Source organism: Staphylococcus sp. GDY8P94P (genome assembly GCF_017892255.1).
GTDB classification, from domain to species: domain Bacteria; phylum Bacillota; class Bacilli; order Staphylococcales; family Staphylococcaceae; genus Staphylococcus; species Staphylococcus cohnii.
On the sequence record NZ_JAESKU010000008.1, the window covers coordinates 461374 to 519044 of the forward strand.

The 57671-nt window shown below is 33.2% G+C and carries 50 protein-coding genes (2 of these 50 only partly in view); 19 read left to right on the forward strand and 31 right to left on the reverse strand.

The features are described from left to right. Both cls and KA926_RS06575 read right to left on the reverse strand, forming a co-directional pair. Nucleotides 1-1265, reverse strand: the 5' portion of a protein-coding gene (gene cls, locus KA926_RS06570; protein ID WP_210143895.1) for a cardiolipin synthase. 220 nt of this gene lie to the left of the window's left edge; the window shows 1265 of its 1485 coding nt (coding positions 1-1265); its start codon is at nt 1263-1265; the stop codon falls past the left edge of the window. Nucleotides 1266-1425: 160 nt separating this feature from the next. After that, entirely contained in the window at nt 1426-2607 is a 1182-nt protein-coding gene (locus KA926_RS06575) for a CynX/NimT family MFS transporter (protein WP_210143896.1), read from the reverse strand. An 85-nt stretch (nt 2608-2692) separates the two neighbouring features. Between KA926_RS06575 and KA926_RS06580 the strand changes: the two genes are divergently transcribed. From KA926_RS06580 to KA926_RS06595, 4 genes are all read left to right on the forward strand, one after another. Further along, complete coding sequence (locus KA926_RS06580; protein WP_210143898.1) at nt 2693-3244, forward strand: helix-turn-helix domain-containing protein; 552 nt, start codon at nt 2693-2695, stop codon at nt 3242-3244. Nucleotides 3245-3578: 334 nt separating this feature from the next. Continuing rightward, nucleotides 3579-3788: a helix-turn-helix transcriptional regulator gene (locus tag KA926_RS06585; protein WP_019469123.1), complete on the forward strand. Its 210-nt coding sequence runs from the start codon at nt 3579-3581 to the stop codon at nt 3786-3788. Further along, a complete protein-coding gene (locus tag KA926_RS06590; protein WP_210143899.1) occupies nt 3772-4275 on the forward strand; it encodes a hypothetical protein in 504 nt (167 codons plus the stop codon). The genes KA926_RS06585 and KA926_RS06590 overlap by 17 nt, the downstream gene beginning before the upstream one ends. A 13-nt stretch (nt 4276-4288) precedes the next feature. After that, nucleotides 4289-4798 carry a DUF3278 domain-containing protein gene (locus KA926_RS06595; RefSeq protein WP_210143901.1) on the forward strand — a complete coding sequence of 170 codons (510 nt, stop codon included), beginning with the start codon at nt 4289-4291 and terminating at the stop codon, nt 4796-4798. A gap of 289 nt (nt 4799-5087) precedes the next feature. Here the strand turns inward: KA926_RS06595 and KA926_RS06600 are convergent, their stop codons facing one another. From KA926_RS06600 to KA926_RS06615, 4 genes are all read right to left on the reverse strand, one after another. Further along, nucleotides 5088-5501, reverse strand: coding sequence for a VOC family protein (locus KA926_RS06600; RefSeq protein ID WP_210143903.1), 414 nt, complete (start codon nt 5499-5501; stop codon nt 5088-5090). A 119-nt stretch (nt 5502-5620) separates the two neighbouring features. After that, on the reverse strand, nt 5621-6436 hold the full coding sequence (locus KA926_RS06605; RefSeq protein WP_107523425.1) for a pyruvate, water dikinase regulatory protein: 816 nt from the start codon (nt 6434-6436) through the stop codon (nt 5621-5623). Next, complete coding sequence (gene ppdK, locus KA926_RS06610; protein WP_210143905.1) at nt 6426-9062, reverse strand: pyruvate, phosphate dikinase; 2637 nt, start codon at nt 9060-9062, stop codon at nt 6426-6428. The genes KA926_RS06605 and ppdK overlap by 11 nt, the downstream gene beginning before the upstream one ends. Nucleotides 9063-9374: 312 nt before the next feature. Beyond that, nucleotides 9375-10454, reverse strand: coding sequence for a CdaR family transcriptional regulator (locus KA926_RS06615; protein ID WP_210143907.1), 1080 nt, complete (start codon nt 10452-10454; stop codon nt 9375-9377). Nucleotides 10455-10592: 138 nt separating this feature from the next. Between KA926_RS06615 and KA926_RS06620 the strand changes: the two genes are divergently transcribed. Genes KA926_RS06620 through larC form a run of 6 tightly spaced genes read left to right on the forward strand, consistent with a single transcriptional unit; the run spans nt 10593 to nt 17003 of the window. Further along, on the forward strand, nt 10593-11723 hold the full coding sequence (locus KA926_RS06620; RefSeq protein ID WP_210143909.1) for a glycerate kinase: 1131 nt from the start codon (nt 10593-10595) through the stop codon (nt 11721-11723). Between the two features lie 21 nt (nt 11724-11744). Next, on the forward strand, nt 11745-12908 hold the full coding sequence (locus tag KA926_RS06625) for a 2-keto-3-deoxygluconate permease (protein ID WP_210143910.1): 1164 nt from the start codon (nt 11745-11747) through the stop codon (nt 12906-12908). Then, the gene (larA, locus tag KA926_RS06630) at nt 12905-14167 is read left to right on the forward strand and encodes a nickel-dependent lactate racemase (protein ID WP_210143912.1); all 1263 of its coding nucleotides are present in this window, start codon (nt 12905-12907) and stop codon (nt 14165-14167) included. The genes KA926_RS06625 and larA overlap by 4 nt, the downstream gene beginning before the upstream one ends. Nucleotides 14168-14209: 42 nt before the next feature. Beyond that, on the forward strand, nt 14210-15019 hold the full coding sequence (gene larE, locus KA926_RS06635; RefSeq protein WP_210144077.1) for an ATP-dependent sacrificial sulfur transferase LarE: 810 nt from the start codon (nt 14210-14212) through the stop codon (nt 15017-15019). A gap of 32 nt (nt 15020-15051) precedes the next feature. After that, nucleotides 15052-15822, forward strand: coding sequence for a nickel pincer cofactor biosynthesis protein LarB (gene larB / locus KA926_RS06640; RefSeq protein ID WP_040030314.1), 771 nt, complete (start codon nt 15052-15054; stop codon nt 15820-15822). Nucleotides 15823-15827: 5 nt separating this feature from the next. Next, nucleotides 15828-17003, forward strand: coding sequence for a nickel pincer cofactor biosynthesis protein LarC (gene larC / locus KA926_RS06645; RefSeq protein ID WP_210143914.1), 1176 nt, complete (start codon nt 15828-15830; stop codon nt 17001-17003). Between the two features lie 92 nt (nt 17004-17095). On the opposite strand, the gene KA926_RS06650 is transcribed toward larC, so the two are convergent. The 7 genes from KA926_RS06650 to KA926_RS06680 form a co-directional block, all read right to left on the reverse strand. Further along, nucleotides 17096-18316, reverse strand: a complete 1221-nt coding sequence (locus tag KA926_RS06650) for a putative glycoside hydrolase (RefSeq protein ID WP_210143916.1) — start codon at nt 18314-18316, stop codon at nt 17096-17098. A 224-nt stretch (nt 18317-18540) separates the two neighbouring features. Further along, nucleotides 18541-19530 carry a Gfo/Idh/MocA family protein gene (locus tag KA926_RS06655; RefSeq protein WP_210143917.1) on the reverse strand — a complete coding sequence of 330 codons (990 nt, stop codon included), beginning with the start codon at nt 19528-19530 and terminating at the stop codon, nt 18541-18543. Between the two features lie 319 nt (nt 19531-19849). Beyond that, nucleotides 19850-20872, reverse strand: a complete 1023-nt coding sequence (lplA, locus tag KA926_RS06660) for a lipoate--protein ligase (protein ID WP_210143919.1) — start codon at nt 20870-20872, stop codon at nt 19850-19852. A gap of 9 nt (nt 20873-20881) precedes the next feature. Next, the gene (locus KA926_RS06665) at nt 20882-21766 is read right to left on the reverse strand and encodes an SIR2 family NAD-dependent protein deacylase (protein ID WP_210143921.1); all 885 of its coding nucleotides are present in this window, start codon (nt 21764-21766) and stop codon (nt 20882-20884) included. Beyond that, entirely contained in the window at nt 21759-22547 is a 789-nt protein-coding gene (locus tag KA926_RS06670; protein ID WP_210143923.1) for a protein-ADP-ribose hydrolase, read from the reverse strand. Before KA926_RS06670 ends, KA926_RS06665 begins: the two co-directional genes overlap by 8 nt. Nucleotides 22548-22550: 3 nt before the next feature. Beyond that, on the reverse strand, nt 22551-22883 hold the full coding sequence (locus KA926_RS06675) for a glycine cleavage system H family protein (protein ID WP_019469141.1): 333 nt from the start codon (nt 22881-22883) through the stop codon (nt 22551-22553). Between the two features lie 26 nt (nt 22884-22909). Then, complete coding sequence (locus tag KA926_RS06680) at nt 22910-23914, reverse strand: LLM class flavin-dependent oxidoreductase (RefSeq protein ID WP_210143925.1); 1005 nt, start codon at nt 23912-23914, stop codon at nt 22910-22912. Between the two features lie 307 nt (nt 23915-24221). On the opposite strand from KA926_RS06680, the gene KA926_RS06685 reads away from it, so the two are divergent. Further along, a complete protein-coding gene (locus tag KA926_RS06685) occupies nt 24222-25451 on the forward strand; it encodes an NADH-dependent flavin oxidoreductase (RefSeq protein WP_210143927.1) in 1230 nt (409 codons plus the stop codon). A 235-nt stretch (nt 25452-25686) separates the two neighbouring features. On the opposite strand, the gene KA926_RS06690 is transcribed toward KA926_RS06685, so the two are convergent. From KA926_RS06690 to KA926_RS06725, 8 genes are all read right to left on the reverse strand, one after another. Next, nucleotides 25687-27174, reverse strand: a complete 1488-nt coding sequence (locus KA926_RS06690) for an aldehyde dehydrogenase family protein (protein ID WP_210143929.1) — start codon at nt 27172-27174, stop codon at nt 25687-25689. Between the two features lie 118 nt (nt 27175-27292). Next, complete coding sequence (locus tag KA926_RS06695; RefSeq protein WP_210143931.1) at nt 27293-28936, reverse strand: alpha-keto acid decarboxylase family protein; 1644 nt, start codon at nt 28934-28936, stop codon at nt 27293-27295. Between the two features lie 208 nt (nt 28937-29144). Then, nucleotides 29145-29597 carry a MarR family winged helix-turn-helix transcriptional regulator gene (locus KA926_RS06700; protein ID WP_210143933.1) on the reverse strand — a complete coding sequence of 151 codons (453 nt, stop codon included), beginning with the start codon at nt 29595-29597 and terminating at the stop codon, nt 29145-29147. Nucleotides 29598-29644: 47 nt separating this feature from the next. Continuing rightward, nucleotides 29645-30829, reverse strand: coding sequence for a MalY/PatB family protein (locus tag KA926_RS06705; protein ID WP_210143935.1), 1185 nt, complete (start codon nt 30827-30829; stop codon nt 29645-29647). Nucleotides 30830-30847: 18 nt separating this feature from the next. Then, nucleotides 30848-31795 (reverse strand): SLAC1 family transporter, encoded by a 948-nt coding sequence (locus tag KA926_RS06710; RefSeq protein WP_210143937.1) that lies wholly within the window; start codon nt 31793-31795, stop codon nt 30848-30850. 181 nt (nt 31796-31976) lie between these two features. After that, nucleotides 31977-32405 (reverse strand): NAD(+)--rifampin ADP-ribosyltransferase, encoded by a 429-nt coding sequence (arr, locus tag KA926_RS06715; protein ID WP_210143939.1) that lies wholly within the window; start codon nt 32403-32405, stop codon nt 31977-31979. A gap of 288 nt (nt 32406-32693) precedes the next feature. Beyond that, a complete protein-coding gene (locus KA926_RS06720; RefSeq protein ID WP_210143941.1) occupies nt 32694-33449 on the reverse strand; it encodes a glycerophosphoryl diester phosphodiesterase in 756 nt (251 codons plus the stop codon). A 172-nt stretch (nt 33450-33621) separates the two neighbouring features. After that, a complete protein-coding gene (locus KA926_RS06725) occupies nt 33622-34734 on the reverse strand; it encodes a M23 family metallopeptidase (protein ID WP_210143943.1) in 1113 nt (370 codons plus the stop codon). A gap of 365 nt (nt 34735-35099) precedes the next feature. On the opposite strand from KA926_RS06725, the gene KA926_RS06730 reads away from it, so the two are divergent. Beyond that, the gene (locus KA926_RS06730) at nt 35100-36290 is read left to right on the forward strand and encodes an MFS transporter (protein WP_210143945.1); all 1191 of its coding nucleotides are present in this window, start codon (nt 35100-35102) and stop codon (nt 36288-36290) included. A 56-nt stretch (nt 36291-36346) separates the two neighbouring features. On the opposite strand, the gene KA926_RS06735 is transcribed toward KA926_RS06730, so the two are convergent. Together KA926_RS06735 and KA926_RS06740 are read right to left on the reverse strand one after the other, a co-directional pair. After that, nucleotides 36347-37324 (reverse strand): tRNA dihydrouridine synthase, encoded by a 978-nt coding sequence (locus KA926_RS06735; RefSeq protein WP_210143946.1) that lies wholly within the window; start codon nt 37322-37324, stop codon nt 36347-36349. Nucleotides 37325-37593: 269 nt separating this feature from the next. Then, complete coding sequence (locus KA926_RS06740) at nt 37594-38763, reverse strand: YbfB/YjiJ family MFS transporter (RefSeq protein ID WP_210143947.1); 1170 nt, start codon at nt 38761-38763, stop codon at nt 37594-37596. A 177-nt stretch (nt 38764-38940) separates the two neighbouring features. Between KA926_RS06740 and KA926_RS06745 the strand changes: the two genes are divergently transcribed. Both KA926_RS06745 and KA926_RS06750 read left to right on the forward strand, forming a co-directional pair. Continuing rightward, the gene (locus KA926_RS06745; protein WP_210143948.1) at nt 38941-39747 is read left to right on the forward strand and encodes a DUF3100 domain-containing protein; all 807 of its coding nucleotides are present in this window, start codon (nt 38941-38943) and stop codon (nt 39745-39747) included. 2 nt (nt 39748-39749) lie between these two features. Beyond that, complete coding sequence (locus tag KA926_RS06750; RefSeq protein ID WP_107385012.1) at nt 39750-40202, forward strand: hypothetical protein; 453 nt, start codon at nt 39750-39752, stop codon at nt 40200-40202. A gap of 74 nt (nt 40203-40276) precedes the next feature. Here the strand turns inward: KA926_RS06750 and KA926_RS06755 are convergent, their stop codons facing one another. After that, on the reverse strand, nt 40277-40618 hold the full coding sequence (locus tag KA926_RS06755) for a DoxX family protein (protein ID WP_040030332.1): 342 nt from the start codon (nt 40616-40618) through the stop codon (nt 40277-40279). Nucleotides 40619-40644: 26 nt separating this feature from the next. Next, entirely contained in the window at nt 40645-41205 is a 561-nt protein-coding gene (locus KA926_RS06760; RefSeq protein WP_210143949.1) for a TetR family transcriptional regulator, read from the reverse strand. A 138-nt stretch (nt 41206-41343) separates the two neighbouring features. On the opposite strand from KA926_RS06760, the gene KA926_RS06765 reads away from it, so the two are divergent. Then, complete coding sequence (locus tag KA926_RS06765; RefSeq protein ID WP_210143951.1) at nt 41344-42285, forward strand: DsbA family protein; 942 nt, start codon at nt 41344-41346, stop codon at nt 42283-42285. 150 nt (nt 42286-42435) lie between these two features. Here the strand turns inward: KA926_RS06765 and KA926_RS06770 are convergent, their stop codons facing one another. Further along, nucleotides 42436-42762, reverse strand: coding sequence for a hypothetical protein (locus KA926_RS06770; protein WP_210143953.1), 327 nt, complete (start codon nt 42760-42762; stop codon nt 42436-42438). Nucleotides 42763-42985: 223 nt separating this feature from the next. Between KA926_RS06770 and KA926_RS06775 the strand changes: the two genes are divergently transcribed. Next, nucleotides 42986-43399, forward strand: coding sequence for a DUF2871 domain-containing protein (locus tag KA926_RS06775; RefSeq protein WP_210143954.1), 414 nt, complete (start codon nt 42986-42988; stop codon nt 43397-43399). 55 nt (nt 43400-43454) lie between these two features. On the opposite strand, the gene KA926_RS06780 is transcribed toward KA926_RS06775, so the two are convergent. Then, nucleotides 43455-44195, reverse strand: coding sequence for a sulfite exporter TauE/SafE family protein (locus KA926_RS06780; protein WP_210143956.1), 741 nt, complete (start codon nt 44193-44195; stop codon nt 43455-43457). 360 nt (nt 44196-44555) lie between these two features. Here KA926_RS06780 and KA926_RS06785 point away from each other — a divergent pair, with 360 nt between their 5' ends. The 3 genes from KA926_RS06785 to KA926_RS06795 are packed head-to-tail and all read left to right on the forward strand — an operon-like array spanning nt 44556 to nt 47135. Beyond that, a complete protein-coding gene (locus KA926_RS06785; RefSeq protein WP_210143958.1) occupies nt 44556-45482 on the forward strand; it encodes a VOC family protein in 927 nt (308 codons plus the stop codon). A gap of 12 nt (nt 45483-45494) precedes the next feature. Continuing rightward, nucleotides 45495-46556 carry an LLM class flavin-dependent oxidoreductase gene (locus KA926_RS06790; RefSeq protein WP_210143960.1) on the forward strand — a complete coding sequence of 354 codons (1062 nt, stop codon included), beginning with the start codon at nt 45495-45497 and terminating at the stop codon, nt 46554-46556. A gap of 12 nt (nt 46557-46568) precedes the next feature. Further along, entirely contained in the window at nt 46569-47135 is a 567-nt protein-coding gene (locus KA926_RS06795) for an NADPH-dependent FMN reductase (protein ID WP_210143962.1), read from the forward strand. A gap of 113 nt (nt 47136-47248) precedes the next feature. Here the strand turns inward: KA926_RS06795 and KA926_RS06800 are convergent, their stop codons facing one another. The 4 genes from KA926_RS06800 to nrdD all read right to left on the reverse strand — a co-directional run. After that, nucleotides 47249-54772: a GA-like domain-containing protein gene (locus KA926_RS06800; RefSeq protein ID WP_210143964.1), complete on the reverse strand. Its 7524-nt coding sequence runs from the start codon at nt 54770-54772 to the stop codon at nt 47249-47251. A 289-nt stretch (nt 54773-55061) separates the two neighbouring features. Next, on the reverse strand, nt 55062-56048 hold the full coding sequence (locus KA926_RS06805) for a choloylglycine hydrolase family protein (protein WP_210143966.1): 987 nt from the start codon (nt 56046-56048) through the stop codon (nt 55062-55064). 127 nt (nt 56049-56175) lie between these two features. Next, a complete protein-coding gene (nrdG, locus tag KA926_RS06810; protein ID WP_210143967.1) occupies nt 56176-56709 on the reverse strand; it encodes an anaerobic ribonucleoside-triphosphate reductase activating protein in 534 nt (177 codons plus the stop codon). After that, nucleotides 56706-57671, reverse strand: partial view of an anaerobic ribonucleoside-triphosphate reductase gene (gene nrdD, locus KA926_RS06815; RefSeq protein ID WP_210143969.1) — the 3' portion only. 885 nt of this gene lie beyond the right edge of the window; only the last 966 of its 1851 coding nucleotides appear in the window; its start codon lies beyond the right edge, outside the window — the gene reads right to left on this strand; the stop codon is at nt 56706-56708. The genes nrdG and nrdD overlap by 4 nt, the downstream gene beginning before the upstream one ends.

The following is a 57671-nucleotide window of genomic DNA, read 5'->3' on the forward strand; positions in this document are numbered from 1 at the left end:
ACTTCATCATCAATAATCATCATTTTTGAATGGATAAATCCATTTTCATACGTATAAACTTTGACTCCATCTCTAATCAACTGCGCGACACTTGTAATTGTGGCCCAGTAAACAAAAATATGATCTGGTTTATTAGGAATAATTAACCGCACATCTACCCCAGCTTTTGCAGCTATACGCAATGCATTGATATAACCTTTATCTGGTATAAAATACGGGCTGTGCATATAAATAGATTCTTTGGCGTTCATGATCATTTTCATATAGCCAAATTCTATCTGATGCCAATTATCACTTGGGGCACTAAGTGCAATTTGCATCGGCACATCTCCACCTTGCTTTGCATTATCTGGGAAATACTTATCGTTAAACTCCAATTGTTCACGGTGTGATTGAGAATTCCAATCGTGGATAAAACTGAGCTGTAACGCGTCAACACCATCACCTTTAACCCTTAAATGTGTATCTCGCCAATAGCCAAAGTTTTCATCTAAACCTAAATATTCATCACCAATATTAAATCCGCCCACATAACCAGTCATACCATCAATCACTAAAATTTTACGGTGATTTCTATTGTTTAATCTGAAATTTATTAATGGAATTTTAGCTTGGAAGAAAGCCTCAACTTGTCCACCAGCTTCTTGGAATTTTTTGAATTTTGATTTATGTACCGTTTTAGACCCTACTGCATCATAAAGTATTTTAACTTCTAATCCTTCTTCAGCTTTTTGTTGCAAAATATCGACAATTTCAGAACCCAACTTATCTAATTTCAACACATAATACTCTAAATGAATATATGTTTTTGCATTGCGTAAATCTTCTTTCATTTGATCAAATAACGCATGACCATCAGTATAAATATCGACATTATTATCGTAACTTAAAAACGTTGGTTCTTTCGTTAGCAATGTATTTACAATATCTGCATGTTTTTTAACTATTCGGTTATCTGAATGATTAATCTTGTTGGTAGCATCTGATAACTGCGTCTTCATTCGTTCCTTCACATCATCTATCTGATTATGATGGAAACCTTGTTCTCGTTTTTTTCGCACTGCTCGACCAAAGAATATATAAATAACAAAGCCTAAAATAGGTACTACAAATAGTAAAAATAGCCAAGCCCAAGTCGCTGTTGCATCTCTGCGATCTCTGTCTAAAAATACAATAATAAACGCGAGCGCTATATTAATAACAAAGAAAAATGCAAGTATACCTCTATAAATCGGACTTACACTTGGATCAAAAATAAGTTGCATAATGACACCTCATCGTTTTTTATTAGATTTTAATGAAAAATACATTCCTCATTTAATTGACTAAACTATAGCTCAACTTATCAAATCCAATTTTTCTAAAGCTCATCGTAAAACAAAGCATGTTGTAAAATATCGTACAATATTTGCATGATACTGTCTATTATTCTAATGTTTTTTCTATTGTGCGATTACGACCTGCTTGCGAGCCGAATAATGTGATTAATAGCGCAGTTATTAATAAAATACTTAATGAACCTATCCATTGACCTGTAACATCATGTAATATACCAAACAGTAGAGGACCTATTGCAGCAAAAAGATATCCTACAGATTGGGCCATGCCAGACAACTTCGCCGACGTTTGGCTATGTTCCGTTCTTAAACTAAAGAATGTATTCACAAGACCAAACGCTAAACCACTTGCAACGCCAACTAAAATCGTAGCAATTAAAGCAAGTTGCGGTGAAAATAACATTATTGAAACACCCACCACAAAACATAAACCAGTTATAAAAGTTAATAAAAATTGTGATTTCATTTTAGTAGCAAATATAGGTGTAATAAATGTTAAGGGTATAATAGCGATTTGCATAATTGATAAATACATCCCCGCTTCACTGATAGCCATACCACTTTGAGATAAATATGCTGGTAGCCAATTAATTAGAGAATAAAAAATGAGTGACTGTCCGCCCATAAGTATCGTTATTTGCCATGATAAGGGCGACTTCCAAACATTGACACTTTCTTTGGGTAATGATGCCGTTGTTTCTTCTTTATTTTTCAATTGAAATGCCCATATAATAATGGTAATCAACGTAATGACACCAATCGCACTAATGGCAATATTATAATTAAACGCTTTGACAAACGGTGCCGTTCCATATGAAGATAATCCACCAAATACGTTCATAACGACAGTATAATAACCTGTCATCACACCTATATGTAATGGAAACTTCGCTTTGATAACTGCAGGTGCAAGTACATTACCAAAACCAATACCAATACCTATAAGAATGGTGCCTATATATAACCATGAAACACCGGTGATAGAACGTACGATTACGCCAATCAGTATTAGCCATAAAGCTACAAAAATCGTTCGTTCTAATCCAAAACGATAACTTGTTTTTGCTGCAAATAGTGAAATGATTGCGAATGCGATTAATGGGACGACTGTAATTACACTAACAGCACTGTTAGACATCGCCAAATCGTTTTTTATATCAGGTAGCGCAACTCCGATTGAAGTAATTGGCGCCCTTAAATTTGCACCTACTAACAAAATACCTATAAATAATAGCCAATTAAATGGTTTTACTTTTCTATAATTTTCCATTTTGCTCACCTTACATCATAAATTTTCTAAACAACATTATATATGGTACAATATGTACGTTATAATGTAAATAGGAGCGATTCACATGTATCATATTCAAAATGTTATTGCCAAAAATTTAGCAACTTATCGTAGTAAACACCAACTTAGTTTAGATAAAATGGCCAATCTAACTGGCGTTAGTAAAAACATGTTAAGCCAAATTGAAAAAGGCACATCTAATCCAACAATTACAACATTATGGAAAATTGCTAATGGTCTTCATTTACCCCTGTCACAACTGACATCAACAATGCACGAGCCTGTAGATTTTGTAGATGAATCTGATATTATTCCTATTGTTGAAGATAAAGTTAAGATCTTTCCATACTTTCCTTACAATGAAAGAAAGCATTTCGAAATGTTTAAAATGGAAATTCAACCAGGGGGTAAAATGATTTCTGATCCACATCATATACAATCTGAAGAATTTATCATCGTTAACTCAGGTACTTTAAAAATTGAAGTTGGTCAAACTTCTTATACAATTAGCAGTAACCAAGCATTTCGTTTTAATAGTGATGTAGCGCATCGTTACTATAATCCAACGGATGAAGTTGTTATACTCACCGCCACGATTCATTATCAAGCACAATAGTAATCAATTAAATTTTCATCTAACATTAGATACTATCAATGCTACATACATAGTGGAAAAGAAAAATTATCAAAATATGCTTCAGCCTTTTTAAAATAACGGAAAATTAATATAGATTATACTGTTGTCGATATATTTCACAATAAACGACGAACCCTCATATACCATAAAAAGCGGGATAGAAATCAAATAATTTCTATCCCGCTTATTTTTCGAACCTATTTATATAGCGTGCTTTATTTACTATATCAATATTTATTAAATTTTATGTTGTCTTGACGAGCAAAGAAATGTCATATATATTTGACACATAAGAAAGAAGTGATGATTTAAATTGAATAAAGTCAAACATTTTCGCAGTCAACAACAAATTTCTCAACTTGCGCTCGCACGTTCCGTAGGCGTTTCTCGACAAACGATTAATATGATTGAAAATGATAAGTACAATCCCTCGTTAAATTTATGCATCAATATTGCTCAATCATTAAATGTCACATTAAACGATTTATTTTGGGAGGATCATAACGATGAAGAAAAGAGATAAATGGTTATATCAAAACTTCGCTGGTTTAATAGATACACCTGATGAATATCAACGACATGAAATTGATAAGACACTGGCAAAAATTTCAATTATTGCTTTATATACGTTACTCGCACTTGTTTATTTATCTATTTTTCTCGATTTAGAACGTGAATTTTTGTCACCATTTACCATTGGTGGTGTGCTGTTAGTTATTATTTTAGTCTGTAGGATGAGCATGAATCGTCTTGGTGCAGATGCTATTGAAATTGAAGTGCATCAACGACATACATATCTTAAACTATTAAAAGAAACACGCAATAAAAGGATTATTTTCTTAGTTATTGCCCTAATTTATATGTTGGGGACTGCAACAATCATCGCACCACTAATTGCAGGAAATCACATGAACTTTAGCTATTTATTCAATATAAGCACCTATGTACCATTTATATTGATTGTTATTTTTACTGTTAACAAAGATTCGCGTATAAAATTAATAGAATAGGAGGTCAATCATCTTGGAAAATGAAAAAACACTTCGTTTGATTCCAAATTATAGATTTACTGATGAATACGAACGTCAAGTATTATTAAATCTCTACGCCAAACTATATGTCTGGATATTTTGGGGAACATTAATTATTTCCGCACTAGATTGCTTTATCTCTTTGTATTTTCAACAAATCCCCTTTGTTAGCATCCTTGCATTGATTGGATTTATGGTAGCTTCAACCGTACTAACACGTGCACTTCACAATAAAAAAGTGGATTTATTTGATGTAGATTCTAAAGCTGAATACCAAAAATATATCAAAAAAGCACGTAACGGCAGTATCATATTTGCGCTTGTTATGTTTATAACGTTCAACATCAATAATTATCTTATTCCATTTGTCATGCACCAAGAACTTCCTGAAATCACAGCGTTAAGTGCCCAATTACCAATGACTACAATCATTGCAATAATTACAGGATTCATCATATATATGATAGCCAAATCCAAAATCATTCGTACATATAAAAAATGATGGCCTAATTTTAACAGTAGCAGTGTGAAAAACGCTGCTGCTGTTAAGTGTTTTGTCGTTTCAATGGCTCAGCTTACGTACCATTTCAAATAAAAAATGCAAATCTATTCTAAAGTAAAGCCCCTCAGTTGATAGCATTAAATAGCTATGCAACTTGAGAGACTCTCTTCAAAAATGAAAATGCATTTGTTTTTTATTATATGAAGTTATACTTTAATAAACATCTCTTTACATTTAATCAGATTAAGATACATGTTCGTGAATATTTATATTCGAATTGCAACTTTAGTTATTGTGGAAATGTGTAACTTAAATCCCAACCGATATCGTATTTATCAACCAACTTGGCATATTTCGCTCCCCAAAACATAGTGTCTAACTCCATTTGAACATCGCCTTCGTCTTTCAATTGTTCATACACTTCTTCGATTGCTGTTTCACTATCAAATTCCAAAACAATATAAACATTTCTATCTTGTAGCATTGTGTCATCGTCTTTGGGTATATCTGACAACATGAATAAGTTTCCATCAACTTCTAACTGCGCATGAATGACACGATTAGGATCATCTGCAACACTTTCATTCGCTTCGCCATACGTCATTGTAGCTTTAATTTCCCCGTTCAGCACCTTACTATAAAATGCCAAAGCCTCTTTACATTGACCGTTAAAAAACAAATACGGCACTGTCGATTTCAACATAATATCCCCTCTTTTTAAATATTATTCTCTAATATCAAACATACCCTTTAAACATAAATTTAGACAACTGAAGTTTTAACAATACATTTGAATTGCATACTTAATTATAATTTTCACTATTATAAAAACTTTTCAATATAAAATGCTGACTCTTCAATTGATTTGAACTCCGTATTAATAACTGTAGCATTTAATTTAGCAAATATTTCTTCGGCATACATCAACTCTTCTTTAATTCTATCGACACTATTATAATCTGTAGGTCCATGTAAACCTAAAACTTTCACACGTTCCGTACGAATATTTAAGATATAAGTAGGACTCGCTGTCAGACCAAATACTTTTAAATTTTTATTTCTAAAGACTTCATCTGGAATATCAACTTCTGGAACTAAAGGAATATTAGCTATTTTATAACCTTTATTCGCTAAATACATACTTAAAGGCGTCTTTGACGTACGAGAAACACCTAAAATTAAAGCGTCAGCTTCTCCTATATCCGTGAAATGTTTACCATCATCATATTTAACAGAATATTCCATTGCCTCAATTCTTTTAAAATAGTTGTCATCCAACTTGCGCAAAGCACCACTTTCTAAAATAGGTGAACAATTCGTATGTTCTTGAATAATGTTAATTAAATCAGACATATAGTCAACATACGGAATTTGTTGTTCTTGAGCATAAGCCAGCCCTTTTTTATTAAATTCTGGATTAACTAAAGTCGTTATAACAACTGCACCACGCGCTTTAGCCAATGAAAGTACATTGAGTAGTTCTTCTTGATTTTTAATAAAAGGAAATTTTTTAATTTCTATACGCGTGACATCTGGAAATTGTGTTAATGTCGCATGAATCATTCTCTGTGCTGTTTCACCTATAGAGTCAGATACAACGAATAGCGTTAGCTGGTTTTTTTCATTATCATTTAACACGCAATCTACCGCCTTCAACTTCACTTTGAGCAGTTGATAATAAGGCACCTGGCACTCTAAATGGAGAACATGATACATAATCCAAATCTAGTTGATTAAAGAATTGAATTGATTTGTGGTCACCGCCTAATTCTCCACATACGCCAATTTTTATCGTTGGATTTGCCGCTTTTGCTTGTTCTGTTGTTTGTTTAATTAATTGTCCAACGCCATCTATATCGAGTGTTTGGAATGGATCTATCGTTAATATGCCTTGTTCTGAATAGGCATTAATAAATTTACCAGCATCATCACGTGAGAAGCCAAACGTTAATTGTGTTAAATCATTTGTCCCAAAACTAAAGAAGTCACATTCTCGTGCTAAATCTCTAGCAATCAGACATGCTCTTGGCGTTTCAATCATTGTTCCAATCATGTAATGAACGCTTGCCCCCATTTCAGATTGTAAAGCTTCAATGCGTTCAACAACTTGCGACTTTAACGTTGTAAATTCTGAAACAGTAGATACAAGCGGAATCATAATCTCAGGTTGACAATGAATGCCCTGTTGTTTAAGTTTCAATGCACTTTCCATAATAGCTTCTGCTTGCATAATATAAAGTTCAGGGTAAGTAATCGCCAAGCGACATCCACGATGCCCTAGCATAGGATTAACTTCATTTAAACTTTCAATATAATGTTCTAACTCTGAAACAGTGACATTGAGTTGACTTGCTACACTATTTTTTTCTTCAGTTGATTTAGGTAAAAATTCATGTAAAGGCGGATCAAGCAAACGAATAATTGTTGGACGTTCTCCAGATAACTTCAAGATAGTTTCAAAATCTTCTTTTTGATATTCCTTAATTTTATTTAAAACATTAATTCTTTTATCCTGTGTATCAGACAAAATGAAACGTCTCATTTCAATTAAACGTTCAGGACCAAAAAACATATGCTCGGTACGAACTAAACCAATGCCCTTCGCACCAAATTGGTAACCTGCTTGAATATCTTGTGGTGTTTCGGCATTCATGCGTACATCTAATCTTGCTATTGCTTCTGACCATTGCATAAATTGTTCAAAAGCTTTACTTCTTTCAGCTTTAATCGTTTCAACTTCACCTAAATAAATATCACCTTTAGCACCATCAACTGAGATAATGTCTCCTTCATTTAATGTTCCATTAGGATATGTTACTTTTTTATCTATAACATTAATTTCAACGTCTGAACATCCAGTCACACAACATTTACCCATTCCTCTGGCAACAACTGCCGCATGAGAAGTCATACCGCCATGTGTTGTAACTATCGCTTCACTTGCGACCATACCTTCTATATCTTCAGGCGAAGTTTCAGGTCTCATCAATATCACTTTATCCCCCTGCTCTGCTTTCAATTTTGCAGTTTCCGCAGAAAATACGATTTCACCACTCGCAGCACCAGGGCTAGCAGGAAGTCCCATTTTCGAAACAGCTGTAGCTTTCTCAAGGGCATTATCATCAAAATTAGGATGCAATAATTGGTCAATTGATTTTACTTCAACATTCATAACTGCTTCATTTTTAGAAATTATACCTTCTTCCACTAAATCTACTGCAATATGAATCGCTGCATTAGCAGTTCTTTTACCACTTCGCGTTTGTAAAACATATAATTGCTCGTTTTCAATAGTAAATTCAATATCTTGCATATCTTTATAGTGTTTTTCTAATTGTTGGGAAACTTCTATAAATTGTTGATGGACTTGAGGCATTTGTGCTTTCAATGTACTGATATCTTTTGGCGTTCTAATGCCAGCAACAACATCTTCCCCTTGGGCATTTAACAAGTATTCACCAAATAATTTTGCTTCACCAGTCACTGGATTACGCGTAAATGCAACACCTGTACCACTTTGTGCACCACTATTACCAAAGACCATCTCTTGGATATTAACTGCTGTGCCAATATCGTGTGGTATTTCATTTAATTGGCGATATACACGTGCGCGATCATTATCCCATGATTTAAAAACTGCTTCAATTGCTTCTGTTAATTGCACAATCGGCTCTTGTGGGAATGGTTTATATACTTCTTCCAAATAAACACCTTTAAAATAATCACATATTTCTTCTAAACCTTCAGCTGGGATATCTGCATCATTTTGATAATGGTGTTGTTCTTTATATTGATTAAAATATGTATCAAATGACGTCATCGGTATGCCGTATACTACTTCGCCAAACATTTGTAACAGTCTACGGTAACAGTCGTATGCAAAACGTGCATCATTTGTCTTTTCTGCTAACGTTTTAACATTAATATCATTCAGCCCTAAATTTAAAATAGTATCCATCATTCCAGGCATGGAAATTTTTGCACCACTTCTTACAGACACTAATAAAAGTGATTCTTTAGAAGAAAATGATTTTTGTGTACGTTGAGAAAATGCTTCTAATTGCTCATGTAATTGCCCAACTAATTCATCTGAAAGATGAGCGCCTTGCTTTAAATACTCAATACACGCTTCAGTAGTAAGGGTGAAACCATCCGGTACAGGTAACCCTAAACGTTTCATTTCAGCTAAATTAGCCCCTTTACCTCCCAATAAATCTTTCATAGCTTTGTTACCTTCATCAAATGCATAAATATATTTCGTCATACAGATTCACCTCAAATTTTTAATATGTCATACTAATTATTATTGAGTATGTCATATTGCTTTATAAAAAACAACCAAATTTTTACGATTACTTTTATCGTTCACCTTCTTTAATCTGTTCAGTTAAATTAAATCCATATAAAAAAAGCCCTAAGCAATACGATTTCACGATATGCTTAGGACTTTTAATTTTTAATGTATGACATAATTAAAATAAAGATACATTTAGCTTTAATTATTAAAAATATTTTTAATTTTGTTCCAATCATTTTTGTTAAACTTTCTTATAAAACACTCCGATTGTTTTCGTTATTAACACCATATTGCAATCTGTAATTTGACAGCATCAGAGTACTTTTTAGGATTTAACCCTGTTTCTTTTTCACATTTTTCTAACCTATACAATAAAGTATTTCTATGGATGTACAATTTTTTAGAAGTTTGCGTTATATTTAAATCATTTTGAAAGAAAGCTTTTAGTGTATCTATACTCTGCTGATCCACATTACTTAATATCCTTTTTTTAAATCGTTCTCTTATATTTTTATCAATTTGATATAAAAGTGTTTTTTCTTCCACATCTTCAAATGAAGTCACGATCTTTCCATTTTCAGCTAACATAAACACCAACTCACACTCTTCATATGCATTTCTAAAGTCTTTTAATCTTTTAAACATAAGACTTGAAGCAATTTGGACTTTCAGCTCTAAATTTTGAAATATTTGGTATATATTATTAATTTTATTATCTAAAGCTTGCATCGAATGAGCAGTAGCAAGAATAACGATGCGGTTATAATTCGTAAATGCAATTGTAAATGAACTAGCATCTATCCTGCTCGTTAATGAACGAACAATACTATTTCTAGAAAATATCTGTTTTTCGATATCGATAATGATACATTTTCTATAAGTTAATAAATCAATATTAAGTTGTTTCATTAAATATTGAATAAAGGATTTTGATGATTCACTTTTTAATAACTCCTCTATAAATAACTCTTGACTTCGTATTTGTCCCTCCAATTCGTACGTAAAATAATTTTGATAAAGTAACAATTCTGTAGACATTTTAACTAAGTCTGCTACATGTGTTATTTGATTAGGATTGCCTGTAATACCAATAACACCAACGATATTATCTTGGAAAATAATGGGTAAGTTAATACCTGCCTGCGTACCTTTAAAATGTAAACTATCTTTCTGGTTGATTACCACTGTTTTTTCTTGTTTCAACACTTCTATAGCACCTTCATGAAGCGTACCGATACGACTTTTATCGAAGGATGCAATAATTACTCCATTAAAATTCATAATATTAATATTAGTTTTGGTTCTTTTAGCTGTTTCTTTAACGATTAGCGTTGCCATTTCTTCAGTCAATATATCCATTCATCTCACCACTTGTTATTTATATACAAATTCAAATCATTATTTTTGTATAGTTTAACCCTTTTTTCAATATAATAAAATCGTTAAACTTAAAACAATACATTTTAGAAAGCACTTTCTTAAAAGGAGAAATTCACAATGGAAATCATATTAGCACCTGATTCATTTAAGGGAAGTATGAAGGCAAGCGAAGTAACAAAGTATATGAAAGATAGCATACTGGAAATTTTCCCTGAATCTACCATTCATGATTTACCAATCGGTGATGGTGGTGAGGGCACAATGGAAGCATTAGTAAATGCAACAAATGGGACGTTTACTACGGTCAGTGTAACCGGACCTCTTGGAGACAAAGTAACAGCTCAATACGGGGTTTTAGATAATCATACTTGTGTCATAGAAATGGCAGAAGCTTCAGGATTAAAGCATTTGGCCCAAGATGCATTAAATCCTTTATCTACAACAACATATGGTACAGGTGAATTAATTTTACACGCTTTGAGTCAAGGATATAAAAATTTCATACTGGCGATTGGTGGTTCAGCTACAAATGATGCTGGCGCTGGCATGTTACAAGCTTTAGGGGCAGAGTTAAAAGATAATCAAAATCATTCAATAAATTTTGGGGGTGGCGAACTACAAAGTTTAGCTCAAATTGACTTATCAAATTTTGATCCTCGAATAAATCATTGCAATTTTATTATAGCAACTGATGTTCAAAATCCATTAGTAGGACCTAATGGTGCATCATTTATTTTTGGAAAACAAAAAGGTGCATCTGCACAAAATATGCAACAACTTGATGATAATCTCACGCATTGGGCTAATCTAGTTGAACATACCACAGGCGTTAGACTACACGATTTACCTGGTGCTGGTGCAGCAGGTGGTTTAGGAGGTGCATTCAAAGCGTTTTTCCCAAGTTACTTTAAAGAAGGTATTCAGGTAGTTATGGAATATATACAATTCGAAAAATACTTAAAACAAGCAGACTTAATTCTTACTGGAGAAGGAAAAATTGATAAACAATCTTTTTATGGAAAAGCACCAATCGGCATTGCACAATGTGCCAAAAAATATGATATTCCAGTTATTTTTATAGGAGGATCAGTAGAAGTTGATGCAAAAGACCTAAAAGACAGTGGTATTCTCAGCGCTTTTAGTTTAAGTAACGGACCTATGTCATTAGAAGAAACATTTTCAAAATCGGAAAAATTGATAAAACAAACAACCAAGAATATTGTAAAAACATTTTTCCATAACCAATAACATATTAAGGGGATGTTAGTTATGAGAATTAAAGATACAATAGAAAAAATTCCTGGAGGATTGATGGTAGTCCCATTACTTTTAGGCGCTACTATAAACACCGTTGATCAATTACATTTAAGCCCTATAATGAATCTACTTAAGTCACTCGGTGCACCCAAAACTGAACAAGGCCATTACGAAATGCTTCAAATCGGGGGATTTTCACAAGAACTATTCAAAGATAGTGCACTTGTCTTAATTGCACTTTTTATCTTTTGTGTAGGAAGTCAAATGAATTTAAAAATTGGAGGTAAAGCCTTAAAAAAAGGTATGCTATTAACAACAACAAAATATTTTTCTGGGTTAGCGGTAGGACTCTTATTAGGATCAATATTTGATCCTTGGAGTGGATTATTCGGTTTGTCTACAATAGCTGTAATTGCAGCAATGACAAATAGCAATAGTGGTATGTATGCTGCTCTAACCAGTACTTATGGGAATCGTTCAGATGTAGGTGGTCTGTCCATACTTGCTATTAATGATGGACCATTGTTAACTTTGATTTCATTGGGATTTATTGGTACAACCTTTCCAATCATTTCATTTATTTCTGTGCTTTTACCTTTAAGTATAGGTATGATATTAGGAAATCTTGACCCTAAAATATCAGAATTTTTACGTCCTGGTGAAACCATACTCATCCCCTTTTTCGCCTTTTCTTTAGGTGCTGGTATGAATTTAGCTGAATTCTTTAATTTTTCCGTATTATCAGGAGGCTTAACGTTAGCACTATTGACCTTTATTTGTACCGCATTTACTGGTATCATTGCTTTTAAAATATTTAAAGAAAAGAGTGTAATTGCACCAATTTCTGAATCATCTACAGCAGGTAACGCAGTATCTACACCTGCTGCAGTAGTTGCTGCTGCTTCTACAGCGCTCGCAAATGGTAATCTGAGTCAAAGTGAGTTTGCTATGATTGAGAAAGTAGCACCTATCGCGACAGCACAAATTTCAATTTCAGCTATTACTACAGCAATATTGTGTCCAATAGCAGTCATATTGGTCGATAGGTATCAAAAAAGTAAAGGAATATATGGAACAAAGGAATATGTTGCTCACTCGGCCAAAACACATTCTAATGCGCAAATAAACACGCGCTTTTATGAAAGCGCTTCATATAAGGAGGAAGATCGACCTTGAATACAGAGATATTATATGGAAAGTCAAACCTTAATATAGAATTACCTGAAAATAGCGTCTTAATAGAGCCAAAACCTATACCTGCACTCGATAATGATATACAAGCCATACGCGATGCATTAAAGAATCCTATCGATTCGGAACCGCTTGAAGATTTAGTACAATCCAATCAAACAGTTTCAATCGTTATTAGTGATATCACTCGCCCTACGCCGAATCATATACTTGTACCACTTATTGTAGAGTCCCTTGCACATGTACCTTTAGAAAATATTGTCATCATCAACGGCACTGGTACACATCGAGATCAAACCGAAGATGAATTGATACAAATGTTAGGTGAAGATATCGTAAACAACATTAGAATTGTACATAATCATTGTAATGATAAACAAACTTTAAAAAAAGTTGGTCATAGTAAATACGGATGTGATGTTTACTTAAACAAAGATTATGTAAATTCTGATTTCAAAATTGTAACTGGCTTTATAGAACCGCATTTCTTTGCTGGATTTTCAGGAGGACCAAAAGGAATTATGCCTGGTATTGCAGGTATAGAAACGATCATGACATTTCACAATGCTAAAATGATCGGTGATATTCGTTCTACTTGGGGGAATATGACAGATAATCCAGTGCAAGATATGACTCGAGAAATTAATGGCATGTGCAAACCTGACTTCATGCTCAATGTAACATTGAACAAAGAAAAAGAAATTACAGAAGTCTTTGCTGGAGAACTGTATAAAGCACATGATTTGGGATGTGCTTATGCTAAAAAACACGCTATGTTCAAATGTGACCATCGTTTTGATGTCGTTATCGCATCTAATTCTGGTTATCCACTTGATCAAAATTTATATCAAACAGTCAAGGGAATGAGTGCTGCTCATAAAGTGGTTAAAGAAGGAGGCAGTATTATCATGTTATCTGAATGCAGCGATGGTTTCCCAAATCATGGTAATTATGCAGAAATACTGAAGATGGCAGACAGCCCAGAAGCACTTGTCAAAATGATTAATGACCCAAACTTCGCCATGCTAGACCAGTGGCAAGTACAAAAACAGGCTGTGATTCAGACTTTTGCAGATGTGTATTTATATTCCAAATTAACTGATCAACAAGCAAAAGATGCTATGTTACATCCTGTTTCAAATATTGAAGCAACATTAAAATCTTTAGAACAACAATATGGAAAAGACATGAGTATTGGAGTTATGCCACTAGGTCCCCTTACTATACCGTATGTAGAATCATAATTTTCAATGCGTTCAAAAATATTAAAGGAGGAATTTTAAATGATGACTAAATTACAAGATAAAGAAGTTAAACTTGAAATGATTTTAAAAGAAATGGAAACAGTCGTTATTGCTTTTTCAGGCGGTGTTGATAGTAGCTTAGTCCTAAAAAAAGCAATTGATGTATTAGGTATCAATAATGTAAAAGCAGTGATAGTTAAATCAGAATTATTTAGAAACGAAGAATTTAATCAAGCGATTCAACTCGGTAACACGTTAAATGCAGATATTGTAGAGACTGAAATAGAAGAACTAAAAGAACCACACATTATTGAAAACACTCCCGACAGTTGGTATTACAGCAAACGTTTATTATACGCAAAACTAGAAGATCTAAGAAAAACATTTGGATTCAATTATGTGTTAGACGGCATGATTATGGACGATATTTCAGATTTCAGACCTGGTCTTAAAGCGAGATCTGAATACGGTGTGAGAAGCGTTTTACAAGAGGTTGAACTTTATAAAGAAGAAGTGCGAGAACTTAGTAAAACAAATGACTTACCTGTTTGGAATAAGCCAGCACTCTGTAGCTTAGCTTCTCGTATTCCATATGGTGAACCACTTAGTTTCAACAAAGTTAATAAAGTTAATGAAGCGGAAAAATTCATTTTAAATTTAGATATTAATAACGTTAGAGTACGTTATCATGACAACATTGCGCGTATCGAAGTTGATGAAATGGATATTGTTCCAATCATTCAACATAGAAACCAAATTTCACTACGCCTTAAAGAACTGGGTTTTGACTATGTCACAATTGACTTAGAAGGCTATCGTACAGGTAGTATGAATGAGGTCATACAATCTTAATTTGAACGCTATAATATAAAGGGGGTTTAACTATGACAGATAAATATGATTCCATTGAATCATTATTGCAAGCTGTAAAAACAGATCAACTATCAATATCTGAGGCTAAAGTAGAATTAAATCAATACGATGAATTAGGTTTTGCAAAAATTGACCTGCATCGTAGAAAGCGACAAGGATTTCCAGAAGTAATATTTGGCGAAGGTAAAACTGAACAACAATTAGTGAAAATCATCCACTCATTAATATTACACGAAGAAACAATATTAATTACTCGTGTCAATAATGAAAAAGCCAATTTTATTTGTGAAACATATCCTCAATTGGTATATCATGCAACAGCACAAATCGTTTGTACATCATTAGAGCATATTACCAAAACACAACGTCAAGCTGCTATCATTTGCGCTGGCACATCTGACCTTCCTGTAGCGGAAGAGGCTGCTATAACAGCAGAAGTAATGGGGATATCCGTAAAAAGATTTTACGATGTTGGGGTCTCTGGTATCCACCGACTTTTCGCTCATATTGATGATATTCGCAACTGCAATGTATCTGTAGTAATAGCTGGCATGGAAGGTGCGTTAGCAAGCGTAGTTGCTGGCTTAGTTGACCACCCTGTCTATGCCGTACCGACTAGTATTGGTTATGGTGCGAATCTAAATGGTGTCACAACATTGTTATCAATGATTAATTCATGTGCACCTGGTTCTAGTGTACTTAATATTGATAATGGCTTCGGTGGTGGTTATAATGCTGCTATGATTGTCAATATGTTGGAACAACATTCAGGGATGGAGTGAATGATATGACAAATACAATATATTTAGATTGTCACGCTGGTATTGCAGGTGATATGCTGCTATCTTCTCTAGTAGATTTAGGTGCAAATATAGGTTACATTGAATCTCATTTACAAAAGTTGCCACTTAATGATTTTAAGTTGCACTTTTCTAATCAAAACAAGCAAGGTATTCAAGCTAAGCATCTAAACATTGATTTTAGTGAAACGACACATCATAGAACAGCTGCTGATATTACAAATATGATACAGGATAGCGATTTACCTGAAAGAGTTAAAGTACGAAGCCAAAAAGTCTTTGATACGATTGCACATGCAGAAGCTAAAATTCATGGGATGTCCGTCGAAGAAGTGCACTTTCATGAAGTAGGCGCTATGGATTCCATTATCGATATTATCGGTGGCTGCCTTGCTTTAGAAAATTTGAAAATTGATGAATTACACGCTTCTCCAATTCCAACAGGTGGAGGTAAAGTAAATATCGCTCATGGATTGTACCCTGTTCCTGCACCTGCAACGGCAGAAATTTTAAAAGGTATACCACTCGCTTCTTTTGATATTAATAGCGAATTAACGACACCAACCGGAGCAGCTTTCATTAAAGCATTAACATCTAAAATTGGCCCTTTACCTTCTGTCACAATAGAGCAGATTGGTTATGGATGTGGCACCAAAGACTTTGATTTTCCAAACATATTAAGAGCAATTCAATTCAAATCTAAAGATAATACACCCACGCAAGTCCAAGTAATAGAGAGTCAGATTGATGATATGTCTGCTGAAATGCTAAGTTACTTTCTTGAACAAGTTTTAGAAGATGGGGCATTAGATGCATACTTCACACCTATCACTATGAAAAAAAGTAGGCCAGCCACTCAAATTACAGTCATTTGTAAGATAGAAAATGCACAATTTTTCGAAGACTATGTTTTAAAAAATACATCGACATTAGGTATTAGAAGTTACACGGTTAATCGTAAAGTGCTCCATAGACAATTCGAAACAATTCATACAAATTATGGAGCGATTTTAGTAAAAACAGCAATGTTAAACGGTAAAGTAATTAAGGCAAAACCAGAATTTGAAGATGTGCGAAACGCCACAATTCAAGCCAACAAACCATTCTTACATGTATATAATCATATTAATCAAGAGATTCAAAAACATATACAGATTGATTGAACTCCTTAAAAAGTTTTGACACATAATTCCTAATATAATAAGCCTATAACTGAGATGCTGTAAAATCAGTTATAGGCTTATTTTATATATGATTAATTATTTTTTGTGTTTTCTGGCTTTTGAGCATCCGGATTGGTATATTTTGACGGATTGTAATCGGCACCTTTCGTATAGTCAGCAGAAGCATCCCATAATAAAAATTCATTTATATCATGATCTTTTAACGCTTGTACTTGTGCAGTTACTTCCGCTTTGTCATAGGATTTATACTGCCCTTCTCCTAAATAAGAGGCTGTAAAATCTTGAAGCCATGGGCGAGATTTAACCTTTTTAGGGTCGATACCTTGCAGTGCTTCTTTTTCTTTATCAAGATAACGATCCGCTGTTTTATAAGGTTCTGTATCTGGAGCTTCTAACCCAAAATCACCCGGACTCCAATGTGAAGGATAAATCATCGATGAAATGACATCTACATTCTTCGCGATTTTAGGGAAACTTTGCCCAATACCTGGTGTTTCTTTAACAGTAGCTGCGTAACCAAAAACATCAGCAGATGTTTGAACATCGTATGATTTCAAATCTTTACGTGCAGTTTTTAAAAAATTAGTAATCGTATCTACACGTTGCTCAACATGATTCAAATCACTATTTTTATATTTTCCACTTGAATATTGTAGTGATTTATCCTTATTTTCAAATCCTTCAGGAAATCGAACATAGTCGAATTGTACTTCTTTAAATCCTGCTTTAGCCGCTTCTTTTGCGACTGCAATATTATAATTCCATACTTTATCATTAAAAGGATTTGAAAAACTATCTCCACCTTCATTTTCCCAAACATTACCGTCAGACGTTTTAAATGACCAATCCGGTTTTTTTTGAGATAATCTAGAATCTTTAAATGTAACAATACGTGCAATTGGATAAATATTGTTTTTTTCCATCGCTTTCATGATTTTTTTCACATCAACACGATTCACTGTATTACTGCTAATTAATTTATTATCACTTTTAAAGTCCATCGTTATATTTCCTTCATCATCTTTAACATCAATTACCATGGCATTTAATTCTGTTTCATTAATAAATTGAATGAGCTCTTCAAAGTTTTTACCATTTGCTGAATTAGGTGTGACATAGATACCTTTCACACCGTCTTTTGGATAGTCAATATCACTATATGTATGCTTATTCGATTTGTTTGAGCTTTCTTTTCCTCCATTTGTTTCTTTTTCATTGTTAGTACCACTGTTACAAGCTGACATCATTAAAGCGGCCACAAGTAGCATCACTATAAATTTCCAAACCCTCATTAAATTATCTCCCTTCCCCTTAATCATTTCAATGACAAAAACAATTCAATGACAAATAAGTATTACACTATACATATTATAGTATTTTAATATTTTAAACAATATAAATTCAAGACTTTTATTTACAAAAAAAGACAGAAATAGTTATCAACTGACGTATTGACAACTTATTTCTGTCTTTTAGCTGTTATTTTTAATATTATGAAATCAACTGTATCCAAATTTTATTTAATTGAAGGTCCTATGCTTAAATTTGCACTCGTTAATGCTTGCTCTAACACATCTAGTACATGAATACTGTGTTCTAATTGTCTTGTTGCAAATATAGTATTTTGTTCCCGAATTACTTTTTCTATTTTCACAAATTCTTCATACATTCGATGCTTGTGTGCATTTACTTGATAATACTGTGTACCACCAGTATGATATTTTAATTCGAATGCATTCAACTCGTTTGTAGGACCTTTAAGATTAATTGTAGCTTTGTCTCCTTGAATATAAGATTGATTATCAGAACTAGAGTCTTTAGCCCCGATACAAACCACTTTCATATCTTCATATTCTAATTGTAAGATACCAGAAGTATCGATATTTTTTTCAATATTTGCAAAGTATGTCACTTTATTAGGTTTACCAAATAAGCCTACTGCTAAATGGATATTGTAAACATTTATATCCATTAATGCGCCTCCGCCCTTACTCGGGTCAAATGCTGGTTGAATAATGTCATTTTTAAAATCATCAAATCTTGAAGAATACTGAGAATAGTTGAACTGAGCAATTTTGCAATTCCCAATTTCTGGTATGCTTTGCTTTAATACGTCGTAATTACTTAAATACAAATTTGTAATAGCTTCAATTATAATCACATTTTGTTTCTCGGCTAAATCTTTTAGTGTGATGAGCTCTTCTGCAGTTAATGTAAATGGTTTTTCACAAATCACATGCTTCTTTTGCGCTATTGCTTTACGTGCGTATTCAAAGTGAAGATGATTTGGAACAGCCAAATAAACAGTATCTATCTTTTCATCTTCTATAAACGCTTGATAATCTTCATAGACTTGTTTAATATCAAATTGCTTTTGCAATTGAGCTACATTCTCAGGATTACGTCCAGTAGTCACTATACTTTGTATATGAATTTCAGGTACCTCTGACATCACTGGCAATGCTTCTTTTACAATTTTTCCGGCTCCAACTACACCTATATTCATAAGTTTCCCCTTTTTTATCATAAAAATTTATTGTCTATATTGAATTAAATGCAACTTTTTCGAATCAAAAATCAAATCATCCATTACGATCATAAAGGCTGTCATATTTATCTGTTCAGCCTTATAATGCATAATACGTCACAGTTTGTTTGTTCACCTTATCATCTGTATATAATTATATTTGAATGTTTCAGGACAATTTTAAATGTTGAGTTAATATTACTTTATTATGTGGTTTTGCGCTATTTCCCAAGAAATAACTACTTGTCTACAAATCATTTACCACTACATTGATCTTAGCAAATGTTCACTCGTGCTATTAACTTAAAATTAATTCAACGAGTTCTTCTGCTGACGTTTTACCGAAATAGTAAGGAATATCAATTTCACTTAAAGCATCAAGCAAATCTGCTTTAACAACTCGAACACCAATCAGTTGCTGTTCAACTTCATTAATCTCACCTTGTCCGAAAAAATCACCATAAATACGACATGCAACAATACGACCTTGTTCAACGGCTAGTGTAATATCAATGGTGCCTGCAGCTAATTTCGCATCTCTGTTATATTCATAACGTGGAGAACGTCCATAGTTCCATTCCCAATTCTTGTATTTTTTTGCCACCATTTCATCTATTGCATGCCAGTCTGCTTCACTTAGTTCGTAACGTTTAACGTCATTGATACCGTCTAAGCCCAATAATTGTTTAATCATTAAGTCTTTAAACTCATGTATAGTAATATTTTGATATTTAATTGCTAAATTGTCACGAATACTTCCAACTCTCGACCTAACAGATTTAATTCCTTTAGATTCAATTTTTTTACGGTTCGGTTTCAACACTTTAATCATTGCTTCGTAATCAACATCTAATAAGAGTGAGTAACCACCATAGATACGTCCATTGATCAAAGTCATTGCAGCACCAGAAATTTTCTTTCCATTAATCTCTAAATCATTACGCCCACTTTGAACGACTTCAGTAGCACCTAAATTATGTAACGCCTGAATTGCTGGCTCATAAAACTTTTGAAAATCACCATATATCGAATTATCATTTTGTAAAAGACAGCACATATTTACAGCACCACGATCTACATAAACTGCGCCACCTCCAGTTTCACGACGCATCACTTGTATACCGTGTTCATCTATATATTCTTGATTAATCTCTACTGCTGTATTTTGAAAACGACCTATTTCTACTTTTGGATCGCAATAATAAGGTAATAAAATATCATCATCTAAAAAAATATTTTGACTTACATAGACTTGCATTGCAGTATTAACTGCACCGTCTGTTATATATTCACTATTTCGAATCGGTTCAATTAAATACATAGTTTTCTCCTACTTTGCTAATTTATTATTTGCTTCTAAAACTAATGTCGAAATATCATCCGTTAAATGTATTGTTCGTTCACGTATATTTTGAGGTATCCTATATGCTTTTTTATTTAATGTCATAAATAATGCATCAGGATTCTGTTTTGTCATACGTTGAAAAGGATGTTTCACAAACTGAGGTGTAGTATAACCAATACCAATTTCTAAATATAGGACTTTCCCTTCTTTATGATTTTCAAGAAACTGATTGTAACGAGATAATTGTGCCTCAAAATCTGCATCTTCTACCATACCGACTTGTGCTTTTCGCTTATTAATTTCCATAGGTGCATCACATTTGGGACAATGTGGTACAAGTTCGCGCGGCACTTCCATATTTGATTGCGCTTGGATCATTTGACGGATTGCCTCATCGTCTCTATAGGTTTGTGGATGACAATGTTGACTACACTGCCATAGAATATATTCACCTTGGATATGAAATACTTTGTCCAAATCATAACCAGCAACTGCAAACGCATTATCTGCATTAGTGGTAATAATATGATGCGCTTTGTTTTTTAGTATTTCTTTCAGCGCAACATAGGATGCACCTACTGGCTGATCTAAATAATTCAATGCAACAAATCTACTTTGAAATGCCCAGTATTCTTGCCAACTTTCAAATGTATGCAGACTTGCCTGCAACATATCAAAAAAGCCATATTTTTCTATAAAATCAGGAAAATTTTGGGTAAATCTTTTTCCTATATACTTAAACCCATCTGATGCAGACATACCTGCTCCTATGCCTACAACTACTGCATCTGCTTCATCTATAGCTTGTGCTAATACATCAGATTGACTACTTTGTTTTGTTGACATAACACGCCATGTTGTTTCAGTCATAACGTTTTAGCTCCTCCTTATATAATTGTGCATCTGTATCAGTGAACACGTTAAAAATAATCTTCGTATCATCTATATGATGCTCTTTTTTATAATCCAATACAGTGTTAATGGCTATCTTTGCAGCTTCTGCTTGCGGGAAGCCAAACACACCTGTAGAAATACAGCAAAACGCTATACTTTTTAGCGAATGTTGTTTTGCAATTTCTAAACAACTTCGATATGCGCGTGCCAACAAATCTTTATTCATATCAGATACAGGTAATTTGCGAACTTGTGGCCCTACTGTATGAATTACATATTGGGCTGGCAAATTATATGCTGATGTTATTTTAGCTTTTCCTATACCTTCTTTTTTCCCTTGTGCTTCCATAATTTCATGACATGCCAAACGTAACTGTACCCCAGCTTTAGTATGAATGATGTTATCAATACAATTATGATTAGCTTCAAAACAACCTAATAATTGACTGTTTGCTGCATTCACTATCCCATCTACTTTGAGTTGAGTGATATCTCCTTGCCATAAAAATACATCATCACCAATCATTGGCGACAATGTATCAATATGAGTAACATGTTGACGATTCATCGTTTGTAAAAATGCATCTTGTACATCTAAATAAGTGTCAGCAATAGGTCGAGGTAATCTTACATTGGCGAGCCCTCTATACATTTCCCAACGTGATGTTTCATTTTCCGGTAAATTTAAAGTTGTTTCACCATGTGCTTCACGCCATAAATATTCAATTAAATAAGATAAGCGCTCTTGTTGTTGCATATATTATGCCTCTGGTAGTGCGTTAAATGCTGCTTCATCAACATTTTCTAATTTAACTAACCAATTCTCTTCTGGTTTTTCTGAATTCAAAATTGTTGGTTCATCTTCTGCTTTTGTATTTCGTTCTACAATCGTACCAGCTAAAGGAGATTGAACATCTAACACTGTCTTAGAAGCCTCAATACTTACTATTTCGTCATCTACTTTCACTTCATCGTTACCTATAAATTCTACGTAACCAACTGTACCTATATCGTCTTGTAACTCTGGCGTCATACTATAAACATATTGTGCGCCTACTTTTTCTACCCATAAATAATTCGCTAATTTTTTCATAATAAATACTTCCCTTCATAAATAATTTATAAATATATTTCTGCAAGCAATTCAATAGCTCGACAACGTGCTTCAATACTCGGTATCAAAGGCACCACCATGACTTCATCTGCATTAAAATCTTGTATCATGCGATCTATTTGTGGCTTCGCACTTTCTTTGGTGCCCACAATGATGCGTGCACGACTTTGAGCTATTTGTCGCTCATCTTTCTCTGTACAATGATAAGATTGTGCTGTTTCAGGCGAGGGCATACGTTCAAATTCAGCAAACTGTTCCTTACCTAATAACCATATATCTAGACTTTGGCCCAAAGTTTCTGCTTCTTCTACTGTATCAGCTAATGCAATAAAGACAGTAATCATCACAGATGGCACCATATTTAATGACGATGGTTGAAATGCGTCTCTATACATTTTCACACTATCTTTTGCTTTAGCTATTGCTTTAGCATTAGGTAATAGAAAAGTACCTAATGTATAACCCATACCTTGTGCCCCCGCCTTTTTAGCCGATGCTACACTGGTGCTTAGCAACCACATGCTGGGTATGAATTTCGTACTTGGCTGTGCTACAACGCGATGATGTCGCTGCTGCGTCTGTTGCTCTGTTAAATAATGTCTCACATCTTCAATAGACTGCCCGTAGTCTAAAAAGTGTGATTTTGTTTCATTCATCGCCGATTTCACTTGAGCAGTACCTGCATTATTGCCAATACCTAAATCGACACGTCCAGGATGAAGTGCTTCTAACATACGGAAGTTTTCAGCAACTTTATATGGGCTGTAATGAGGTAACATCACCCCACCTGACCCCAGAGAAATGTTTTTTGTTTTATTTAAAATTTGCATCATTAATAATTCAGGACTACTACATGCAAATGCTGGTACATTATGATGTTCTGTTAACCAAAAACGTTTATAGCCGAGTTTGTCAGCTAACTGTGCTAATCGAACAGTATCTTGTAAAGCTTCTTCGGCAGATTTGCCTTCGTCAATCACAGCATAATCTAACACATTAAATTGAACCACGTGAATTACCACCTCCACCAATCATACATTATACAATACGCTTTGTTAACGATTGTTCTTAAAGCAAGAAGTATATTTGAGTATCTTATGACTTTCAGTTAAGATAAATGCAATGTAACATCACTATACACTTTACTTAATACAACATGCGTCCACTTTAAATTGTCTACACCTTATAGGATAACGGATATAGAGAATTTTTGTTAGATTTTGCTTAAAAATTTTCTACTTTTTAATCGTTTTGACCCTTTTAAATTTAAGTGTTACTTTAAAATTATTAATAACAACGAAGATAGAGGTTATAATTATGAATAAGAATTACAATGCATTATTAAAGCCACTAACATTGCCAAATGGTATTGTCTTAAACAACCGTTTTGTTTTATCTCCAATGACGACTAATTCTTCTACACAAGACGGACATATCACAGAAGCAGATATTAACTATGCACGACGTCGTGCACATTCAGCACCGCTTCAAGTTACTGGTGCCGCTTATATAGAACCTTATGGACAATTATTTGAATATGGTTTTAGCATTACTGATGATAGTTGTATTCCTGGCTTAACAACTTTAGCTAATGCTATGAAACAAGATGGCAACAAAGCAATACTACAACTTACGCATGCTGGTCGTTTTTCAAATCAAGCTATTTTAAAGTTTGGTCAAGTATATGGTCCAAGTGCGATGACCTTAAATTCTCCAATTAAGCATGAAGTTTTATCTATGACTACAGACAAAATCAAATCCGTTATACAGCAATATGCAGATGCGACATCACGTGCAATTAAAGCGGGATTTGATGGTGTTGAAATTTCAGCTGCACAACGGTTATTAATCCAAACTTTTTTCTCGACTTTCTCTAATTTAAGGACCGATGAATATGGTAGCCAAAATTTAGAGAATAGATCACGCTTTGAATTAGAAATATTAAAAGCTGTTCAAAATGTTATTGATCGAGAAGCACCTTCACAGTTTATTTTAGGTTATCGTGCCACACCCGAAGAAACACGTGGTAGTGATGTAGGTTACACTGTTGATGAGTTTAACCGTCACTTAGACTGGGTGTTAGAAACTACCGACATTCAATATTTAGCGATTGCAAGTTGGGGACGTCAAATCTATCAAAATAAAGTACGTTCTGAAGGAAAATATAACGGAGAATATGTCAATGCGGTCGTTTATAAATATCTCAACGGACGCATTCCACTCATTGCCAGCGGAGGTATTAATTCTCCTGATAGTGCTTTGGATGCCTTACAAAATGCGGATATGGTGGGCATGTCATCACCATTCGTCACTGAACCAGACTTCGTTACTAAATTAAAAGAACAAAGACCAAATGACATTGATTTACATGTAACTCTGGAAGATATAGATGAATTAGCTATCCCTTATGCTGCTTTTAAAGATATTGTAAAAATGATGGATTATGGTGAAGGACTAAAGAAAGAAACTCGAGATGAATTGCGTAAACTTGAAACAAATTATGATGAAGTAAACTATAAAGAAGTAGATCATAAAAATGGGACATAAGACATCCACGATATAAAAATTATGATTCTAAAAGCACACACGATGAAAATCATCATACATGTATTCAACAAATTCAATATTTAATAACGAGTTACAAAATGTACTAAGATGCGCTTTGATACTTGTTTTAATCATGTTTTGTTAAACATTTTTAAATAAGCAGCCTCGAAAATTAACGTTCTAATTTTCGAGGCTGCTTTTTAATACTATTTTCACAAAGTGTATTGGCAAATGTTTAATATAAGCCTTTTAATTCATTGCTTGTGTCAATAAATATATTTTTAACTTGTTGATAATTACCCAATGCTGCTTTATACGTTTCACGACCAATACCTGATTTTTTATAACCACCAAATGGTGCGCCTTCAGGCACTTGGTTATACGTATTTATCCAGATTCTGCCTGTTCTAACTGCTTTAGCAATATTCAATGCGCGAGTAATATCTTGTGAGAATACCCCACCTGCTAAACCATAGTCAGAATCATTAGCAATTTTAATCGCTTCTTGATCGTCTTTCACTTTAATTACTGTTAAAACAGGACCAAAGATTTCTTCTTGCGCTAATTTATTTTGGTTATCACTAACTGCAATCAGCGTTGGTTCTATAAAGTATCCTTTATCTAATCCATTTTCAACAATACGCTTTCCTCCAGTTAACACCTCAGCATTTGATTGTTCAGCATAATCGATATAAGACAATATTTTATTCATCTGTTCATCACTCGTTTGGCTGCCCATTTGAGTATCTTCATCTAATGGATCACCAACCTTAATATTTGAAAATGCCTCTTTTAATCTAGAAATTAACGTGTCGTATATACCTTCTTGAACCAATAAACGTGAGCCTGCACTACATACTTCACCTTGATTAAATAATATACCGAGTTGGATACCTTCAACAGCTAAATCTAAATTTGCATCATCCAAAATAATATTGGCACTTTTACCACCAAGTTCTAATGTGGCAGGGACAATACGTTTTGCACCTGCATCGGCAACTTGATAGCCGACATCTGTTGAACCTGTAAATGATAATTTATCTACACCTTCATGATTAAAAATAGCATTGCCTGATTCTGAGCCTTTACCAGTTACGATATTAACCACACCTTTTGGCAATACTTCTTGAAAAATCTTTCCTGCTTCTAATAAACTTAAAGGCGTTGAGGAAGATGGCTGAATAACAATTGTATTCCCTGCAGCAATGGCTGGTGCAATTTTCCATGCTGCTAAGAGCATTGGGAAATTCCAAGCTACTACAGCGCCTACAACACCAATAGGTTCATGACGTACGATACTCATAGTATCTTTATCAATATCATTAACCGAACCTTCATGTGTTTCAATAACACTTGCAAAATAGTTAAAATGTCTTGCAGCGTATGGTATATCAATCGTTGAAGTTTCACGAATCGGTTTACCATTATTCAAGGTTTCCACTATTGCAAGTTTATCTTTATTTGCCATCAATTTTTCACTGATTTTTCTTAATAAATTCGCACGCTCTGTTTTAGAAGTTAAACTCCATGATTCAAAAGCGCTTTGGGCTGATGATACAGCTTTGTCGATATCCGTTTCGTCAGCTTTGGAAATATTTGATAGTATCTCTCCTGTAGCTGGATTAACAACTTCTAATGTTTCTCCACTATTACTTTTTACAAATTCACCATCAATTAACAATCCATAATTCTCATCAACATAATCTTTTATATTTACTGTCATGACAATCTCTCCTTTGTTTTGGTGTTATTGATAATAACTTTATTTAAGCCTATAGTTAACCTAACTTCACAATTCAATTGTAAACAAATATGTGCTGTTTTTAAAAAATTTCCAATTATCACCCGTTTTGTTGTGCAAAAGCTTTGCCTATCGCATCTAATTTTTCTGGTGCATCATGTACATCCATATGCACTTCAACAAAATGCATCATGTTAGGAGTTTGATTGATTTCATTTAATGCTGTTGCTAACGCATTACTTGTTGTAACATCATGTATCTTAACTTCCGTATCTTTCATACCAAACACGAACGGTAACTGCTTGTAGTCCCACATTTTGATATCGTTGTATGGTGCGCTTTCACCATGAATTTTACGTTCTACTGTATAACCATCGTTATTTATTACAAAAATAACTGGTTTTAAATCCTCACGTATGATTGTTGATAATGCTTGAACAGTTAACTGTAGTGAACCATCACCAATCAACAGCACATTTCTACGTTGTTTGTCTGCAATTTGTGTTCCTAACGTCGCAGGTAAAGTATAACCGATTGAACCCCATAATGGTTGTCCTATAAATGTATTATTTTTGGAGAAAAGTAAGTCATAAGCACCAAAGAATGATGTTCCTTGTTCAGCAAGTATAACGTCCTTGGGTTGAATAAATTGTTGCATTAATTTGAAATATGTTGACTGTTTTAATGGCTCATCACTTAATTCAACCGTTTCGTTGGTTACTTGATAACGCGGATAGCTTACGTCAGCCGTATAATCAATTTCTAATAAACTATCTAGTAAATCTGCAAGTCTTACTTCTTCATCGCGTAATTCATCAACTTTGAAATGATGATGATTAATCATGATTACATTTTCTAAATTGAATTTATAAGAAAATCCAGCCGTAGCAGAATCCGTAAGTTTTGCACCGATATTCAAAATTACATCACTATGATCTACATAATCTTTAATTTCTTCATCTGCGATTTTTCCATCATAAATACCCATATAATATTGATTTCCTTCATTGAAAGCCCCTTTACCTAAGGACAATTGAGCAACTGGTATATGCGTTTGGTTAACAAATTGTTCTAGTTTGTCATGCAGCCCAAAACTATTGATTTCATGACCAGTAATAATTAAAGGCTGTTTCGCATTTTTCAATTTGTTTTCTATTATGTCTATATAACTGTCAACATCTTGTTTGACTGGCGCCGTATATTGATACGGTGTTTGTACTTCAATATTTACAGCAGCTACATCGATAGGTAAGTGTATATGCACGGGACGTTTTTCATTAATTGCTGCATTGATTAATCTTGGAATTTCAGTTTGTGCATTTTCTGGAGTAATATATCCTTGTGCTGTTGTGATAGGTTTATACATTTTACGATAATCATCAAATGTGCCTTCACCTAATGAATGGTGAACATATTTACCAGCACGTTCAACTTCACGAGTTGGTGCTCCTGTGATTGCTATGACTGGTACACGTTCCGCATATGCACCTGCTATACCGTTAACCGCACTTAGCTCTCCCACACCAAATGTTGTTACCATTGCACTAATGCCTTTGATTCTGGCATAACCGTCTGCTGCATAACTAGCGTTAAGTTCATTTGTGTTACCAATCCATTCCATATCATCTCGATTGATAATATCATCTAAAAATGTAAGATTAAAATCACCAGGCACGCCAAATACTTTATCAACACCAACTGAGCGAATTGCATCCATCAAATATTGTCCTACTCTTTTTTGCATACATCATTTCTCCTTTAATGTGTTTCATTTTCATTACACATTAAATATAACTTGTTAAATAAATTAGGTCAAGTTTGTTGACTTATTTACGCCTCCAAACAAAATAAAGAGACTTGCTTTCTAAAATCTAGAAAACAAACCTCTGATATAAATAATTGTATTCAGCAGATGTAACTTCGCTACACTATTGACAAAAATACTTAAAAAATTATTCTCGGTCACCTTTCAAATATTTTACTGATTGAAACCCTTCTCTATACGAAGCAAATTCTTCCATAATTGCATACCAATCATTGCCTACTTTTTCTTGAATTTCTTTAAACATATCATTTTGCGCTTTATTTAATTTACGAACTAAGTTCCGGCCTTTTTCTGTTGGATACAATGTTTTAATACGCTTGTCCTCTGGCGCTTGTTTTTCTACAATGAATGCCTCATCTCTTAGTTTTTTTAAAGTTGCATGGCTACCTTGTTTTGAAATTTCTAGATTTTTCAATAAATCTTTAATCGAGATACCAGGGACTTTTTCAATAAAAAATAAAAATCTATGGTGTTGGCGATTCAAACCATAATCTTTAATGATTTCATCCGCTGTAGTAATAAATGTTTTATATGCAAAGTAAAATAGCAAATTTTCATAGTCATTATTTTTTATTTCCATAAGTCACAATCCTTTTTAAATATGTCTTAAAATTTTGGGTGGTAAATTTATTTCAACGCTTTAATAAAACGTTCAACGCCGTCTTTAGCAGTTTGGGGTGCACAAGCCACATTCATTCTTAAAAAACCTCTGCCTTCTTCACCATACTTTGTCCCAGGTTCAAGCGCGACTTTACCTTTTTCTAGTAATTTTGTCATTATTTCTTCTTCAGTCAAGCCAGTTTCTCTATAATCAATCCATAACAAATAGGTTGCTTGAGGCTTTTTAATCTTTATTTGTGGTATAGCTTTGGTAATTTCTGAAATAACATAATCCATATTTGAAGAAACAATATTTATGAGCTCATTAAGCCAATCTTCTCCATGGTTGTAAGCAGATTCTAGTGCAGCTGCTCCAAATGGACTAATGCGGTTAATACCTAAACCATGTGCCGTAAAATTAGCCTCTAATGCTTGTCTAACATCTTTATCAGGCGAAATAATCAGAGCAGCATGAATACCTGCTAGATTAAATGTTTTTGTAGGTGCAGTGCATGTAATGATTTTTTGTGCTTCTTTATCAGACGCTAATTTATCAAGAGGAATATGTTGATAACCTGGAAATACCAAATCGGCGTGGATTTCATCTGATAATATTAACACGTCATATTTAACACAAAGTTCAATCACTTTTTTAAAAGTGTCTTCAGACCAAACAATCCCACCTGGATTATGTGGGTTGCATAAGATAAACATTTTTACGCCTTGCTTCAACTTTTCTTCAAAGTCTTCAAAGTTAATTGAGTAATTTCTATCATCTTCTATCAAAGCACACGTAATTAATTGTCGATTCATACCTGAAGGTAAATTGGAAAAAGGTGGGTAAACTGGAGGCGTGATTAAAACACTGTCTTTTGGAGCCGTAAATGTCTCAATAATTGACGCTATCGCAGGAACTACGCCAGAATGCGTAAGAATCCAATCTTTCCCAATATGCCACTCATGACGTTTGTTAAACCAAGATTGAATTGCATTTTTACAGTGTTCATCTAAATAAGAATAGCCAAACACACCGTGATCGACACTATTTTTTAATGCATCAATCACTGGTTGAGGTGCCTTAAAATCCATATCTGCAATCCACATTGGCAGTATGTCTGAAGCATCATCAATATGATACACATCCTCCATCGTATCCCATTTAACTGATCTCGTCTGCTTTCTATTAACAACTTCATTAAAATTATAAGTCATTACAATCACTCCTTTATCTTAAATCACTTTACTGTTGATTCTTTTTCTCAAAAAAACAATATAACCCAAAATGACATATACCACGGCCAATGACACAAAAATAATTTCACATATCAACATGAATTGTAATAAGGTTTGTATTGGGCTCGGAAAACGCATATGATACATAAAGTTAAAATAAGCAGTTGCTGTTGTTACCCATGGAAACGTTAAAGCAGCAAATGAAAATTTAAAATTGATAGCCATTAACTTAGGAATAAACGTTAATGAAACTACAAAAAGTAATTGGGATATGATAAATCCAAATATCGTCAATATGAAGTCATCAAATTTTGCACTAATTAAATAGCCATTAAAACAAAGTGCTGCTGGAGCCGCTATGATGACTGCCATTGGAAATTGGTTTTCGTTATATAAGCGCCAAGTTTTTTTGATTAAAATAATCGCTATTAATATTATAAAGCAAAAAGTTGCTATATATACCGTGAATTCACCTAAAACTGGATTAAATTCTTTTGCAGTTTCAGATATTACACCTATTCCTACAAATGTGACAAACCAACTCGTATTCGGCAAAACAGTACCTTTGTTATGTAATATTAGATGATAGTAAACGAAACCTGCGATAATGATGAATTGGATGATAATCGTTATCCACCATAACCATATTAGTATACCTAGATTGACGTTTAAGTGATGCTTTATGATGTAGATGATTGTCATTAGAGCCATTGGAAAAGTTGGGAAAGTAGCACAGATATTACGATCGCTCAATTCATTCCGTACTGTATTGGGATATAATATGCATTTTTGTATAAATAACAATAAAATGATACAACTCAATATAAAAAATAACACCGCTAAGCCATGCCAAGTCATATTAAACAGCAAATTACTAAGCGACGCGATCCCTAATGCTAATCCACAAATAGCTGTTGGTAATACTTTTATCAATTTATAAAACATAATTTTTAATCCTTTTATATTATATAGTTATATGATTACTATACTATGTCCATACTATTTATGTGTAAAATAAGATTATTATTTCATAACCGTTTTTTCATTTGACTTAATTTACTATGCCTTTATCTGTACATTGATTCAATTGGTACACATAGTTGAATGCCTCATTTATATCAGTATATTAATCTTCAATAACGTCTAGTCCTTTGTCTCGCAATTCCATTATGCCTTTGAGCATTTGATTAATTTCGTCATCCGAATGTCTTTCCCATGCGCTTAATTCCGCGACAATTTTCAGTGGTTCACTAGAGCGATAAGAAAGCGTTGGATTGCCAGGAAATTTTTTATCTGTGACATTCGGATCGTCTTCGAACACTCCTAATGGTTCAACAACATAAATATGCTCTTCTGCTATATCTTTAGACAAAGCAACTGCAAGTTCAGCTCCCCATTTTGCTGCTTCTAATGTACCAGTGAAATATATATGATTCATAATTCGGTCCTGATAATTAGATTTATACAAAGGACATAATAAATCACCAATCTCCAATTCAGCTTTCGTCCCATGTAAATATAAATTTTGCCCAAACTGCGCTTTTGTACCGTTCATCGTGTAGCCCCCTCATAATCATTAAGTTGTTAAATTATTATATGCAATATCTATTGGAAAATATAGACTATAATATCTGAAATTCTCATAGTATAATTTAAGCAAAGGACATTTTAAATTTTTATAACTTTATATCATTTTTGAACAATTGCTAATTATAAAAGACAATGAATAACATAGCGGTATTTTAAAAAACTTCTCCTTTTTCTATATCTAAATAAAAGCGGGCTACTAAACTTCAATTCGTTTAGATAGCCCCGTTTTATATACGATAATGATATTAACTTACTAAGCATTAAACCCACTATTTAAATGGACTAACTCATCTGCTTTATCTGTAAAGACGCCATCTACGCCCCAATTTGACAATTGATTCGCCCTCATTTTACTATTTACAGTCCATACATTTAACTCATAACCTGCATTTTTAATTGAACGCACGCGTGCTTGACTCAGTTTTGCATCTTCTATATTGACAATCGTTGATCCACAATAATCTAAAAGTGTTCTCCAATCACCTGTAAAAGCTGCTGCTTTAAAAAGAACTGCTCGCTTATATTGTGGCATTAATTGCTGTGATAATTTCAATAAAACAATATTAAAACTAGATAATAAAACGTCCGAGCTTGAATTTAATGCTTTTAATTTTTCTGCAACTTGTTTAACCATACTTTCTGATAAAGCACTGCCATTTCCACCAGTTACACCCTTTAATTCTATATTTAAATTCATTTTATATTTATTAGCAAAAGCAATCACATCATCAAAAGTCGGTAATTTTTCTGCTGCATATTTTGCATTAAACCAATTACCAGCAGATACATCTTTGATTGCATCATAATTTAATTGTGTAATTTCACCTATCATATCTGTTGTTCGATCTAAAAAATCGTCATGAATAATGACCAGCTGTTCATCTTTTGTAATTGCAACATCAAGCTCAATCCATTTTAATCCAGTCACATTGGCTGCTGCTTCAAATGCTGCCAACGTATTTTCGGGAGCTTTACTTGATAATCCTCTATGAGCATAAACTGTAAACATATCATCTTCCCTTTCAATGTGATTTTAGTGTAATTATGATATGTCATGAACCATAATTCAAATTATCTAAGTTATTATCGACAAAAAATCATAGTTTACAGTCGAAAATCAAACAAAAAGTCGCCTTCTACATCCTTAAAGGATTTCAAAGGCGACCAATATGTGTCGTATATTATGATTTTGAATTTACATATGAAGTTGGATCAACAGAATATCCGTTACCCACGCCACCTGACATACGTTGGAAATGTAGATGAGGTGCAGTAGAATTTCCTGTGCTTCCTGATAAACCAATTTGTTGTCCTTCTTTAACTTCTTGGCCAGATTTAACATTTAAAGAATTCATATGCATATACCATTGATAGTTATCACTGTTTTTCTCTTGGATTGTAACTTGGTTACCACCACCATAATTACTCCAACCACTTTGAATTACAGTACCATCTGCTAGTGAATAAACAGGTGTATTTTCATCCATAGCATAGTCAACGCCATAGTGTGCGCCACCGCCATGGTAGCTACCATAAGGTTGTAATTGACGGTTTTTAGTTAACCAATTGGATGAATGCGTACTATTATTACTACTACTGTTTGATGCTGCTTCTGATTGTGTATTGTTTTGTTGTGGTGCAGCTTGTTGTTGTGGTGTTGAATCATTACTTGATGTAGCATTTTGTTGTACATCATTAGTACCATTATTTTGTGTGTAACTCGTTTCATAATTGTTATTTGTTGATGCGTTATTTTGTGTATTATTTTCTACATTATTTTGTGCATTATTTGCTGTATTATTTACGTTATTAGAATTACTTTGTGTTGTTTGTTCAGATTCAGTGCTTTGGTTCGTTGTTGCACTATTATCAACATCATTGTTTTCTGATGGTTGGTTGATGTCATAACCCTCTGATTGTATTTCTTCATGACTTTGGTCATCAGTGTAGTTATTATCATCTGAAGCATTTACATTATCAACGTTTGAAGTGTTAGCACTTTGATTATTCATTGGGAAATAATAGTAATGATAATTCCCTTCATTATCTATTAAATAGAAATAATATTGTTGTTGATCAAACATAGATTGATCCCAGTTTCCATCTAATGCGTGATGATAGTTCCCATTATCATCTTGATCGATATAACCATAGTTAAAAATATCACTACTCGCGTGATTGCTTGTATATTGTGTATTTGATTGATTGTTTTCTGAAGCGTGTGCTTCTCCTTGTGCGACACCAATTGCACCTAAAGATAACGTAGCAATTGTTGCTGTAACCATTTTTTTCATAATTAATAAGTCCTCCCAAATTTTTTACATACATAATAGTATCAGAGAAACTGTATAAAGAGAATAGCAGAAACTGTTTTTTAATTTGTTAGTAATTTGTTTGTGATGTAACGTAAATTTTTTGAAAATTCCTTCTAGATAAGCAGATAGCGTTTTCATTACTTTTAATTGAACACTATACATCTATATTACAGTTGTTGTAAATCGACTATAACAGTTAACTTTTTACACTTAACCTCCTAATTTCATATCCATTTTTTCTTAAATATTACAAGTTACTTTATAAAAAATTAAAAACAGTGTCTTTTTGGTATGCTATATTACGTGCTAACATAGAACTATTAATTAAAAGTGAGGGATTCAACATGTATGAAGTTCATAATAATTATGCAGTAAAAGGATCAAAGACATATATTAAAGTCATCGTGGCTCTTTTTATTTCTGGATTCACCATATTTTCAATACTTTATAGTGTTCAACCATTAATCCCTCATTTCACAAAATCTTTTAATGTGAGCGAAACAAAGGCAAGTTTAGCTTTATCATCAGCAACTTTAACACTTGCCTTTGCCATGCTATTTTTCGGAGCCATATCTGAAGTGTTAGGCCGTAAACCTATAATGATTTTTTCCGTTCTTTCTGTATCCTTACTCGCCTTAATCCAACCATTTTTAACAGATTTCAATACCTTTTTAATTGTGCGATTGATACAAGGCATATGTTTAGCTGGCTTACCTTCAATCGCAATGGCATATATTGGTGAAGAAATTTCTTCGCACAATCTACCTGAAGCGATGGGCATTTATATTAGTGGAAACGCTTTTGGTGGTGCATTTGGAAGAATATTCACCGGCTTTATTTCAAGTATTTATGGATACCAAACAGGTCTAATTTGCATAGGTATGATCAGTGTCATTGCTGCCATTTTATTTACATTTTTATTACCCTCATCTAAACATTTTGAAAAGCAGCGTTTTTCTGTCAAAGCATTATTAATTAGCTATTATAAACATCTAACAAATATTCGATTACTCAAACCTTTTATGATTGGCTTTCTGCTACTTGGTTGTAACATAGCTGCCTTTAACTATATTGGTTTCGTGTTATCAGAAAAGCCATACAATTTACATGATAGTATCATTAGTTTTATATATTTATTGTTTTTAATAGGTATGATTTCCTCAATACTAAATGCAAAATTACGTACTAAATTAGGTACTTTAAATGCTTTGAAATTTAGTGTTTTATTGTTAATTTTTGGTATTAACATCACTTTATTACCACCGCTAACATTCAAAATTATTGGCTTAGCCTTTAGTGTTTATGCTTTTTTTAGTGGTCATGCAATCGCAAGTGCAGTAGTTACCAGTCGTGCGGAAGATCATAAAGCACAGGCTTCTAGCCTCTACTTATTGTTTTATTATATGGGGTCTTCTGTAGGGGGTACTTTAGCCGGTGTGTTTTATAACTATATTCAATGGCCAGGTGTCGTTTTAATGATTACTAGTTTTATGATTATTGCATTCGTTATTTCGCTTACCATTAAGCAAAAATAGGCTTGAAAATCTAAAATTTTAAGATTTTCAAGCCTATTTATATATTCAAACTTTTACTATTGTATTGTTGTTTCCATATTAGATTCAAATTCATCTAGTAATTCACGTGCTTCGTCAGTGGTATTTGTGCTCATCAGTTGATGTCTTAACTCACTTGCACCTCTGATACCACGCACATATATTTTAAAGAATCTGCGCAACGGTTTAAATAAGCGTGTTTCTTCTTGTGAATATTTGTCGAACAAATCAAGATGAAGTCTTAACAAGTCTAAAAGTTCTGCACTCGTATGTTCTCTTGGTTCTTTTTCAAAGGCATAAGGATTATGGAAAATTCCTCGACCAATCATAATGCCATCAATACCATACTTTTCTGCCAGTTCAAGTCCTGTTTTTCTATCTGGAATGTCACCATTTATCGTTAATAATGTGTCTGGTGCAATTTCATCACGCAGTTGTTTTATTTCACCAATTAATTCCCAGTGTGCGTCTACCTTACTCATCTCTCTACGTGTACGAAGGTGGATGGATAGATTCGCAATATCCTGTTTGAAAACATGTTTTAACCATTCTCTCCACTCATCAATTTCAGAGTAACCTAACCGCGTTTTAACACTTACAGGTAGTCCTCCTGCTTTAGACGCTTGAATAATTTCAGCTGCTGTTTCAGGGCGTAGTATTAAACCTGAACCCTTACCTTTTGTTGCAACATTCGCAACTGGACAACCCATATTCAAATCAATACCTTTAAAACCCATCTCTGCCATACCAATACTCATTTCACGAAAATGTTCAGGTTTATCTCCCCAAATGTGTGCAACGATGGGTTGTTCGTCTTCTGTAAACGTTAAACGGCCACGTACACTGTGTAGACCTTCAGGGTGACAAAAGCTTTCCGTATTTGTAAACTCAGTGAAAAAGACATCAGGTCTTCCCGCTTCACTGACCACATGACGAAAGACTACATCTGTTACGTCTTCCATAGGCGCCAAAACAAAAAATGGACGCGGTAATTCACGCCAAAAATTTTCTTTCATATATTTTTTAACCTTCTTATCTATTATTATCTCGAATTTTTATTCATGACGATATTACCACAAAAATAAGACTTATACAAAAAGATTTAAACACTCCAAAAAGCAACGCCAAACTAAGACTTATTACTTAAATAATTGAAACGTCACACAATCACTAAAAATTTTATTGTACGCTTGAATGACTCAGAAAGCAGTTCAAGTTATACACGTGGAAATATTGTTTCTTCATACTTTTAGCAAAAATATCAAAGTTATAAGACAAATTTCATTTAATTCTTAGTCCGATAACTATACATACTACTAAATAAACCTACACATAAAATAACAGCAGCAAAAATCAATGCTGCATTGAAGTTCCCTTCGTTTCCAATTAATAACCCAGATAATGCAGGTGCAATCATTTGACCCAAACTGTATATGACAGTCAATATCGCAACTAAGTTCAATCTACTATTATTCTGATACATTAAAGCTTGTGCTTTGGACATAAATAATGTAGTAAGCCCTAAAAAAGTTGAACCAAATAATAATGAACTTAATATTAAACTCAACATACTTTCTGATAATATCGGTAAAACAACACTTATTATTTGTAAAATAAAGGCTAAATACGTTGCCTTACCATGACCTAAAACATCGGCCAACATAGACCAAAGAATAGTTGATGGTATTGCACCTAATCCAACAAACATCCAACTTAATGCCGCATAATCTGACAACGAGGGTATTGATTTAACAATAGCCACTAAAAAAGTGCCCGTAATAATATATCCGGCTCCTTCACAAAAATACGCAATGGAAAAGCCCCAAATAAATTTTTTCTTCAATTTATTAGATACATCAGCTTGATTTTCGTTTGTTTTATGACTTTCGTATTCAGCAACATCATTTTCACGCATACCAAATATAATAAAAATCGCCATGATTAATGAAAAAATACCTAGCAAAATCCAAGTCGATTTCCATGTATTCACTGAAGTGAATAAAAAAATAAAGATACTACTTGTAAAAATGCCTAACCCTACACCACTATATAGCAAACCAGAAATACGTTCTTTTCGAACCATTTTTAATGCTTCTAACGCAACATTCGATGCCAATACAAAAACAGTACCACTAGAAACACCAGCAACAAATCTAAAAATTGCCCATGAGATATAACTATCAAAAACACCCATGAATAGTGTTGAAATTATATTGATAATTAAATATATTTTAAGATCCACTACCTTATTAAATACAATAATCCAAATTGGAATCATCGCTCCAATAAGATATCCTAAGTAGTTATATGTAGCTAACATACCAGCACTTGGATTATCCATACCGCTATTAAGCTGCATAAAAGGCATAATGAGGGTATATGCAAAACGTCCAATTGCCATAACAATAAACAAACACAACATACCTAAAACAAGTTGCTTATACGCTCGTCTCATACTTTACACACCTTTCAACAAATCAATTACATTATACACTTTTTATGATTTTTACATATCCCTTTTATTAATAATTAATAATATTATCTTTAACCCCCTTTTAATTTTGAATTAGTAAGTATAAAATAGGCTTTATTATTATTTTGAATTTTCAGACTTTTTGTTAGGAGGATTGTTATGAAACAACAAAACATTCTTTGGAAAGATTGGAGATTACATGGCATTGTTTTAATCATTATGATCATTTCTGAAGTAATCGGCGCACATAAAATACCATTAGGCATAACATCAATCCTTTTATTACCAGTAGTTTATGCAGTATTACTCGGTTTGGGCGTATATTTCACACCTATTATCAGTAAAAGACAAGCTAAGAACTCTGAACCAATGGTCTTTATTTCTGTAGCATTACTCATAGCAAAATTCGGGGTAGAGGCTGGACCTGCACTTCCTAAAATCATTGCTGCTGGACCCGCTTTAATACTTCAAGAAGCCGGTAATTTAGCTACTATTATTATTTCATTACCGCTGGCTATACTTTTAGGTTTACGCAGAGAATCTATAGGCATGACACATTCAATAGGAAGAGAGCCTAACTTAGCACTTATCACTGAAAAATATGGTATCACTTCTCCTGAATGGCGAGGCGTCATGTCGATGTATATATTCGGAACAATATTTGGGGCAATATTTTTTAGTGTTTTCTCCGGCATTCTAATCTCTATTTTACCATTTAGCCCATTAGCATTTGCAATGGCGACAGGCGTAGGAAGTGGTGTTATGACTGCTGCTGCACTAGGTCCCTTAGTTGAAATGTACCCTGACCAAGCTAGTACAATCACAGCATTTTCTGGTGTGAGTAATTTACTTACATCTGTCACAGGACTTTATGTGGGGATATTAATTGCTCTGCCATTAACTCGAAAATACTACAGCTTTATTATGCATATCAAATCAAAATTCACAAAAGATAAGGAGCAATGATCATGAATTCGAAAGTTACAAACTGGATACTCACATTATGTGTAGTAGGCATTATTTCACTCTTTAGTAATTGGATTGGTTATAGTGTAATGCCCATAGTAGCTTTACCTGGCATCCTTACGTTAATGGGTATTGCATTAATAGGTTTAATCTTACGTGATATTGTTCCTCTCAACATACCTAGTATTGCTTATATTGGTATAATCGGGCTCATCATTACAATACCTGGCATACCTGGATCATCACACATTGTTGAATGGACTGAAAAAGTAGACCTGTTGTCATTAGCTACACCAGTTGTTGCATATGCAGGCGTTTCTATAGGCAATTCCTGGGCCGATTTTGCTAAGTTAGGTTGGAAAACAATTGTCGTCGGTATCGTAATATTACTCAGTACATACGTAGGTTCTGCCCTTGTAGCAGAAATTGTTTTAAGGATTCAAGGTTTAGCATAATTTACACATAATAATATCCCCATACAAACAACTCAACCTGTCGTTATATGGGGATATTAAAATTAATCATTATTTTAAATATAATAAATGAATACTATAAAGTTCAATAAAAAGAGTACAATAGCTGGAATTGCTTTTTTAATTGGGTCCTTGCCTAAGAAAATCAATGAGATTGCACCAACAAACATCGTTGCACCTAATAATATACTTGATAATAATGCAATCACGCTATACAACACACCTATCAACATGCCTAGGCCACCTACAAATTCAAAAATTCCTGTAATTTGATTAAAAATAGGTGGGTAGCCAAGACGCGCAAAATCTTGTTTCATTGCACCAGATAAAATTTTAGACCCTGTCATGATAAAAAATATTCCCAAAATGATTTGTAATATAATGATAATAATACTCATTTTAACGACCCCTTTTCATTTTTATCTTAGTCACGCGCTACCAAACCAGAAACCATATAAGGCGTGATGCGTTTAATATAATCTTCAGGTAACATTTCATTATTTTTTTGATACCATGTTTCAGCTGCTTTATAGATACTTGCACTTATCATGTTTGCAGCCAATTGTCGCGTGCTATCATCTTCAAAATCAATATCAGCCAACAATTTATACAATACATTTGCAATATGTTCTTGAACAATATAATCTATCGTCTCTGGATAACTTCTATGACATCTTCTATTTAAAGAAAATTGAAACTCTGCCACTACTTTAAAGATATCGACAATTGTTCTTTCATTCAATGGATTATCTTTAAAAAATTCATAATTTAAATTAATTAATAGTTCTTCAGCAAGCGCTTTTTCTAACAAATCATAGATATCACTAAAATGATAATAGAACGTAGCTCTATTAATAAGTGCCTCTTGTGTAATATCTTTCACAGTTATACTTTTAAAATCTTTATCACTAGACAATTGGATAAACGCTTGCATAATAGATTTTCTTGTTTTAATGACGCGCAAGTCTGATTTTGATTGTACCATTCGACTCCCTCATTTTCCCCAACATTAAATACTAAATGTTGAATTTTCAACATTTTCTACAATTTGTTGGTACTTATTGTTCATATTACTACTTATCATAAGAGTATATCAATTTAATTAAACTACGGAGGTACAATTATGGAAAAAAATATGGTATGTGATATTTATTCGGGTGTTTGCAAACCGAGTGAAGAAAAAGAAGTAGAAGACATTAACTTAAATAACCAAAGTCCAAATTTAACTTTATATTATGTAACTGATCCTATGTGTTCACATTGTTGGGCTTTCGAACCAATTTTAAATAAATTATTAGTACAATACGGTCATTTGTTTAATTTTCAAATGATTATGGGTGGCCTTTTAGAAGCTTGGGGTGATGGGCCTATTGACCCTGCAAATGGCATTTATAAACCAGCTGATGTGACACCACATTGGCAAGAAGTAGGTCAATATTCACGCATGCCTATCGATGGGACGATTATGGAAATAGATCCTGTGCAATCTTCATACCCAGCATCTCGGTTGTATAAAGCGATTCAACGATTAGATTCTCCGGCTACTGCTATTGAATTTATTAGATTAGTTAGGGAAGCCGTTTTCGTCTTTAACCAAAATATTTCTGATGACAAAATACTTAAATCAATTGTACAAACTTTATATAAAAATAATAAATCAATTAATATTGAAACTATTTTTGATTTAGCAAATAGTACGCAAGGTCAGCAATTACTATCAAACGATTTTAACTTGGTACGTGAATTAGGTGTTCGAGGTTTCCCTACAGTTGTCATAGTAAATAACGATAACCAAGGTACTAAAATTGTAGGCGCTAGAGATTTAAATGTTTATATAGATACACTTAAAAAACTTAATAGCAATGAAAAAACCGTTTCAAAACCTTTGCCAGATTTAGAATTATATTTAAAAAAACAACATCGCTTATTTTCTAAAGAAATTGAAGTGATGTATGACATTAAACAAGATGAAGTACCAAATTTTGTTAAACAAAATTTAAACTCTTCAGTTTACACAGCTAAAAATATACTTGGTGAAAATTATTATGAATTTATTTTATCGTAATATGTCACAACCTTACTGACGTTGTGAAAGAAACAGTTGACGATCATATAACACAATATGTACATACATAATTAAAATGTGTGTAAATTCATCAAAAATGTTTATTTAAAATGTCATTTACGTAATTGTATGCTTAATCATAATGCCTTTTTACTTTTTCAAATATTCATTGTAATTAAAAGTTTCTATACTATTAGTTACAATGATATTTTTATTTAGCTGTGTTTCTAAGTATCTACTCACTTCACAAACTGCATTTATTTTTAATGATTCTATGTCATTCATTTCAATTACTACAAAGTCTAACTCTTCAACACTATGATTCGTTTGAGAAAGTATACTATAAATATGTTGTAGCAATGCTTCATTATATTTGTCTTTTGAAATTGCTACTACTTTTGAATTAATTGGTTCTTGATTTTTATTACGTAAATAAAACAATGTATTCCCTTTACTATACTGAACAATAACATACATATGATGACCCCGTTTTATTTTTAAAATAATATATAATTACTATATACACATTATGCGCAATCATAAACCTTTTATAATAAATTAAACTCCATTTATTATAGATTTCATTTGAATAATAATCAACATATGTTCTTTTAATTTTCAAAAATACTTAATCGTTCATATAGAGTTCATAATCTTACCTTATATTAAAATTAAACATTCATTACAGGAGGTCGTTAAAATGAAAAAATTAATGTTCAGTTCAGCATTTTATACTTTATTAGGCATGCTCAGTGGTCTATTTTATAGAGAGATGTCAAAAGCAGAAAATTTTAGTGGTTATTCGCAATTAAATGTAACGCATACACATCTACTCGTATTAGGTACAATTATGTTTTTAATATTTATGGTGATAGAACACCAATTAAAACTTACTCAGCATCATACTTTATTTAATTATTTCTTTTATGTTTATCATATCGGGGTATTATTAACGGTTGCTATGCAATTTATTAATGGTATAGCAACTATGAAAGGTTTTGAAGTGAGTCCTGCTATTGCTGGTATTTCAGGATTAGGTCACATTGCTATTTCCATTGCTTTCATTTTATTCTTCGTATTATTGAATAAAAGTATTAATGTCCATTCCAAATAATAGTTAAAGGTCGAATCACGTTTCTAAAAATAGAACGCAATTCGACCTTTTGTTTTTATATTAACAATAATAAAAATCCTAAAATTGTAATAAATAAGTAAATCCATTTTTCAAAATTATGATAAGTCGTGTGATTTATTAGATACTTTCCAATAATGACTGAAATAATCAAACAAGGTATGCTCAACAAAAATAAAGATACCGTTTGGCTAGTCCATATCCCTCCAGATGCTTGTCCAATCACTACAAATATCGCTGTAATTAAAAAATGTGCTTGTACCGTACTTCTAAAATCTTTAATATGCCAAGGTGACATTGTGCCATAAATCACAACTGGCACACCGTGTGAATTATACAAACTTCCTAATATACCTGAAATCATACCTGTTAGGCTCGCCCAAATATTAGATTTCAATATGATATTATATCTATTTTTAAAAAAGGTAATTTTTCCAAACGCATATACACCATAAAGTATTAAAAATAGTCCTAACATCAATTGTATATAAGAGGTTGTAATTTGCTGTAAAATCAATATGCCAATTGGAACACCTAATAAGCTCCCTAACAACATCAATAATAATACTTTAATTTTTATATTCCTATAATCTAAAAATATATTTAAACTTGCTACCATTAATCCAGCTAAGCCTACCAGTGAAATAGATGTATGTAAGTTTAGCCCTATCAATGTTAAAAGTGGCATGCTCACGAGTGCTTCCCCAAAACCAAAATATGTTCTGACTAATCCACCTAAAAATATAGCAATTAAAATGTAAACTAAAAATAAATCCATATTTTAACTCCTGATTTAGTTCGCCATCAATACGTGTCATATCTTTTCCACAATACTATGTTATTTATTAATATATTTAATTAATGCTTACTGATAATAAAATTTCAGAGACTATTAAAATAATTATACCAAACTTTAATTATGATATTTAAAAATCAGACCATTCTTCATAGTTCTATCATTAATAAACTTTCAAACTTGCTTTTTTTGTAAAAAGGAAATATATTATACAAAACTAGTATATTTTTTATACCTAAGGAGTTTAATCTATAGGATAATGGTTATGAGTATTAAGAAGTTTTATTACTATTATACTGATAACACAAGCAACTGAAAAGTTTATTACGAGGAGGTATATATATGAATATCGTTGGTCACCATCACATTTCAATGTATACAAAAAACGCTCAAAAAAATAAAGACTTTTATACTCAAGTATTAGGACTAAGATTGGTTGAAAAATCAGTTAACCAAGATAATCCAAAAATGTATCATTTATTCTTTGGAGATGAAATTGGTTCTGCTGGTACATTATTAAGTTTTTTTGAAATACCACTTTTAGGGAAAAATCGTCCTGGAACTGATTCTATCTATCGCTTATCATTACTTGTTCCTGATGAAAATGCTTTGAATTTTTTTAAAGAAAGACTGAATCAATTCAAAATTACATGGACATCATTAGATTATTTAAATCAGCCTGCTATTACTTTTAATGATATAGATGGTTTGGAGATTATTTTATTAGTTAATGGCAATTATCATACACCGAATGCTTGGAGAAAAAATCCGTATAGTGAGATTCCCGAGCAATACCAAATTTTAGGTATGGGCCCTGTAGAACTAAGAGTTAAAAATGCTCAAGCCACGCTCGATTTCTTAAAAAATAGCTTGTCATATACACTTAGAGAAGATGTAAACGAAACTGTTATGACTTTAGATCAAAATGGAATATATACTGATTTTGTTATTGTAGAACAACAAGGTGAACGTGCTAGACCTGGTCAAGGTTATGTGCATCATATTGCTGTTAATACACCAAAAGATAGTGATTTAAATTCAATTCATAAAATAATAGAGCAACAACCTGAAAATAATTCAGGAATTATAGACAGATACTTTTTCAAATCTTTATATTATAGACAAAATCGTATTTTATACGAATTTGCTACGAATGAACCTGGATTTACAGTAGATACAAAAATAGAAGATTTGGGTAAACATTTAAATTTACCAGACTTTATGGAAGCACAACGAACAGAAATTGAAAATAATCTACATGAATTATAGAAAGGTGATTATATGGCACATTTAAAAATGAATGAAAATACTCCATTGGAATTTGGGCTCTACTCATTAGGTGATCATTTATTAAATCCGCATAATGGAGAAAAAGTGAGTTATGAGCAAAGAATTAATGAACTTAAAGAAGCTAGTCAATTAGCTGAACAGGCTGGTATTGATGTATTTGGTGTCGGTGAAAGCCACCAAGAACATTTTACAACACAAGCACACACAGTAGTTTTAGGTGCCATAGCACAAGCCACTAAAACAATAAAAATTTCCAGTTCTTCTAGTATTATAAGTGCTGCAGATCCTGTAAGAGTATTTGAAGATTTTGCTACTTTAGACTTAATTTCACATGGACGAGCTGAAATTGTAGCAGGTCGCGCTTCACGTACAGGAATATTTGATTTATTTGGATTAGATTTGAATAATTATGACGAACTTTATGAAGAAAAACTTAATTTATTAATGGAATTAAATAAAACCGATAAAATTACTTGGTCAGGTAAATTTAGACCTGATTTAAATAACATGAAGATTTTCCCACGTCCAATTGATGACACATTACCTATTTGGCGAGCAGTTGGAGGCCCTCCCGCAAGTGCTATCAAAGCAGGTAGACAAGGTATACCAATGATGATTACAACACTTGGCGGTCCAGCAATGACCTTTAAAGAGTCCATTGAACAGTACAGACTCACTGCACAAGAAAATGGTTTTGATCATTCACCGGAATCTTTACCAGTATCAACAGCAAGTTTATTTTATACTGCTGACACAACACAAGATGCTTTGAAAGAGTTCTACCCACATCTAAATGTTGGAATGTCATTTATCAGAGGCACAGGTTACCCAAAACAACAATTTGCAAAAGCTCCTGATTATAGAGATGCTTTAATGGTTGGTAGCCCACAACAAATCATCGAAAAAATTCTGTATCAACATGAATTATACAATCACCAACGATTTATGGCTCAAATTGATTTTGGTGGTGTTCCGTTTAATAAAATTATGAAGAATATAGAACTTATAGGTAATGAAATTATTCCAGCTGTAAAAAAACATTTAAGAAAGTAGGTCAATGATACTATGAATATTGTATTACTATCTGGCTCTAGCGTTGGTTCAAAAACACGTACTGCCATGACTTATTTGAATCAAGCACTTAATAATCAAGATGATACGCATCAAGTTAATTTTATAGACTTAAAAGAGTTAGAATTGGTGTTTAGTGATGGAAGAAATTATTTAGATTACAATGGCGATACGTTATACCTTACTCAAACTTTGATGAATGCTGATGTCATTTTCATCGGGTTTCCTATCTTCCAAGCTTCCATTCCAGGTACATTGAAAAATGTATTTGACTTACTACCAGTTAATGCATTTAAAGATAAAATCGTAAGTATAGTTGCAACTGCTGGATCACCAAAACATTATCTCATCCCTGAAACACAACTAAAACCGATATTAGGTTATATGAAGGCACATATTATGCAAACTTATGTATTTATAGAAGAACGTGATTTTTCAAATGGTGAGATTGTAAATGATGACATTTTATTTAGATTAGATGATTTAGTTTTATCTACATTACGTACTTCAAAAGCATATACACAAGTTTTGAAGGAAGAAGAAAATCAATATGACTTCTAAATCGTTACTATCAATATATTAAATTTCATTAAAAAAGCACTTTGGATATTAGACTTTTAATCTAATCATTCCAAAGTGCTTGTAAATTCAATGAAACTTTTTAAGTTTCAAACTTAATGTTCTGTGTTTTTATCACTTGTTAAATATCTTCTATAAACGATCATTAATCCTAAAATTCCAAATAGAATTTCGAATGCATAAGGGTTCTTTTTGTCTAATCCAGTATACGGTAAATTCATATTGAAGTTATTTTCTTTATTTGGATTTTCAAATGATTTTTTATTTAATACTTCAAGGTTGTGACGATTATTTTGAACATTAAATTGACTTAAATTTATGCCTAGCGATTTGCTATTTATAGTCGCTTGTTCGTCATTCTCAAAATGACTTGTATTATGCTTATCTTTTACTTGCTCTGCATCCAATGCCTGTTTCTTACCTAATATACTATTACTATCTTTATCATTTACTTTTGTTACTGCTGTGATGTTATCTAATTTAGTCTGTAATCCATTAATATTTGCTGTACCGCTTGGTAAGTTACTTATTTTTCCTTTTGCAATTCGTTTTAATGAATCTAATTTTTCTATTAGTTTGTCTAAATCAGCTTGCTCACTAGGAGTAATCAGACCATCTTTTCTAATCTCTTTTATCTTATTAATGATTTTTGTTTGTGCTGCTTTAGCGTCTGCAATTGCTTTTTTGGCTTCCGAAACTTGTTTTGTATCTAAGACACCATTACTATCTGCGTCGTTCACTTTTGGTGATGTTACAGATGTAATTTGATCTAGTTTTCTTTGTAATTCTGCTTTTCCTGATGTGCCGTTCGGTACTTGGGCTAGCTTATCTTTCGCTGCTTGTTTTTCTTTATCTAATTTTTGAATCAACTTATCGATTTCTGCCTTTTCTTTTGGATTTACTAAGCCATCTGATGTAATATCTGCCAGTTTATTATTTACTGCTGCTTTTGTTGATTCTACTGCTTTGACTGCTTTGCTTATTTTTGAGACTTGTTTTGTATCTTGAACACCATTACTATCTGCATCATTCACTTCTGGCGATGTTACAGATACGATTTCGTCTAATCTTCTTTGTAATTCTGCTTTACCTGCTGTGCCATTCGGTACTTGGGCTAGCTTATCTTTCGCTGCTTGTTTTTCTTTATCTAATTTTTGAATCAACTTATCGATTTCTGCCTTTTCTTTTGGATTTACTAAGCCATCTGATGTAATATCGGTCAACTTAGTATCCACTGCTGTTTTTGCTGATTCTGCTGCTTTGATTGCTTTATTTACCTCTGAGACTTGTTTTGTATCTTGTACACCATTACTATCTGCATCGTTCACTTCTGGCGATGTTACGGAAGTAATTTGATTCAATCTTGCTTGTAACTCTTCTTTTCCTGCTGTGTTGTTCGGTACTTTGGATAACTTGTTTTTCGCTGCTTGTTTTTCTTTATCCAATTTTTGAATCAACTTATCGATTTCTGCCTTCTCTTTTGAATTTACTAGGCCATCTGATGTTACATCTGCTAATTTATTATCCACTGCTGTTTTTGCTTGTTCTGCACTCGTCACTGCTTGCTCTGCTTCTGATAATTGGTCTGTATCTAGCACACCATTACTATCCGCATCATTTACTTCTGGTGACGTTACTGAAGTGATATTATCTAGTCTTGTTTGTAACTCATCTTTACCCGCAGTACCGTTTGGTACACTATCTAGCTTTTCTTTCGCCGCTTGTTTTGCAGTTTCTAATGATTGAATTAACGTGTCTACTTCAGCTTTTTCATGCGGTGTCACTAATCCATCAGGTGTAATTTCAGTCAGTTTAGTATCTACTGCAGTTTTTGCTTGCTCGGCATTTATCACTGCTTCAGTCACTTCGGATAATTGTTCTGTATCTAACACACCATTACTATCCGCATCATTTATCTCTGGTGACGTTACGGAAGTGATATTGTCTAATCTTCGTTGTAACGCATCTTTACCTGTTGTGCTGTCCGGTACAGTATTCAGTTTATCTTTTGCTGCTTGTTTTATTACTTTCAGTCCCAAGATTAGTCTATCGATTTCCGCTTTTTCACCCGGAGTCACTAAACCATCGGATGTGATTTCAGAAAGCTTTGTATCCAATGTTCCTTTTACTTGTTCCACATTCTCTATTATATGAGATGCTATTAATAATTGCTCAGTATCTAATACTCCATTACTATCCACATCATTTACTTCCGGTGATATTACGGATGAGATGCTATCTAGTCTTGTTTGTAAAGTAGCTTTTCCTTCAGTGCCATCCGGTACACTATCTAATTTTTCTTTCGCTGTTTGTTTTGCAGTCTCTAAAGTTTGAATTAACGCATCTACTGCTGCTTTTTCATCCGGTGTTACCAAACCATCAGCTGTAACTTCAGTCATTTTATTATCTACTGCTGTTTTCGCTTGCTCGGCATTTATCACTGCTTGAGTTGCTTCGGACAATTGATCTGTATCTAAGACTCCGTTACTATCCGCATCGTTTACTTTTGGTGATACTACGGATGGGATTTGGTCTAATCTTCTTTGCAACACATCTTTACCTGCTGTTCCGTCATGTACCTTATCTAATTTTTCTTTTGCTACTTGTTTTGCAGTATCTAATGTTTGAATTAACGCATCTACTGCTGCTTTTTCATCTGGAGTCACTAAGCCATTAGATGTGACCTCGGCCAACTTAGTATCTATCGCTGCTTTTGCTTGTTCCGCATCCTCTATTGCTTGAGTTGCTTCAGACAATTGATCTGTGTCCAAGACTCCGTTACTATCTGCATCATTTACTTCTGGTGATGTTACAGATGTGATGTTATCTAATTTTCGTTGTAACTCTGCTTTACCTTCTGTGTTGTTCGGTACACTATCTAGTTTCTCTTGCGCTGCTTGTTTCGCAGTTTCTAATGTTTGAATTAACACATCTACGTCTGCTTTTTCATTTGGAGTTACTAGACCATCTGCTGTGATTTCAGTCAATTTCGTATCTACTTCGGTTTTTGCTTGTTCTGCATTTATCACTGCTTCAGTCGCTTCTGATAATTGTTCAATATCTAACACACCATTACTATCCGCATCGTTCACTTTTGGTGATGTTACAGATGTGATATTATCTACTCTTGTTTGTAAATCATCTTTTCCTGCTATGCCGTTTGGTACGTTATCCACTTTATTTTTTGCTGCTTGTTTCGCAGTTTCTAATGTTTGGATTAACGCATCTATTTCAGCCTTTTCATCTGATGTCACTAAGCCATCGGATGTTACATCTGTCACTTTTGTATCTACTGCCATTTTTGCCTGTTCGGCATTCGTCACTGCTTGAGTTGCTTCAGACAATTGGTCTGTATCTGACACGCCGTTACTATCTATGTCGTTCACTTCTGGTGATGTTACAGATGGGATATTACCTAATCTTGTTTGTAGATCGTCTTTTCCTGCTGTGCCGTTTGGTACGCTATCTAATTTTTCTTTAGCCTTTTGCTTCGCATCTTCTAATGCTTGAATTAATTGATCTACTTCAGTCTTTTCATTCGGTGTTACTAGACCATCCGCTGTGATTTCTGTCAGTTTCGTATCTACTGTTGTTTTTGCTTGTTCTGCATTCACTACTGCTTGAGATGCTTCTGATAATTGTTCTGCATCTAAGATTCCGTTACTATCTGCATCATTCACTTCTGGTGACGTTACTGAAGTGATATTATCTAGTCTTGTTTGTAACTCATCTTTTCCTGCAGTGCCGTTTTGTACACTATCTACCTTTTCTTTCGCCGTTTGTTTCGCTGTTTCTAATGTTTGAATCAACTGATCTGCTACTGCTTTTTCTTCTGGTGTCACTAGACTGTCTGATGTGATTTCAGTCAGCTTCGTATCTACTGTTGTTTTTGTTTGTTCAACACTCGCCACTGCTTGAGATGCTTCTGATAATTGGTTTGTATCTAGCACACCATTACTATCCGCATCGTTTACTTCTGGTGACGTTACAGATATGATGTTATCCAATCTTCTTTGTAACTCATCTTTACCCGCAGTACCATTCGGAACATTGTCTAGTTTCTCTTTTGCTACTTGTTTTGTAGTTTCTAAAGTTTGAATCAGTTGATCTACTTCGGATTTTTCTTCAGGGGTTATTAGTCCATCAGATGTAACTTCTATCACTTTTGATTCTACTGCTGCTTTTGTTCGTTCAGCATTTGTCACTGCTTGGTCTACTTCTGACAACTGCTCTATATCTAACACGCCGTTATTATCTGCGTCTGTTACTTCAAGTGACGTCACGGATGTAATATTATCTAATCTTGTTTGTAAGTCATCTTTACCCGCAGTACTGTTTGGCACATTGTCTAGTTTTTCTTTTGCTGCTTGTTTTGCATTTTCTAATGTTTGGATTAATTGATCTACTTCGGATTTTTCATCTGGTGTTACTAAGCCATCTAATGTGACTTCTGCTAATTTATTATCTACCGCTGTTTTTGCTTGTTCCGCATTTGACACTGCTTGCTCTGCCTCTGACAATTGGTCAGTGTCTAACACACCATTGCTATCCGCATCGTTTACTTCTGGTGATGTTACAGATGTGATGTTATCTAATCTCGTTTGTAGCTCATCTTTTCCTTCGGTACCATTCGGTACATTATTGAGTTTCTCTTTCGCTGTTTGTTTAGCAGCTTCTAATGCTTGTATTAACTGATCTACTGACGCTTTTTCTTCTGGTGTTACTAAACCATCCGACGTTACATCTGCTAATTTATTGTCCACTGCTGTTTTCGCTTGTTCCGCATTCGCTACTGCTTGCTCTGCCTCTGATAATTGGTCTGTATCTAACACTCCGTTACTATCCGCGTCGTTCACTTCTGGTGATGTTACAGATGTGATATTATCTAGTCTCGTTTGTAACTCTGTCTTACCTGCGGTACCATTTGGTACATTATCTAATTTTTCTTTCGCCGTTTGTTTCGCACTTTCTAATGTTTGAATTAATGCTTCTACTTCGAATTTTTCATCTGGTGTTACTAATCCATCCGATGTTACATCTGCCATCTTAGTATCTACCGTGGATTTCGCTTGTTCTGCACTCGCTACTGCTTGGTCTGCTTCTGACAATTGGTCAGTATCTAACACACCGTTACCATCCGCATCATTTACTTCTGGCGACGTTACAGATGTGATATTATCCAATCTTGTTTGTAAGTCAGTCTTGCCTGCTGTACCGTTTGGTACATTATCGAGTTTCTCTTTTGCTGATTGTTTCGCATCTTCTAATGCTTGGATTAATTGATCCACTGTCGTTTTTTCATCTGGTGTTACTAATCCATCTGATGTTACATCTGTTAGCTTAGTAACCACTGTGGATTTCGCTTGTTCTGCATTCGCCACTGCTTGCTCTGCCTCTGACAATTGGTCTGTGTCTAACACGCCATTGCTGTCTGTATCGTTTACTTCTGGAGATGTTGCTGATGCGATATTATTCAATCTCGTTTGTAAGTCAGTCTTTCCTGCTATAACATCTGCTACACTATCTACTTTCTCTTTTGCTAATTGTTTCGCAGTTTCTAATGTTTGTATTAAAGCGTCTACTTCTGCCTTTTCCTCTGGTGTCACTAAACTATCTGAATTAATCTCAGTAAGTTTTGTATCAACTGCAGCTTTGGCTTGCTCGGCATTCGCTACCGCTTGAGTTGCTTCAGATAATTGTTCTGTATCTAAGACGCCGTTACTATCCGCGTCGTTCACTTCTGGTGATGTTACTGATGTAATATCATTTATTCTTTTCCGTAATACATCTTTATTCGTAATTTCGTCCGGTAGAGCGTTTAACATTTGCATTGCTGATGATTTGGCTTTTTCAATATCTACATTCATTTTATCAATTTCAGCTTTTTCAGTTGGTGTCACTAATTGATCTCGTGTTACCTCGACAAGTTTTGTTTCAGCTTGTTGTTTTAATTGTGTTGCTGCTTCTATAGCATCTTCTACTTTTCTTATTTTTGCTTTTTTTAAAGCTTCATTTATTGTATCTGCTACTTCTTGAATATTAACATCTTTGTTAGTAATATTTACGCCTCTTAATACATTTGGATCTAAAGTATCACTTAGAATATAACCAAATAATTTGTCTTTATTCACATCAATATATTGGTTGGCATCAAATGAAATGTAAAATTTAACTGTGCCTCCTGAACCGCCACCTCTATCTGGATCTCCATTTCTACCACTGTCTGGACGTGTATATGAATAATAACCTAAATGATCTTGTTGCAGAATAAGTCTTTGTCTGCCTTCATAAACTGCTATAACTTTTTTTATTTTTCTATTAAGACTATCATTAGGTCTTATTGCATAATTTTCAAATCTGTATGTCCCTCTACCTTTTTCTTTTGACAATTCCATTGTTGCAATTAACGCGTCGCCATCATGTAACACTTCGTCTTTTACGATACCAAAATCATTTTTAGTTACATCATTTTGATTTGTAAACGTATAAATACCTTGATAATTCGGATTATCACGATTAACAGTTAAGTTTTTCATTTTATATAGTAGTTCGTTTATATTTTTAGCTTGGTTCGCTGTAAGTTTTCTATTTCCAGCTACAGAATAATCTCTATTAAAAATTCTGTCATAAGCAGATCTATTATTTTTTAATGAAGTTTGTCTAATAATATTTCTCAAGAATAGCTTTCTTTCTTCTTCGGTTAATTCTTTTCTATTTTTTTCTACTTCATTAAATGCTGTTGTAATATTATCTCCCGCTCTTAGAGAATTATAAGATAATCTAGGCCCAAAATAATGATAATTATTGTGCATGCCATTATAGTATCGATTTCTATCGATACTTCTGACTACTCGAGTTTTTGGAATATATTGCTTTTCTGGTTGTCTGTCATTTTTGAGATCTTTTTCATTCGTACTCAAACTTTTTTCCGCTTCGTTTCTCTCTATATTAATGTTAGACGCTTCAACTTTCATTTCAGTGACTCTATTTCCGATAGATGTCAAATTTTGATTGACTTGTGTTTCATTTCCGTCCAATTTTGATTCACTTTTTATTGTAGTATCCGCTTTTTCGAGTTTTTCGGTACCTTTTGGTTTTATATCTCTATCTGTTTTTTCAGTATCTAATGATTTTATTTCTTCATCATTTTTAATAGTTTCAGGTGTTTTTTCTTGTTTATCTTTTTGTTTATCTGGTTCTTTTACATCTGAATGCTTTGGTTGTTCTTTATTTTCAACAATAGCATTGGGATCAGCTTCTGATTGTTGCTGAGTTATATTAGTGCTATCCTGAATTAATTTTGTATCTTTCGAAACACTTTCTTTTTCTATTTCTTTATTTTCAATTTCAGCTTGAGTTGGTTGCTGTATCGTGTCATTATTTTTTTCTTTTTCTAGTATATTATCAATGTTTGAATCATTTTTTGTATTCTCTATATCTACTTTAGGAGGTGTTTCTTTTACTTCTTGTTGTTCTTTTTGTAAAGTATCAGCTTGGGCTTCTTCGCTGTGGTTAAAAATTAAAAAACTACCTAAAAGCACTGAAGCAGTTCCAATCGTAAATTTACGTATGGAATATCGATTATTTTTCCTAGCCATATACTCTTTAAATATCCTCATTGTTATCTAACTCTCCTTTTCGATAGTAAAATCATTTTTGATATTATTAAATTTAATACAATTCATCCTTCTTAAATCATTATAATTTCAAATTTAATACTCAACACTACTTATAATGCGTCAGTAAAAAAATTGAATTTTTAAGTAAAATAGTGAGATTAAAACGTTTTATCATCAAAAATGATTCTTAATAAACATAAAAAGACACATAAAAACAGCAGTTTTTATGTGTCTTTTATTAGTTATTTATTGTTTAAAGTTTATTCAATACATGTGCTCGCTTTGAATTTTAATTCAAACGCGTTATTGCTAATCCTTCAGTTGGCTCAAAAATTGTCATTTCTTTTTTATTTAATAAGTCTTCTGATAGATGTAATTCAGTAATTTTATTAGAATTATACCATTTAATATAAAATGTGCGTGTCGTTAAATTTAATACGGTGTGATACAACGTATAATGTAACTCATTTTCTTCATCTCTAACTGCACCTTTAGGTATACTCATGATTTCCAATAATTTAAATGCATTAAGTATGTCTTGTTCTGGACTATTTGTTGATTCTTCTAAATAATTTTTCAAGTAAGCAATGCGAATAAATCTCTCTGCTGAAGTATATCCACCTGGTAAGCCATACGTGCCGCCTTCATTTCCTAAGGATTTCAAATTAATATTAGCAAAATTTCTTTCTTTTGGTTTTTGGGGTGAAATGTTTATATAATTCCTTAAATTTTCATAATGCCAATTTAAATCAGGGTTGTTAGTCAAAACGGCAACAGGATTGTCATTAACCACTATTTCACCTTTATTAAAAGTAAGCTCTACTGTTCTACCCGTATCATCAGAAATATGATAATGTAACGGCGGAACTTCAGAGAGGTCATTCAGAGTATGCGCCACAACATTGACAGATTGGGCATTTTTTATTAAATCAGCTATATTTTTGTTATAACCTAGTATCCAATTTATCACTTCATTTTGAGCAATATTCATATAGCCTGCTTTAGTTTCATTTGCGTAAGAAGCGTAGCCTCTGAAATATTGTACTGAAACGCCAATACCATGCTCATTAACACCATCTCCAAATAAAAAACCTTCCATATCACTGCCTGAACCTACGAAACCATATAATGTTTCACCTTTATACTCTACACGTGATTCCCAGTAATAGTGACGTGGTTGAACTGCTGGATTGCCTTTTAATTGATAAACAAAATCCATTGTTCGACCTAATATAGCTTGATGATTCTCAGACATAAATGAAAAACCTGTACACATTGCTTATACGCTCCTTTAATAGCACTTTACTATATCTATTTTTGTCTTCATTATGATTGTAATTAACTTTATATCATAATAATAGCAATTCGCTTAAATTTCAGGAAATAGTTATGCTATCACAATATTAAATTATATATTCATGAACTCTACCGCTAGCTAGTGATTTTTGCACATCGATGACACGCTGATTTAATGAACCTTTATAAGGTAAATTGGGTTTGTATAAGTGATGAATGAAAGGGCCGTCCACGAGTACATCTATATTCTTTAATAATTCATTTCTTTGAGATTGATCATTCTTTAAGTATTCAAATAAAAACCCTGTCCATACCCATAAAGTTTTTTCATGACCAAAACGTTGTCTAAATGCATGAGCACATTTGAGTGTTATGTCTAAGTTGCAAAATGGCTCCCCGCCTAAAATGCTTAAACCTTCTATATAATTCGGTTCAAAATTTTCTATTATTTCTTTCAAAATTTCATCATTAAATTTTTCACCATATTTAAAATTTTGTGCTACTTTATTATAGCAATTTAAACATGCAAATGGACATCCTGAAACATATAAACTACATCTCACACCTTCGCCATCTACGAAACTTTGCGACTCTATTTTGGCAATATAACCTTGTCCATTTATGATATTTAATATTGTCATATCGATTGATCTTTCATATGTTTTACTCTTGCACAAATTTCTTTATGTCTACCTTCGATTGTAGGACGTTGCACTGGATTTCCTAAATAACCACATGTGCGTTTTACCACATCTACGGTTTTAGGATCACTGTTTCCACATTCCGGACACTGATATCCTGATGGGGTTGTTTTAAAATCGCCTTTAAAATCACATAAACGACAATGATCTATAGGGATATTTGTTCCTAGATAACTGATTTTGTCATATGAATAATCCCAAACCGCTTCTAATGCTTTAATATTATGATCTAATTTTGGATATTCACAATAATGTATGTAACCACCGCTAGCATAAAATGGATAATCTTTTTCAAAATCTATCTTTTCAAAAGGTGTAATATCTTTTCGCACATCGTAGTGGAACGAATTTTGATAATATCCCTTGCTCGTAATATCTAATATATCGCCGAACTTTTCTTTATCTAATCTACAAAAACGATCTGTTAAAGACTCACTTGGTGTACTATAGATACTGAACCAAATATAGTAGCGTGCTGTCCATTCTAATTGATAAACTTTCATAGCTTTTAATATTTGAAGCGTAAATGCTTTACCTCTTGCTGTTTTTTCCCATTCAGGGCCATAAAACACTGTAGCTACCTCATACAAACCTATATAACCGATCGACAGCGTGGCACGTTTACTTTTAAACAGTGACATTACACTATCTTCATCACTTAAACAATGTTTAAAAGCACCATTTTTATATAAAATGGGGGCGTTATCAGGCGTAGCTTGTTCCATACGTTTAATGCGATAAACTAATGCATCGTGCATAATTTGCATTCTCTCATGAAATATTTCCCAGAACTTTTCCATATCACCATTTGATTCTATAGCTATCCTAGGTACATTAAGCGTAACTACACCTAAATTACATCTTCCATTATTTTCTGCTTCACCTTGCTTATTTTTCCATTC

Excerpts from the sequence above, each read along its gene's own strand:
- larC (WP_210143914.1), top strand. The coding sequence starts at position 15,828 with ATGACAAATACAATATATTTAGATTGTCACGCTGGTATTGCAGGTGAT.
- KA926_RS06730 (WP_210143945.1), top strand. The coding sequence starts at position 35,100 with ATGTATGAAGTTCATAATAATTATGCAGTAAAAGGATCAAAGACATAT.
- KA926_RS06750 (WP_107385012.1), top strand. The coding sequence starts at position 39,750 with ATGAATTCGAAAGTTACAAACTGGATACTCACATTATGTGTAGTAGGC.
- KA926_RS06670 (WP_210143923.1), bottom strand. The coding sequence starts at position 22,547 with ATGCAACAACAAGAGCGCTTATCTTATTTAATTGAATATTTATGGCGT.
- KA926_RS06725 (WP_210143943.1), bottom strand. The coding sequence starts at position 34,734 with ATGAAAAAAATGGTTACAGCAACAATTGCTACGTTATCTTTAGGTGCA.
- KA926_RS06775 (WP_210143954.1), top strand. The coding sequence starts at position 42,986 with ATGAAAAAATTAATGTTCAGTTCAGCATTTTATACTTTATTAGGCATG.
- KA926_RS06720 (WP_210143941.1), bottom strand. The coding sequence starts at position 33,449 with ATGTTTACAGTTTATGCTCATAGAGGATTATCAAGTAAAGCTCCCGAA.
- ppdK (WP_210143905.1), bottom strand. The coding sequence starts at position 9,062 with ATGACGAAATATATTTATGCATTTGATGAAGGTAACAAAGCTATGAAA.
- KA926_RS06695 (WP_210143931.1), bottom strand. The coding sequence starts at position 28,936 with ATGCAAAAAAGAGTAGGACAATATTTGATGGATGCAATTCGCTCAGTT.
- KA926_RS06805 (WP_210143966.1), bottom strand. The coding sequence starts at position 56,048 with ATGTGTACAGGTTTTTCATTTATGTCTGAGAATCATCAAGCTATATTA.
- KA926_RS06650 (WP_210143916.1), bottom strand. The coding sequence starts at position 18,316 with ATGAGGGTTTGGAAATTTATAGTGATGCTACTTGTGGCCGCTTTAATG.
- KA926_RS06755 (WP_040030332.1), bottom strand. The coding sequence starts at position 40,618 with ATGAGTATTATTATCATTATATTACAAATCATTTTGGGAATATTTTTT.
- KA926_RS06770 (WP_210143953.1), bottom strand. The coding sequence starts at position 42,762 with ATGTATGTTATTGTTCAGTATAGTAAAGGGAATACATTGTTTTATTTA.
- larB (WP_040030314.1), top strand. The coding sequence starts at position 15,052 with ATGACAGATAAATATGATTCCATTGAATCATTATTGCAAGCTGTAAAA.
- KA926_RS06625 (WP_210143910.1), top strand. The coding sequence starts at position 11,745 with ATGAGAATTAAAGATACAATAGAAAAAATTCCTGGAGGATTGATGGTA.
- larE (WP_210144077.1), top strand. The coding sequence starts at position 14,210 with ATGACTAAATTACAAGATAAAGAAGTTAAACTTGAAATGATTTTAAAA.
- KA926_RS06780 (WP_210143956.1), bottom strand. The coding sequence starts at position 44,195 with ATGGATTTATTTTTAGTTTACATTTTAATTGCTATATTTTTAGGTGGA.
- KA926_RS06690 (WP_210143929.1), bottom strand. The coding sequence starts at position 27,174 with ATGACAGTAAATATAAAAGATTATGTTGATGAGAATTATGGATTGTTA.
- KA926_RS06590 (WP_210143899.1), top strand. The coding sequence starts at position 3,772 with ATGAAGAAAAGAGATAAATGGTTATATCAAAACTTCGCTGGTTTAATA.
- KA926_RS06620 (WP_210143909.1), top strand. The coding sequence starts at position 10,593 with ATGGAAATCATATTAGCACCTGATTCATTTAAGGGAAGTATGAAGGCA.
- KA926_RS06600 (WP_210143903.1), bottom strand. The coding sequence starts at position 5,501 with ATGTTGAAATCGACAGTGCCGTATTTGTTTTTTAACGGTCAATGTAAA.
- KA926_RS06790 (WP_210143960.1), top strand. The coding sequence starts at position 45,495 with ATGGCACATTTAAAAATGAATGAAAATACTCCATTGGAATTTGGGCTC.
- nrdG (WP_210143967.1), bottom strand. The coding sequence starts at position 56,709 with ATGACAATATTAAATATCATAAATGGACAAGGTTATATTGCCAAAATA.
- KA926_RS06795 (WP_210143962.1), top strand. The coding sequence starts at position 46,569 with ATGAATATTGTATTACTATCTGGCTCTAGCGTTGGTTCAAAAACACGT.
- KA926_RS06710 (WP_210143937.1), bottom strand. The coding sequence starts at position 31,795 with ATGTTTTATAAATTGATAAAAGTATTACCAACAGCTATTTGTGGATTA.
- KA926_RS06675 (WP_019469141.1), bottom strand. The coding sequence starts at position 22,883 with ATGAAAAAATTAGCGAATTATTTATGGGTAGAAAAAGTAGGCGCACAA.
- KA926_RS06765 (WP_210143951.1), top strand. The coding sequence starts at position 41,344 with ATGGAAAAAAATATGGTATGTGATATTTATTCGGGTGTTTGCAAACCG.
- KA926_RS06615 (WP_210143907.1), bottom strand. The coding sequence starts at position 10,454 with ATGGATATATTGACTGAAGAAATGGCAACGCTAATCGTTAAAGAAACA.
- KA926_RS06785 (WP_210143958.1), top strand. The coding sequence starts at position 44,556 with ATGAATATCGTTGGTCACCATCACATTTCAATGTATACAAAAAACGCT.
- KA926_RS06705 (WP_210143935.1), bottom strand. The coding sequence starts at position 30,829 with ATGACTTATAATTTTAATGAAGTTGTTAATAGAAAGCAGACGAGATCA.
- KA926_RS06655 (WP_210143917.1), bottom strand. The coding sequence starts at position 19,530 with ATGAATATAGGTGTAGTTGGAGCCGGAAAAATTGTAAAAGAAGCATTG.
- KA926_RS06760 (WP_210143949.1), bottom strand. The coding sequence starts at position 41,205 with ATGGTACAATCAAAATCAGACTTGCGCGTCATTAAAACAAGAAAATCT.
- KA926_RS06665 (WP_210143921.1), bottom strand. The coding sequence starts at position 21,766 with ATGACTGAAACAACATGGCGTGTTATGTCAACAAAACAAAGTAGTCAA.
- KA926_RS06745 (WP_210143948.1), top strand. The coding sequence starts at position 38,941 with ATGAAACAACAAAACATTCTTTGGAAAGATTGGAGATTACATGGCATT.
- KA926_RS06735 (WP_210143946.1), bottom strand. The coding sequence starts at position 37,324 with ATGAAAGAAAATTTTTGGCGTGAATTACCGCGTCCATTTTTTGTTTTG.
- KA926_RS06800 (WP_210143964.1), bottom strand. The coding sequence starts at position 54,772 with ATGAGGATATTTAAAGAGTATATGGCTAGGAAAAATAATCGATATTCC.
- KA926_RS06740 (WP_210143947.1), bottom strand. The coding sequence starts at position 38,763 with ATGAGACGAGCGTATAAGCAACTTGTTTTAGGTATGTTGTGTTTGTTT.
- KA926_RS06575 (WP_210143896.1), bottom strand. The coding sequence starts at position 2,607 with ATGGAAAATTATAGAAAAGTAAAACCATTTAATTGGCTATTATTTATA.
- KA926_RS06580 (WP_210143898.1), top strand. The coding sequence starts at position 2,693 with ATGTATCATATTCAAAATGTTATTGCCAAAAATTTAGCAACTTATCGT.
- arr (WP_210143939.1), bottom strand. The coding sequence starts at position 32,405 with ATGAACGGTACAAAAGCGCAGTTTGGGCAAAATTTATATTTACATGGG.
- KA926_RS06700 (WP_210143933.1), bottom strand. The coding sequence starts at position 29,597 with ATGGAAATAAAAAATAATGACTATGAAAATTTGCTATTTTACTTTGCA.
- lplA (WP_210143919.1), bottom strand. The coding sequence starts at position 20,872 with ATGTATTTAATTGAACCGATTCGAAATAGTGAATATATAACAGACGGT.
- KA926_RS06685 (WP_210143927.1), top strand. The coding sequence starts at position 24,222 with ATGAATAAGAATTACAATGCATTATTAAAGCCACTAACATTGCCAAAT.